Source organism: Hymenobacter algoricola, assembly GCF_039539525.1.
Taxonomy (GTDB): domain Bacteria; phylum Bacteroidota; class Bacteroidia; order Cytophagales; family Hymenobacteraceae; genus Hymenobacter; species Hymenobacter algoricola.
This window is the reverse complement of record NZ_BAABDH010000002.1, coordinates 1-57,671: the sequence shown is the minus strand read 5'-3', so window position 1 is coordinate 57,671 and position 57,671 is coordinate 1. Positions and strand designations below refer to the sequence as shown.

Here is a 57,671-nt window from a genome sequence, read left to right as displayed (position 1 = left end):
AAAATACATGTACAGTGACGTGAGGACAGTTGTACATGTAATTTCCATTTTGTGAAAATACCTGTACAAGCTGCTGGGCCGTGTCGTTGCCGGCCATCGACTACTGCGGTAGTCTGGGGGCCTGCGGTGGTTGGTCCAGCCCGCCGCCGCGACGCGCTAGCCCTAGCGGCCCTTACCGCGGGCGCTAAGCAGGCTGTTCCGGGGTGGGATAGTGCGCGCGACTTCCTTGCACAGCTCCAAAGATTTTAAGCGCTGCCAGCAGCAACAAACGGCAGTAGAGCGGGGAAACCGGCGGCGGGCTGCGTAATTTGCGGGCGTTTTCTCCGTTTCCGTGCTGATGCTTCGATTGTTCCCGGCTGCCCGCCCTTCTGCCGTCACCCTTGTTCTTGTCCTGTTGCTGACGGCTTTTGCGCCGGTCCTGCGCGCCCAGGAGGCGCCGCCCAAGCGCGAGATGCGCGGGGTCTGGATTGCCACCGTGGAAAATATCGACTGGCCCAGCAGCCGCACGCTCACGCCCGAGCAGCAGCGCCGCGAGTACCGCCGCATGCTCGACGTGCAGCAGCGCAACGGCATCAACGCCGTGTTCGTGCAGATCCGGCCCGCCTCCGACGCCTTCTACCAGAGTGAGCTGGAGCCCTGGAGCAAGTGGCTGACCGGGCAGCAGGGCAAAGCGCCCGGCTACGACCCGCTGCCGTTTCTGATTGAGGAAGCCCACCTGCGGGGCATGGAGTTTCACGCCTGGTTCAACCCCTACCGCGCCAGCATGGACTCCGTGACCCGGCGGCTGGCGCCCACCCACCCGTTTCGGCAGCACCCCGAGTGGTTTCTGCGCTACGCCGGCCTGCTGCTCTACAACCCCGGCCTGCCCGCCGTGCGCCAGCATATTACCGACGTGATTCTGGACGTGGTGCGCCGCTACGACGTGGACGGCATTCACTTCGACGACTACTTCTATCCGTACCCCGAGCCGGGCCAGAAAATCCACGATGAAGCGGCCTTTCAGCAGTACAACCCCGAAGGGCTGGCGTTGGCCGACTGGCGGCGGCAGAACGTGAACCAGCTCATCGAAAGCCTGCACGACACGATTCAGGGCACCAAGCGCTGGGTGAAGTTCGGCGTGTCGCCGTTCGGGGTCTGGATGAACAAGTCGGCCCACCCCGAGGGCTCCGACACCCGCGCCGGCCAGCCCAGCTACGCCAACCTCTACGCCGACTCCCGCCTGTGGCTGCAGCGGGGCTGGATCGACTACATCGTGCCCCAGCTGTACTGGAGCTCCACCTTCAAGCTGGTGCCCTACCCGGTGCTGCTGGAGTGGTGGACGCGCAACCACTTCGACCGCCACCTCTACATCGGGCAGGGCTTTTACCGGATGCTGGAAAATACCCGCTCCGATACCTCCTGGCGCAATCCGCGGGAAATGCCCAAGCAAATCCGCCTGAACCGCTCGTACCCGACGCAGGTCAGCGGCAGCGTGTTTTTCAGCTCCAAGTCGCTCATGCGCAACCCCCTGCACATGCAGGACTCGCTGCGGCAGAACCTGTTTCGCTACCCCGCCCTGGTCCCCACCATGCCGTGGCTGGATGCCGTGCCGCCGCGCCCCGTGCAGCGCCTGGTGCTGACCCGCGCCCGGCCGGCCATCACGCTCACCTGGCAGCCCGGCCCGCCCGCCGCCGACGGCGACGTGGCCCGCTACTACGTGGTGTACCGCTTCACCCAGGACCAGACGCCCACGCCCGACGACCCGCGCAACATCCTGGCCCTGGTGCCCGCCCGCACCGGCGTGACGCCCACCCTGGTTGATACCGCCGCCGTGCCGGGCACCGAGTATGCCTACTACCTCACCGCCGTCGACCGGCTGCACAATGAAAGCCGGCCGCTGCGGGTGCTGACTCAGGGCAAAGCCGCCGAAATAGTGGTGGCCCAGGCGCCGGCCGAGCCGCGGCTGCCGGTGCCGGCCGCGCCGGCTCCCGCGCCCGCAACCCGCCCCGCCCCGGCAGTCCGTCCGGCAGTGCGGCCCGCGCCAACCGGTACGGTGACAAAGGTGAAAATCAAGTCCAAAAAGAAGCGCGGGTTCTTCGGTCGGCTGTTTGGCGGCCGGTAAAGGGCCGGTAAGCACTGCCGCAAAAGCAGCTGGTTCGGCCGGGTCCGGTAGTGGCCAAGGTCTCGTAAACCTTTGCTTGCTACCCTAACCCAGCCGAACCAGCCAGTACCCGCGGGCAGCCGAAGCCCCACCGCCGGTTATAGTTTATCCTCTTCAGGTATATGTACCTGATTAAGAGCAAAATAGTTGCGAATCAGGTAATTGTTGCCGGCCGTTGCGCCCGACCTGCGGCCTGTAGTGCGCAACGGCCGCCTAAAAAAAGCAGGGCCGCCCCAGCGGAGCGGCCCTACGGTCGGGGTGCTAAAAGTCGCCTTAGATAGAGCGGTAGTCGAACCGGAGGCGGGCCGTGGAGCCGGCCGTGCTGGGCCGGGTGCTCAGCACCCGCAGAATCAGGAATTCAGTGGTGTTGCGCAGCTTCACCAGGATCAGGTCGTTCATGGCGAGGCCGGCCACGGCGGTGGTAAGCTGCCCGGCCACCTGGGCCTGGTAGTAGCGCCGGGCTACGGCATTGGAGGTGGCGGAAGTGAAAAACTGGGCGGAGGTTTCGGTGGCGGGCAGACGGAAAAACTGCGTGGCATTGGCCGTGCTCAGCACCAGGGCGCTGCCGTTCAACGACAGGTAAATGTCCTTGTTCGTGGCCGGATTGGCATTCAACTCGTTCAGCCCGGTTTTCAGGTTAAACGACAGCGAATCGGGGCTGGCGCTGGGGCCAAAGGCAAGGCGGCCGGCGCGCTGCTGGGGCAGGGCCAGGAGTGGCACCACCGTCACGGTGCTGCTCACCGAGGCCGCCTGCTGCAGCGAGTACGCCACAAACCGGAACGTGACGGGCTGGCCCACCGAGCCGCGGGGCACCGTCACGTCGATGGCGCGGGTGGCGGCGGCCCCGCTGCTCAGGCGTACCGAGCCGATGCGCTGCTCGGCCCCGTTGCCGATTTTGTAGTAGTAGGAGAGGCTGTCCAGGGTTTTGAACAGCGGCGGGGCCGAGCCCACCACGTAGCCCGCGGGCAGGGTGGTGATGCCCAGCTCATTCAGAATCACGGAGTAGGTGATAATGTCGTCCTCCGACTGCTGGGTAGCCAGCTGGCCATTGCGGAAAGTGGCCGGCGTAGCGCTGAACTTGATTTCCGGGGCCCGGGCCACGTTGAAGGACACCGCGCGGGTACGGGCGCCGCCGTTCTTGAAGTTGACCACCACATCCAGGCGCACGGGCTGCTTGTTGGGCAGGGCAGCCGGCACGGTGTAGGTGACCAGCTGGGAGGACGTGCGGTTCACGGGGTCGTAGCTGAAGCCGGGGGCCACGGTGCCGACCACGGTAGAGTCGGTTTTGCTGACCACCTGCACCAGCTGGATGTCCTGCACCTGGCCCGGGTCGGCCACGGCCACCTGAATGCGGACGGCTTCCCCCGGGGCATACTTGGTGACCACCGGAATGGCACCGGTGAGCGTGACCGGGCCATTTTCGTCCTTGATGCCGGGGTAAGGGTCTTCGTAGTCTTTTTGGCAGCCCGCAGTGAGCAGCGCCCCGGCCAGCAGCAGCGCTGAGGAGAGTCGGAACAGAGAGTTTTTAGTCATGGCGTAAAGGCTTCAGAGGAGAAAAATACGACGGCCGGCTACGGCATGTCCCACCACAGGGGGCGGGTAACGTAGTCGGGGTCGTTGGCGCCGATACGGGCAATTTCCCCCGGGTTGTACTGCACCTCCGTCAGGCCCGGCAGCAGCCGCCGCGGAAACTGGCCTTTGAGCGGCTGGCTGGCCTGCGGCACGTTGGCCGGGTAGGTCGGGTACACCAGGTTCACGTAGATCTGGGTCGAGAAGTCGTAGCGCCGCAGGTCCGACCACGATTCCGGGTTCAGGAACATGGCAATGTACTTCTGCTCCATGATGTTGCGGATGGTGAGCGTAGCCGGCGTCTGGGCCGCGGCGGCGCTGGCCAGGTAGTTATCGATCTGGGTAGGGGTGATAACCGGGAACGTGACGGCCGGCGAGGCATTGGAGCCGCCCTGGCCCACTTTGGCCATGTGCGCCCGGATACCTTCGCGGTAGGCGGCGAAGGCCCGGCCAATGTTACCGGCCTTGAAAGCCGCTTCCGCCTCAATAAACTTCAGCTCGTGGTAGGTAATCACCTCGAAGTAGCCCAGGTCGCGGGCGTACCAGGAGCTGTAGAAGTCGGTGACGCCGCCGGTGGACGTCACGGCCACGCCGCCGCCCCGGCCCGGGTCGATGCCGGCCGTGCCCACCGTAGCGGCCGACGTCATGATGGGGCCGCGCGGGTCGGGCACGCCGGGGAAGGTGCCGTTGCCGTTCACGTACTTCACGAAGTTGGATGCAAACGTGGCCGTGCCGAAGTTGGCGCGGGTGGTGCCGAAGATGTTGGTGGTGCCCGTGAGCGGGGCCACGGCCGTCTGGAAGTTCAGCTGGGCGTCATCGGCCGAGGAGGTAAAGGCGCTGTCGCAGGCGGCCAGCACGGCCGCGGCGGAGTAGCTGCTTTTCTTGGTCAGGTGCTGCAGCTGGCGGGCGCGCAGGGCGTAGGCCAGCTTCACCCATTTCTGGGTGTTGCCCTGGTAGAGAATGTCGCCGCTGATGCTGGGGGCCGTGGAGTACAGGGGGCGGGAGTTGTCGGTGGCCGGGCGCTTGAGCTGCACCGCACCCTCGCGCAGCAGCTGGAAGATGGTGGCGTAGATCTGCTCCTGCGCGTCGTACTTAGGCGTGTAGTTTTGCGCGCCCCTGAAGGCCTCCGAGTAGGGGATGTCGCCCAGCATGTCGGTGGCATGGCTCAGCAGCAGCGCCATCATGATTTTGCCGGTGCCCACGTAGTAGGGCGAGCCTTCGGCCTGGGCCGCCTGAATCATACCCGGAATGTTGGAGCCCGAGTAAAAGTAGGTGTAGTTGAACGTGTTGGTGCTCTGGGCGTTGGTGAAGTAGTACTGGTCGTTGCCGCCGCTGTTGGCCGTGCGGCTCACCACGTACTGGGTAATAAAAGGCGTGCGCAGGGCCGTGAACATCTGGGTCTGGAAGCCCTGGGCAATGATGTTGGGCAGCAGCAGGTTCGGCGTGGCCGCGCTGGGGCTGTTGGGGTCGGTATTCTCGTCGAGGAAACTCTCGCACGAGTTCAGGGCCCCGCCGCCGAGCAGCAGCCCGAGAGAAAGAAGATATTTTTTCATGGAAGTCAGCTGGTTGAATGCCAAAGCGCGCCGGGACGGAAAAAGTGCCGGCCGGCGCGGCCCGGGCCGGGAAGGCGTAAAAACGATTAGAAAGTGACCCGCAGGCCCATATCCACGCCGCGGGTGGCGGGCACCCCGCCGTAGTCGAAGCCGGAGGAGCCGCCGCCGCGTACCCCGGCGCCGGCCGCGGCCGTTTCGGGGTCGACGCCGCTGTAGGGCGTAAACAGCAGCAGGTTGCGGCCCGTCACGCTCAGCTCCACGCCCTTGATGATCTTCGCGTCGAGGTAGCTGGCCGGGATGGTGTAGCTCAGGGTGGCGTAGCGCAGGCGGGCCCAGGAGCCGTCTTCGATGAAGGCCGTGCCCACGGTGCCCAGAATGTTGCGGTAGTAGGTTTCGCTCAGCTCCACGGTGCGGGTGTTGGGCGTGTAGGTCACGGTGCCGTCGGAGGCGGTGGAGGCCACCACGCCGGGGAAGGTGACCTGCTTGCCGCGGTCCAGGGTCCGCTCGCTCAGGCCCGAGCGGGTAGCGGTCCAGTCGTTGCCGTTTACCACCAGCCCGCCCTGGCGGAAGTCGGCCAGGAAAGCCAGGGACAGACCTTGGTAGGCGAAGGTGTTGGTGATCTGCAGGGTGTAGTCGGGGGCGCGGTTGCCGGCGTAGGTGAAGTTGGCATTCACGGTGGGGTAGCCCGAGGTGCCGATGACGCGCTGCCCGAAGAACTCGCTGTTGGGGTCCGTCACGTAGTTCCAGTCGGAAGCCCCGATGGAGGTGAGGGCCTTGCCGGGGAAGGCGCCGCCCTCGGCGTAGTCGATTACGAAGGCATCGGACTGGTACACCACCGACAGCACCGAGGGCAGCTCCAGGGTGCGGTTCTCGTTGCGGTAGAAGTTGGCCACCACGTCCCAGCTGAAGCCGCTGGCCAGCTTCACCGGCGTGCCGCTCAGCGCCACCTCAATGCCGCGGTTGCGGACTTTGCCGCCGTTGATGTACTGCAGAATAAAACCGGCGGCCTGACTTACGCGGGGCGCAATGAGCTGGTCGCGGGTGGTCGACTGGTACACGTTCACGTCGAGGCCCACGCGGTTCTGGAAGAACTGCAGGTCGAGGCCGGCCTCGAAGGAGCCGGTGCGCTCGGGCTTAAGAATGGGGTTGGAGCCGAAGAAGCCGTTGCGGTAGCCGCCCCCGATGTAGGTGGCCGTCACCAGCGGTGAGTTCACGCGGTAGGGCCCCGTGTCTTTGCCCACCTCGGCGAAGGAGGCGCGTACCTTGCCGAAGTTGAGGATGCGGCTTTGCTCCAGGCCCAGGGTGCGGGTAAACTCGTAGCCCAAGGCCACCGAGCCGTAGCCGAAGCCCTTGCCGAAGTTCTTGTTCTGGTCGGGCCGGGGCAGGGTCGACGACTGGTCGTAGCGGCCCTGCAGCTCCAGGAATACCTGGTTGAAGAAGTCCACGTTCAGGCGGGCAAAGTTGCCCACCAGCCGCCGGGTGCTGAAGCGCTGCAGCACGTTGCGGTTGGCCGTGTTGTTGATGCCGACGAAGTTGGGCGTCAGAAAAATCAGCCCCAGGAAGTCGTTGGCCTCGTTTTTATTCTGCTCAATGGAGTTGCCGACCACCAGGGTGGTGTTCAGGTTGTCTGAGAAGCGGTGCCGGGCCGTGACGAGCAGGTTGGAGTTGAGCACCCGGTTGAAGTTCACAGTTTCGGCAATGCCGCCGTTCTGGTTGTCGCGCAGCGACGTGCCCACGGCCCGCACCGAGCGGGTGCGCTCCTGGTAGAAGTCGGTGCCCAGGGTGTAGCGCACGCCCAGCCATTCCAGCGGGTCGTAGGTGAGGGTGGCGTTGCCGATAAAGCGGTTGGTGCGGTCGGTCTGGGGGTTTTTCTCCACCGTCCAGTACGGGTTGTCGGAGTCGTCGTCGGCCCCGGCCCCGCCGAAGGCGCCCAGCAGGCGGCGGCGGCTGCCGTTGGGGTTGTAGGCCACCCGCATATCGTCGTTGCGGGGCCAGTTCAGGGTGCTGACCAGGTAGCCGCCGGTCGAGCCGAACAGGCCCGGGCCCTGCACCGGCCGCTCGCCGCCCGAGTTGAGGTAGTTGGCCGAGGCATCCAGCCCGAGTTTGGGCGTCAGCCGCAGGCCGCTGTTCAGGCGCAGGGAGGTTTTGTCGTACTGGCTGCCGGGCACCACGCCGCTCTGGTCGAGGCGGGAGGCCGACACCAGAAACGTCGCCTTGTCGGTACCGCCGGACGCGGTGAGGAAGTGCTGGGCCGCTTTGCCGGTCCGGAAAAGGTCTTCGAGGTTGTTGAACACCGGCTGGCCGTCGGCAAACTGCGGCCCCCACGAGCGGCGCGTGGTCGGGTCGAACTGCCCGTTGGAGCCCTGCTGAAAGCGTCCCTGGAGCTTGGGCAGGCGGTTGACTTCGTCTACCGAGTACTGGGCCCGGTACACGATGCTGGTCCGGCCGCTCTGCCCGCGCTTGGTGGTGATAATCACGGCCCCGTTGGCGGCCCGCAGGCCGTAGAGCGTGGCTGCGGCCGGCCCCTTGAGCACCGTCATGCTGGCAATGTCTTCGGGGTTGATGTCGGCGGCCCGGTTGGTGGTGCCCACCGAGCGGCCCAGGATGCCGTTGAAGGCCGAGCCACCGCCGGGGTTGGTGCTTTCGGCAAAGGACGAGTTGTCCATGATAACGCCGTCGATAACGAACAGGGGCTGGTTGTCGCCGTCGAGGGAGGTGCCGCCGCGGATGACGATGGCTGCGCCTTCGCCGGGGCCACCGCCGGCGCTGGTCACGCTCACGCCGGCCACTTTACCCTGCAGGGCATTCACGATGTTGTTCTGCCGCGACTCAATGATGTCCTTGGCTTTCACCTCCTGCACCGCGTAGTTGATCTGCCGGCGCTCCTGCTTGATGCCGTAGGCCGTCACGACCACGTCGCTCAGCTCGGTGGTGTTTTCCTGCAGGCCGATGTCGAGGCTGGTGGCCTCGCCGAGGGCGCGCTCCTGGGTGGTATAGCCGATAAAGCTGAATGTGAGCGTGCTGCCCGGGGCGGCCTGCACCGAGTAGCGGCCGTCGGCGCCGGTGCTGGCCCCGTTGGTGGTGCCCTTCACGAGCACCGTGACGCCGGGCAGCGGCGTGCGGTCCGCCGTCGAGGTGACGGTGCCGGTGATGGTGCGCAGTCCCTGGGCCCGGCCCGGAGGTGCCAGCAGCACGCCCAGCGCCAGCAGGACCAATAAGTAGAGTCGATTCATAAAGTAGGAGTGGGAAGTGGAAGGAAGAAAAGAGCGGGAAAAGCAAAACCGGAGCCCCCCCGGCAGAAACGCCAGCTGGACTCCGGTGAAAACGGACCGGTCAGGGTCGAAAGCTAAAACAACAGGACGGGCAGGATTTCATAAAAAAAGCAATGCTTAGAAGGTGAATCTGCCCAGTAGAGGTCCAGAAGGTATCATTTTTATTAATAATAGGAGCTTTTACGGGCGGCCAAAGCTATAAATTGATTTTTCAGGACCAACTATATAGCGTATTCTGCCCGGATAAAGCACCTTTGGGCGTGGGCCGCCGCGCCCGTGCTTTCCTTCCATCCTACCACCCGTACCATGGCTTCTACTCCCGCTGCCCTGTCCGTCACCATCCACCCCGATTCGGAAGGGGCCTCCGCCGCCGTGGCCCGCACCATCGCCGAGCTGATCCGGGCGCGGGCCGCCGAGGGCCGCCCGGCGGTGCTGGGGCTGGCCACGGGCTCCTCGCCCACGCGGGTGTACGAGGAGCTGGTGCGCCTGCACCGCGAGGATGGGCTGAGCTTTCAGAACGTGGTCAGCTTCAACCTCGACGAGTACTACCCCATGGCGCCCGACTCGCTGCAGAGCTACGTGCGCTTCATGCGCGAGTACCTGTTCGACCACGTCGACATCCGGCCCGAAAACGTGCACATTCCCGACGGCACCCTGGCCCCCGAGCAGGTGACCGAGTTCTGCCGGCAGTATGAGGCCCGGATTCAGGCCGCCGGCGGCATCGATTTGCAGCTGCTGGGCATCGGGCGCACCGGCCACATCGGCTTCAACGAGCCCGGCTCCGGCCCCCAGTCGCGCACCCGCCTGATTACGCTCGACCACATCACCCGCACCGACGCGGCCTCCGACTTCTACGGGGAGGAAAACGTGCCCCGCCGGGCCCTGACGATGGGCGTGGGCACTATTCTCGAAGCCCGCCGCATCGTGCTGCTGGCCTGGGGCGAGGGCAAGGCGGCCGTCATCAAGCGCATGGTGGAAGGCGAGCCTACCGACTCGGTGCCGGCCACCTACCTGCAGCAGCACCCGCGCGTCGACGTGGTGCTCGACGAGGCCGCCGGCGCCGAGCTGACGGAGCGCAAAACGCCCTGGCTGGCCGGCGTGCCCTGCCACTGGCCCGACGCGGCCCTGGTGCGCAAGGCCGTGACCTGGCTGGCCCGCCGCCTCGAAAAGCCCATCCTCAAGCTGACCGACGCCGACTACAACGAAAACGGCCTGTCGGAGCTGCTGGCCGAGGCGGGGCCGGCCTACAGCATCAACATCCGGGTGTTCAACCAGCTCCAGCACACCATCACGGGCTGGCCCGGCGGCAAGCCCGACGCCGACGACACCCACCGCCCCGAGCGGGCCGCGCCCTTCCCCAAGCGGGTGCTCATCTTCTCGCCCCACCCCGACGACGACGTGATTTCGATGGGCGGCACGCTGCTGCGCCTCGTCGATCAGGGCCACGACGTGCACGTGGCCTACCAGACCAGCGGCAACATCGCCGTGTTCGACGACGAGACGCTGCGCTTCGCCGATTTCGTGGCCGACTACGACGCCGCTTTCCGCCCCGACGAGCAGCCGGCCGAAACGCTCTACCAGCGCGTCGCCGGCTTTCTCAAAAACAAGGCCCCGGGCCAGGTCGACTCGGCCGAGGTACAGCAGATCAAGGGCCTGATCCGGCGCGGCGAGGCCAAGGCCGCCTGCCGCTACGCCGGCATCCCCGACGACAACGCCCACTTCATGGACCTGCCCTTCTACGAAACCGGCAGGGTGCGCAAAAAGCCCATCGGGGAAGAAGACATTCGCCTGACGATGGAGCTGCTCAACCAGATCAAGCCCCAGCAGATCTACGCCGCCGGCGACTTATCGGACCCGCACGGCACGCACCGGGTGTGCCTGGCGGCCATCTTCGAGGCCCTGCGCCGGCTCCAGGAATCGGGTACCGAGTGGCTGCCCGACTGCTGGGTGTGGCTCTACCGCGGGGCCTGGCAGGAGTGGGACGTCGACCAGATCGAAATGGCCGTGCCCCTGAGTCCGGAGGAGCTGACCCGCAAGCGCCGCGCCATCTTCAAGCACCAGTCGCAGAAGGACCGGCCGCTGTTTCCCGGGGCCGACCAGCGCGAGTTCTGGCAGCGCAGCGAAGCCCGCAACCGCACCACGGCCAAAATCTACGACCAGCTCGGCCTGCCCGAGTACGAGGGCATCGAGGCCTTCGTGCGGTGGACGTTCTGAGCCGCCGGGGGGGGCTGTTGGGGACAAAGCAATCCGTCCTGAACAATAGCGAAACCTGCTCTCCGGGCTGGCTTGGTACCCGATTTTCCGGCGCTCATCTTTCCGGGTGGCGCAATCAGGGTAGGGGAACGGAAGCCATGAGTGCAGGTAGGCGAAGGAGATGAGTGGCCGGGCCGCTGCACGGGCCTGCTAGCCAGTAGCCGGCGTAGTCGAGGAGGCACAATAGAATTCCGGTGGCCGGAAAGCTCCTGCCGGGAAGTTTTGCGGAGTCACCTGTTAGCCCTGCAACCAAGCTGCTCCTGCTATGACCGTTCTCTACTGGCTGCGCAACGACCTGCGCCTGCACGACAACGCCGTGCTGGCCGCCCTGCCGCCCCACGTCACGGCCCTGCTGCCCGTGTACTGCTTTGACCCCGTGGCCCTGGGCCCTGATGCCTACCTGGGTCTGCCCCGCATGGGCCCGCACCGCTTGCCCTTCCTGCTTGAGGCACTGGCCGACTTGCAGCGGCGCTACGTCGCGCTGGGCGCGGGCATTCATTTCGTGGTGGGCCGGCCGGAAGAAGCGCTGCCTGCCCTGGCCCGCCAGCTTGGCGCCGCCGCCGTGTGGACCAGCGCCGAGCACACCACCGAGGAAGCGCAGGCCGAAGAGGCCCTGCAGGCCGCGTTGGGTCCTCATACGCCCCTGCGCCGCTTTGAAACCCTGACCCTTCTGCACCCCGGCGACCTGCCCATTGCCCTTCGCAACCTGCCGTTTTCCTTCAGCAAGTTTCGGTTCGACGTGGCTGCCCGAACGCCTGTGCGGCCCCCGGAGCCCACGCCGCACCAGCTGCCGCCGCTGCCCGCAGGCTTCGCACCGGCCGCGCTGCCCCCATCTGCCGCCCTGGCCACCGGAGCAGGACAGCCCACCCCGCCGGTCAGGTCCCGGGACCGCCGCTCGGCTCTGCCTGCGTTAGGTGGGGGCGAAACCGCTGCCCTGGCCCGTCTGCAGGACTACGCCGTGGAGCGCCACCTCATCGGTCGCTACGATGACACCCGCAACCAGATGCTAGGCGAGGCCTTCAGCACCAAGTTTTCGCCCTGGCTGGCGAATGGCAGCCTTTCGGCCCGCCAGGTCTGGGCTGCCATCGACGACTATGATGCCGCCTACGGCGCCCGCAGCAAGGGCGCGCTACAGCTGCGGCTGGAGCTGCTGTGGCGCGACTATTTCCGGCTGCTGGCCCTGCGCACCGGCCCAGACTTTTTCCGCTGGCGTGGTCTGCGCGGTCAGCTGCCGAAACCGACGAAGCCCGACCGCGCCGGGTTCGAGCGCTGGACCCAGGGCCGCACCGGCAATGCCTTCGTTGACGCCAACATGCGCGAGCTGTCTGCCACCGGCTTTATGAGCAACCGCGGCCGGCAGAACGCGGCGAGCTACCTCATCCATGACCTGCACCAGGACTGGCGCTGGGGTGCAGCCTGGTTCGAGCACCAGCTCATCGACTACGACCCAGCTTCGAACTGGGGCAACTGGAAATACATTGCCGGCACCGGCACCGACGTGCGCGACAGCGCTTTCGACGTGGCCCAGCAGGCCCAGCGGTATGACCGGCAGGGCCGCTACGTCCGCACCTGGCAGCCGTAGCCCGTGGCCACGAATGGCAGCTTCGAAACGGGCCGCAGCTCTGCGCCTGTCAGAGGATGTTTGGAATTGCGTCAGCCCTCTTATCCAGCTTATTTCTTTCTGTCGCCGCGAAACCCAGGTTTACGCCGGGGCTAAAACGCAGAACGCTCTCAGGTAGCTTTTTCAGGAGAAGAAGCTTGTCAGTTGAGCAGGCTTTCTTCATTTTGCAGGACTGATCGACGCCGCTAGATGCGCGGAATGTTTTACCTCCTCGCAATGACAACTTTTACTACCAAGACTGCCGTCGAAACCACCGGGGGCGTGCCGCTGGCCGAGGCTTCCCAGCCGGGGCGGCTGGTGTCGCTCGACGTGTTCCGGGGGCTCACCGTCATGGCCATGATCCTGGTGAATAACCCCGGCGACTGGGGCCACATCTACCCGCCGCTGGAGCACGCCGCGTGGCACGGCTGCACGCCCACCGACCTGATCTTCCCCTTCTTCCTGTTCATCGTGGGCGTGAGCATCGTGTACGCGCTGGACTCGGCCCGCCGGGATACGGGCCGACACGGCCAATTGACGTTGCGGATTCTGCGCCGTTCGGCCATTCTGTTCGGGCTGGGCTTTTTCGGGGCCTTCTTCCTGCTCTGGGATTTGAGCACGGTGCGCATTCCAGGGGTGCTGGTGCGTATTTCCTGGGTGATTCTGGCCTGCGGCCTGATCTTTCTCAAAACCGGCTGGCGCACCCAGGCCGCGTTGCTGGTCCTTATTTTAGGCGGGTACAGCGTGCTGCTGCAGGTGGTGCCGGTACCCGGTTTTGGGCCGGCCAACCTGGAGCCCGCCACCAACCTCGGCGCCTGGCTCGACCGGCTGGTGTTCGGTGAAAGCCACCTCTGGAAACAAAGCCGCACCTGGGACCCGGAAGGCCTGCTCGGCACGGTGCCCGCCGTCGGAACCGGGCTGCTGGGGCTGCTGGCGGGGCAGTGGCTGCGCCGCGCTGAATTTGACGCCGGCAAAAAAGTGGGCGGGCTGCTGCTGGCCGGCGGGGTAGCCGCTGGGCTGGGCCTGCTCTGGAACCAATGGTTTCCCCTCAACAAAAGCCTGTGGACCAGCTCCTACGTGCTCTACACCGGCGGGCTGGCCGCGGCCGGGCTGGCGGCGCTCTACTGGCTCTGCGACGTGCGGGGCTACCGCCGCTGGGCCACGCCTTTCCTGGTGTACGGCGTCAATGCCATAACCGTGTTTTTCCTTTCGGGGCTGGTAGCGCGCGGGCTCGGCACCTGGAAAATTCCGTTCGGCGGCCAAGACGCGGTGAGCGTGAAGCAAGTGCTCTACCAGACGTTTTTCACGCCCTACTTCGCCGACCCGCGCAACGCCTCCCTGGCCGGCGCCCTGGCCTGCGTGCTGATCTGGCTGGCCGCGCTGTGGGTGATGTACCGCCGCCGGATCATCATCAAGGTCTGACCACGGGTGGCGTAAATGCGGTGGACGGGCTGCTGCTTTAAGTTTTAAGCTCCAAAAGAAAGGCTACCCCACTGGGTAGCCTTTTGCTATTCGTGCAAATCAGCCCCGCGGCTCCGCTCACTCGGTGGTCTGGAACTCGTAGCCGGCGAAGTCCTGGCGAAGCTTGGTTTTGAGCAGCTTGCCGGTGGCCGTGTGGGGCAGCTCGGCCACAAACTCCACGGCCTCGGGCGTCCACCAGCGGGCTACTTTGCCCTCGAAGTAGGCCAGCATTTCTGCCTGGCTGAGGTCGTGGCCCGGCTTGCGCACCACCACCAGCAGGGGCCTTTCGCTCCACTTGGGGTGGGGCACGCCGATGACGGCGGCTTCGGCCACGGCCGGGTGGCCCACAGCCAGGTTTTCGAGCTCGATGGAGCTGATCCACTCCCCGCCCGATTTGATGACGTCCTTCGACCGGTCGGTGATGTTCATGAAGCCCGCCGCGTCGATGGTGGCCACGTCGCCGGTGCGGAACCAGCCGTCGGCCGTAAACTGGCTGCGGCTGTCGGAGCGGTAGTAGGCGCCGGCCACGAAGGGGCCGCGCACGAGCAGGTCGCCGAAGGCCACGCCGTCGTGGGGCAGCGGCTGCTCGTCGCCATCCACGATTTTCATGTCGATGCCGAAGATGGAGCGGCCCTGCCGGGTGCTGATGGCAAACTGCTCGTCGGCACTCAGGCTCAGCTGCCCGGCTTTGGGCGTGTTGACGGTGCCCAGCGGGGAGGTTTCGCTCATGCCCCAGGCGTGGCGGATCTGCACGCCCAGCTCGTCGTCGAAGGCTTTGAGCAGGGCCGGCGGGCAGCTGGCGCCGCCCACAATCATGTTGCGCAGGGTGCTGAAGCGGGCCTTCTTCTCCCGCATAAACGTGAGCAGCCCAAACCAGATGGTGGGCACGCCGGCCGAGAAAGTCACTTTTTCCTGCTCAAACAGCTCAAACAGGCTGGCCGCGTCCAGGCCCGGGCCGGGCAGCACCAGCTTGCAGCCAATCATCGGCGCCAGGTAGGGAATGCCCCAGGCATTGACGTGAAACATGGGCACCACGGGCAGAATTACGTCCCGGGCCGAGCAGTCGAAGCAGTCGGGCAGGCCGGCGGCGTAGCTGTGCAGGACGGTGGAGCGGTGGGAGTAGAGCACGCCCTTGGGCTGGTCGGTGGTGCCGGAGGTGTAGCACAGCGAAGAGGCCGTATTCTCGTCGAAAACGGGCCACTCAAACTCGGCGCGCTGGGCCGCCAGCAAATCTTCGTAGCAGCGGATAGCGGGCAGGACCGTCGTTTCGGGCATATGGGCCCGGCCGGTCAGCAGCACCCAGGCTTCCACCCGGGGGCAGTGCGGGGCCAGCTTTTCGACCAGGGGCAGGAAGGTCAGGTCGAAGAAGATGAAGCGGTCCTCGGCGTGGTTGATGATGTAGATGAGCTGCTCGGCAAACAGGCGCGGGTTGATGGTGTGGCACACCGCGCCGATGCCCGAAACGCCGTAGTACAGCTCAAAATGCCGGTGCGTGTTCCAGGCCAGGGTCCCGATTCGGTCCCCGTTCTGCACGCCCAGCGCCGTCAGGGCGTTGGCCAGCTGCTTGGCCCGCCCGTGGGCCTGGGCGTAGGTGTAGCGGTGAATGCCGCCCTCGGCCAGCCGACTCACGATTTCCGTGTCAGCGTGCCACTTGGCGGCGTGTTCCAGGAGCCCGGCGATGCGCAGGGGCTCGTTCATCATTAGTCCTAGCATAAGGCGGCGGGAGTTTGTGGTCGGTTAAGCTAGGGAAATTTCACGCAGTGGTTCGGGGTGTAAAACCGCGGGGTTTCGCCGTGTCGTTCCTACAGGCCGTTTACGAGGCGGTGCATGGGTCTTTGAGGTGGACTACGCTGAAGTTGATGAGTTGGCCCAGCTTAAGGCCGGACAGCTTCAGGTAGGTGAGCAGCTACCTGAAATGCACTTCCTGCAATACCTCTACGGACTTGATTTCGACGATTACCTTGCTTTGGACCAACAAATCCAGGCGGAACCCGGCTTCGAGCTGCACGCCGGCATACACCATCGGCAGTGGCACCTGCGCCTGAACCGGCAGTCCTGCCTGCCGCAGCTCATAAGCCAGCGCCATTTCATACACCGATTCCAGCAGCCCCGGCCCCAAGGCAGTGTGTATTTTGAAGGCGGCCTTTCTTACCTCAAACGAAATATCATTCTCGTGCATAGAAGTAAGATAAGAACGACACGGCGATACCCTGCGATTTTACACCCCGCACCACTGCGTGAAATAAATAATCACTCCTCCACGCTCGTCTCTACTTCCTGCTTCTGGGGCTGCCGCACGCTTTCCAGCGCCACTTGCAGCACGCCGGTGCGCACGTTGAGCTCCGAAATCTTATTGTTGCGCCGCGTGGGGTTCACCCGGTTGGTCAGCACGATGCAGATCAGGTCTTCTTTGGGGTCGACCCAGAAATAGGTGCCCGTGAAGCCGGTGTGGCCGTAGCTCTGCGGGGAAGCACTTTTTGCCGAATTGACGGCCGGGTTGGCGGCGGGCCGGTCGAAGCCCAGGGCGCGGCGGTTGTCGGGGCAGAACTGGCACCGGATGTACTCGGCCAGGGTTTCGGCTTTGAGCAGCTGCTGGCCGCCGTACTGGCCTTGCCAGGCGTAGAGCTGCACCAGCTTGGCCAGGTCGTTGGCGTTGCCAAACAGGCCCGCGTGGCCCGACAAGCCGCCCAGCAGCGCCGCGCCTTCGTCGTGCACCGTGCCCTGCAGCTGGCCGTGGCGGAACAGCGAGTCGTACTCGGTGGGGGCAATGCGGCCCAGCGGGAAGCGGCGCGTGGGGTTGAAGCCCAGCGTGGTGGCCCCCAGCGGCCGGTAGATCTGCTGGGTCACGAACTGGTCCAGGGACTTTCCCGAAGCGCTTTTCACAAACTGCGGGTACATGATGAACGACAGGTCGGAGTACACGTAGCCCGGCTTCTCGTTCAGCGGCGACGCGGCAATGGCTTTGGTGATGCGCTGGGGAAAATCCTGACGGGCCCACAGGTTGGTGGCGGCCCGCAGCGGGAAGCGGGCCGAGGAGTCGGCGCGGAAGTAGCGGCGGCTCAACGCCGCGGGCCGGTTGGTGGGCACGTCCTGGGCCGCCGGGCTTTTGCCCAGCAGCTGGTTGAACAGGCCCTGGGGCTTGGTGTAGTCGCGCCAGAACGGAATCCAGGCCTTCAGCCGGGCCTGGTGGGTGAGCACGTCGCGCAGCTTCAGGTCCTGCTTGTTGGTGCCCCGAAACTCAGGAAACAGCTGGCCCAGGGTCATGTCGGGGTTGAACTTGCCCTGGTCCTGGAGCTTCATCAGCGCGGGCAGGGCGGCGGCGGTTTTCGTCACCGAGGCCAGATCGTAGAGGTCGGTATTGCGCACTGCGCGGCTGGGCTTGCCGGCCTGGGCGGGCGCGTCGGCAAAGGAGTGGGTGCCGTAGCTTTTGCGCAGCACCACGGTGCCGCGGCGGGCAATGAGCACCTCGCCGCCGGGGAAGGCCCGGGCGGCCAGGGCGCCGTTCATGATGGAGTCGACGCGGGCTTCGAGGCCGTTGCTCATCTCCACGTCTTCGGGGAAGCCGTAGCGCAGGCGCAGGCCGCCGCGGGTGGTCAGGCCGTAGCCGCGGCTGTACTTGTCGGACACGGTGACGGGCAGCTGCCCGCTGGCGCCGAGGCCGCCGAAGATGATTTCTGCCGCCACCTCCTGCACGTTTTTGCTTTCCTGGTAAGCCAGCAGCACCGCGTCGGCGCGGTCCAGGTCGCGCACCTTGGCCACGGCGTAGGCGTTGCCGAACACGCTCACGACCACACGCTGCCCGGGGCCGGTCAGCTCGCGCAGCAGCAGGTTGGTTTCGGGCGTCACGCCGAAGGAGGTGGCGGGCAGGCGGCCCAGGTTGTTGAGGCCCACCAGCACCAGGTTGTAGCGCTTCAGCGTTTCGCGCATCCGCGTCAGCTCGTCCAGCGTGGCCGTCGCCGACAGCCAGTAGGTATCGGCCGGGGCGTAGTCGGTCACCATGCGCTGGAAGTCGGTCGTGTCCTTGGTGCCGATGGTGAGCGTGGCCAGGCGCAGCGTGTCAAGGCGCTGCAGGGGCAGCAGGTTCTTCTGGTTGCGCAGCAGCGTCACGCTCAGCTCGGCCATGCGGTGGCTCAGGGCCTGGGCGTGGGGCGTGTTGAGGTCGGCGGTAAGGTTTTGGAGAGGAATCGGCCGGTACCTGTTCAGGCCCGCCCACTGCTTCAGGGCCAGCACCTTGCGGCAGCGGCGGTCAATTTCCTCCTGCGAAATCAGCCCCTGGCTGACGGCGTCGCGAATCATGCGCAACGCCAGCGGAATGTTCTTGCTGAACTCCAGCACGTCGTTGCCGGCCAGCAAAGCGCGCAGGTCGGCGTCGCCGGGCGGGTACTTGCTGATGACGCCCTTCATGTTCATGGCATCGGTGAAGATCAGGCCCTGAAAACCCATTTTCTGCTTCAGCAGGCCCGTCACGATGGGTTTCGACAGGGTGGAGGGCATGCCGGTGGTGTCGAGGGCCGGCACGTTGAGGTGGGCCACCATCATGCCACCCAGCCCGCGCCGCATCAGGCTGCGGAAGGGGTAGAGCTCCAGCGTGTCGAGGCGGCGGCGGTCGATGCGCAGCAGGGGCAGGGCCAGGTGGGAGTCGGTGTCGGTGTCGCCGTGGCCGGGGAAGTGCTTGGCCACGGCCAGCACGCCATGGTCCTGCATGCCCTTCATGTAGAGGTAGCTCTTCTCGGTCACGTTCTCGCGGTTCTCGCCCCAGCTGCGGAAGCCGATGACGGGGTTGGCGGCGTTGTTGTTGACATCCACCACCGGCGCGAAGTTGACGTGCATGCCCAGGCGCTTGAACTGCGCGGCCACTTCCTCGCCCATGTCGTACAGCAGCTGGTTGTCGCGCAGGCCGCCCATGCTCATCTGAAACGGGAAGCGCTGCACGCTGTCGAGGCGCATGCCCACGCCCCACTCGGCATCCATGGCCACCAGCAGCGGCACTTTGCTCTGGCTTTGGTAGCGGTTCAGCAGCCGGCTCTGGCGCACCGGCCCGCCCTGGAAAAAGACCAGTCCGCCGATGCCGTACTGCTGGATCAGGGTGGTAATGGAGTCCTCATCCACGCGGGTGCGGTTGGAATACGCGGCCACCATAAACAGCTGGGCCACGCGCTGGTCGGGCGTGAGCGTGCTCATCACCGAATCGACCCAGCGGGAGCCGGCGGCCTGGGCGGCGAAGGGCACGGGCAGGCTGCCGCGGGGGCGGGCCGCCGCCCTGGCCGGCGCGGCGGGCGGGAGTGCCGCGCCGGCCAGGGCGGCGGGTGCCGGGGCCGCGGTTGGGCGGGCGGCGCGGGCCTGGGCCCGGCGCTGGGCCGCCTGGGCAGCCTGGTAGTCGGCAATTTCCTGGCGGCGGCGGGCGGCGCGGCGGGCCGCAACGCTGGCGGGCTTCGCCTTTACCCGGGGCTTGGGCCGGCGGGCGGCGGCGGTAGTTTTCTTTTTAGCCGCGGGCTTTTTGCGGCGTTGGGCCGAGAGGTCGGCAGCGCTCAGCAAAACCAGCAGCAGCCACAGAAACGGAAGGAAGCGGGAGAAAGACAAGATAGGCGGCGGATGGGTTGAGCGGCTAATTTAAGGGAATTAGCCCTTTGCCCCAGCATAGGCTGCCGCGCCCCCGGTTTTGGCGGGCAAGTAGGTCGTCGGCAGCCTCCCCGAGCCGGCCGAAAAGTAGCGTGGGCCGCCGGCCCGCCAACGCCGGAGCCGCCGCCGGGGCATGAGCACTCTACCGGCCCACTTCGATTTCCTGGGTGTAAAACACCTTCTCGTCTTCGCCCTTGAGCGTGGCTGTCACGAAAAGCTGGTCCTGCTGCTCGCGGAAGCGCAACAGGCCGTAGTGCTTCTCAGTCACGAGCGGCCCCACGCGCAGCTCGTTCGGCTCGCCCGCATTGTTGGTAGCCGGGTGGGTCAGGCCGCTGGAGGTGACTTCGTACACCGGATAGGCGACGCCCGGCACGCTGGCCTTCGAGATTTCGCCGATGTGCCGGTCGCCGCTGATGAGCAGCACGCCCTTGGCCCGGGTGTCGGCCAGGAGCCGGAGCAGGCGCTGGCGGGCGGCGGGGAAGTTGCTCCACTTTTCGTAGATGTGCTGCTGGGGCAGAAACTGAATGCCCGAGCCGATGATGTGGGCGTCGGCGGTGCTGGAGCGCAGCTGCTGCTCGAGCCACTGCCACTGCGCCGCGCCCAGCAGGTCGCCGGTCAGGTTGGGGTGGTACACTTTCTGGGCGTCGCGGTAGAGCGTATCCTGGAAATACCGGTCGTCGAGCAGCAGCACTTTCACTTTCTTACGGCCCACGGCGTACTCGTAGGCGGCATAGATGCCTTCCTGGCGGCGGCGGGGGCTGTCCGCCGGTTCCTGCAGAAAGTCGAGGGCAGCCCGCTGGCTTTCCTTTTTGAAGGGGTAGGTCTTGTCGCCGTCGTTGCGGCCGTAGTCGTGGTCGTCCCAGGTGCCGATGATGGTAGGCACCTGCTGGCGGAACTGGCGGTAGGCGGGCTGGTTGAGCTGGGCGTCGTACTTCTGGCGCAGCACCGTCATGTCGTCGGTATCGCCGTAGATGTTGTCGCCGAGCCAGATCCAGACGTTGGGCTTCTGGGCGGCAATGTCGTCCCAGAGCGGCTGGGGCAGGGTGTGGCGGTTGCAGGAGCCGAAGGCAATGGTCAGGCTCTTGGCTGCCCCGGGGCGGCGGGCTACGGTGGCCGGGTGGCACTGGGGGAGTGCGGCGCCCAGCACGAGGAGAAGCAAAAGCTTTTTCATAAGCGAAAGGTACGCCGGCGCCACCGGCCGGCCGGCCGTATCCGGGTTACCATTCCGTGATAAATGCCCGGTCGGCCCCTGCCTTGCCCGTCCCGGCCTGATATTTGGCTATTTTTGCGCCGCTTGTACGGCTGTTTGTCCTGGAGGCGTTATCCGGCTTTGTTTCTCTGCTCACCTCAATCCTGGCTGCTGTGGCTTTCCTGACTGCTTTTCCCTCTTCTGCGGCCGTAGGCCGGTGTGCCAGCCTGCTGCTGGCGCTGCTGCTTACTTTTTCCGCGGCCCGGGCCCAGGTGCAACTGCGCGGCACCATCATCGACAAAGACACCAAAGAGGCATTGCCCTTCGCCAGCGTGTCGGTCAACAAAACCACTATCGGCACCACTACCAACGTGGAAGGCGAGTTCCTGCTGAGCGTGCCCAAGCTGCCCGTTACGCTGATCCTCTCCGAGCTGGGCCACCTGCGCGACACGCTGCGGGTCACCTCCAACGCCGAGCTGCTGCGCATTCCGCTGGCGTCGGCCGTCGTTGCCCTGCCCGAGGTGAAGGTGGGCAGCTACCCCTATCAGCTGGTCAACCATGCCTACGAGGAAATCGAGAAGAACTACGGCCGCAAGTACTTCGGCAAAGCCTACTACCGCCAGATTACCCGCATTGCCAAAGAGCCCACCGAGCTGCAGGAGGTGGTCTGGAACGTGAAGTCCAGCAACGCCCGCATCGAGGGCACCACCATTGCCCAGGGCCGCTACGCCGCCGTGCCCAGCCTGACCAGCTTCGCCAACTTCTCGCTCTACACCAAGTCCTACGGCCTGTTTGATGCCAACGCCGACACGGCCAAGTCGCTGGCGCTGCTGAGCCCGAACGTGGTGAAAAACTACCTGCTGGAGCTGAAGGGCGTGCTGGCCGGCGTCGACTCGCTGAAGGGCGGCATCGCCGAAATTGCTTTCGAAACCCGCCCCGAGCTGACCAGGTACCGCGCCGAGGGCACCATCTGGATTGACATCGACACCTACCGCGTGGTGCGCTACCACATGACGACGCCCAACTTCACGGCCACCACCAACAACGTCAACCAGAAGTTTCGCAACACCCGCCTGGAGCTGGAAATGGCCTTCCAGAGCACCGAAGACCCGGTAGCCCCGCTCGAATACATGAAGGTGAACCTGAGCGCCGAGCTGATTACGCCCGGCAAGCCCGCCGCCCCGCTCAGCGTGGAGTCCTTCACCTACTTCTACGACACCAGCCGCACCCCAACCGGCCTGCCCTACGCCCGCGTGAGCGTGCAGGACCGCGACCTGGCCGCCATCAAAAGCGTGAAGTACGACCCCGCGTTCTGGACCAACAACTCGGCCGTGAAGCGCACCCCGGTGGAGGATGAGGTGATTCAGTCGTTCGAGAAGAAGGGCGCCTTTGGCACGATGGTGAAGCCCGCGGAGAAAAAGCCGGCCACGCGCAGGCGGTAAATTTCCTGCGTAGCCCAGCTTGAAAACAGCGCCGAACACACAAAAAAAGGCCCCGCCGGAAGTTTCGGCGGGGCCTTTTTCAGGTAGCATGAACTGCAGCAGTAGTTACGCGGCCAACCGCTCCCGGGTCACAACGGCCTGGTAGGCGGGAAAGTCGTCGGCGAAGGCAAACTCGGCAAGGGTGATTTCGCCGTCGACGTAGCGCTGAAGTTCTGAGATTATTTGGGCATTAGGAGGAGTGCCTCCCAATGCCGCCACGGCTACGCCCCATTCGGCGCACCGCTGCCGCTTGAGCCGGGCAGAAATTTCTGCTTCGCTCAGGCCTTCGGGCAAAGGATTGAAAGGCGTTGTCATTCGGTTTGAAGGGGTAGTGAAGGTCTGTATACGAGGGGGCTACCGAAAAGGCTACGCGGCGTTTTGCGGCCGCGGGCCTTCGGGTCAGCAACAATCGTCCCGGGCCGGTAGGTTCCGAATCCGACGCGCCGGCGGGTGGCGCCGCCGCAGGATTCATGGGGCACCCTTGACGCCGGGCCGCTCTTTGCCGCCGAAGCGGTAAAGGGCGGCCCGGCTGGAAAAAACCGGGCTTCCGCAAGCCGGCAGCCGGGTGGCGCACCCGCCTAGGGGTTGGTGCTCCACATACCTGCTTCCTTGATGAAGATGCGGCGGTTGAGCTTGAGCTGGGCAATCATGAACTCGGCCAGGTCTTCGGGCTGCATCACCTTGTCGGGGTTGCCGTCGGTGAGGCTGTTGCTGATGGCCAGCTCGGTAGCCACGGTGCTCGGCGTGAGGGCCGACACGCGGATGTTGTGCTTGCGCACCTCCTGCATCAGCGACTCGGTGAGGCCCATGATGGCAAACTTCGAGGCGCTGTAGGCGCTGGTCGTAGCGGCCCCGCGCAGCCCGGCGGTGGAGGCAATGTTGATGATGTCGCCGGTTTCGCGGGCAATCATGCCGGGCAGCACGGCGCGGGTGGCGTAGTAGGTCCCCATCAGGTTCACCTGCACGATATGCTCCCACTCGGCGGGCGGCATGTCCACGAGCTTGGCGAAGGTGCCGATGCCGGCGTTGTTGATCAGGATGTCGATGGGGCCGAGCTGGTCCTGTACCTGGCTGATGGCGGCCTCCACGGCGGCGCGGTCGGCCACGTCGGTCGTGACCACGGCGGCCTTTACCCCCAGGGCTTCGATTTCCCGGGCCACGCTTTGCAGCTGGCTTTCGGTGCGGGCCAGCAGGCCCACGTGCACGCCTTCCTGGGCCAGGGCCAGAGCGACGGCGCGGCCGATGCCTTTGCCCGCGCCCGTCACGAGGGCAATTTTTCCGGTGAGAGATTCCATGGGGAGAGATTGAAAGAAAAGAGAAAAGATAGAGTAGCACACGGCAATGCGCCGCCGGGTGATGAAACTGGCCCGGGAGAATTATGTTGGCTGGTCGCGCCTCGGCGGCGTATGCAAACGAGGTGGCAAGGCCCGGATGCGCCGAATCTTGCTACATTCCGGCTCCAAACCTCACGCCTCTTTCCCGCATGAAAAAAATTGTCCTCACCGGCCTGCTGGCCGGGGCTCTGCTGGCGGGCTGCAACCAGCAAAAAAACGCCGACGGCACCAGCGGCACCGAAGCCGGGGCCGCCGCGAAGGATCTGCCGACGCTGCTGGCCAACTACTGGGAAGAGCAGGCCAAGCTGTTTCCCATGGCTGCCACCACCCAGGGCGACAACCGCTACAACGACCAGCTGCCCAACGACCAGACCAAAGCCTTCCGCGACGGACTCGGCACGATGTATCAGCGCTACCTCGCCCAGCTCGGCAAGTTCGACCGGGAGCAGATGACGGCGAACGACAAAATCAGCTACGACCTGTTTCAGTACGACCTGCAGATCCGGCTCGACGGCCTTAAGCAGGGCATCCTGGTGGGCGCCGACTACCCCGCGGTCTGGATGATTCCCTTCAGCCAGTTTGGCGGCCTGCCGATTTCGCTGGGCCAGTTCGGGGCCGGTACGGGTGCCCAGCCCTTCAAAACGGCCAAGGACTACGACAACTGGCTGGGCCGGGTCCACGGCTTTCCCGTCTGGGCCGACTCGGCCATCAGCAACTTCCGCCAGGGCATGAAAGCCGGGGTGGTGCTGCCGCGGACCCTGGTGCAGAAGATGATTCCGCAGCTGCGCGACCTGGTGGTGACGGACGCCAGCAAAAGCCTGTTCTACGGCCCCGTTACTATGTTTCCCAAGGACGTAGCCGCCGCCGACCAGCAGCGGCTCACCAAAGCCTACCAGCAGGCCATTTTGCAGGATCTGGCCCCGACCTATAAAAAGCTGGCCGACTTCCTGCAGAACGAGTACCTGCCCAAAGCCCGCACCACCACCGGCATCAGCGGCATTCCGGACGGCGCGGCCCGCTACCGCTACCTGGTGAAATACTGGACGACGACCGACAAAACGCCGGAGGAAATCTACCAGACGGGCCTCAGCGAGGTGAGGCGCATCCGGACCGAGATGGAGCGGGTGAAAGTGCAGGTAGGCTTTAAAGGCGACCTGCCGGCCTTCTTTCAGTACTTAAAGACGGACCAGCAGTTCATGCCCTACCAGACGCCCGCCGAGGTGATCGGGGCTTTCCAGCGCATCCAGACCCGCATCGACCCGAACCTGAAGAAGATGTTCGGCCGCACGCCCAAAACCGGGTTTGAGATTCGCCAGACCGAGGCCTTCCGCGCCGCCTCGGCCTCGGCCGAGTACAACCAGGGCACGCCCGATGGCTCCCGCCCCGGCATCTTCTACGTCCCGATCCTGGATGCCACCACCTTCAACACGACTTCGGGCATGGAGTCGCTGTTTCTGCACGAAGCCATTCCGGGCCATCACTACCAGATTTCGCTGCAGCAGGAAAACGAAAGCCTGCCCAAGTTCCGCCGCTTTGCCTGGTACGGAGCCATGGGCGAAGGCTGGGCCCTGTACACCGAAAGCCTGGGCAAGGAGCTGGGCCTCTACACCGACCCCTACCAGTACATGGGCGCCCTGGGCGACGAGATTCACCGCGCCATCCGCCTGGTGGTCGACGTGGCCATGCACACCAAGGGCATGACCCGCGAGCAGGCCATCAAGTACATGATGGATAACGAAGCCATCGGCGAGCAGGGCGCCACGGCCGAGATTGAGCGCTACATGGCCATTCCGGGTCAGGCGCTGTCGTACAAGGTGGGGGCCCTGAAAATCCGGGAGCTGCGCGAGAAGTACACCCAGCAGCTGGGAGTGAAGGCTTCGGACCACCTGCGGGAAAAGTATCCGCACCAGAACGGGGAGCATTTCCACCTCAGCGCCTTCCACGATGAGCTGCTCAAAGACGGCGTGATGCCGCTGTCGGTGCTGGAGCGCAAGATGGATGACTGGGCTTTGGGGGAAAAGTAAGCGGACCATTCAAATTCTAAACCTGGGCCCGCACTGCCGGGGCGAAAGACTGATTTTGCCGGGGTGGGGCGGGCCTTTTTTTGTTAGCTATGAAAATAAGCGTGCTGCTCGCGCTGGCCGCCCACGTAGTGGTGGCGGGGTGGGGTATCCGTCCCGCCGCGGCCCAGAAGGCCCGGACTACCGCGCCCCAAGCCCGGGGCGGGCGGACTTCTGAATCGGCGCCGCTGGCGGCGCTGTTCGAAGCCTACTGGGAAGGGCAGGCCCGGCTGTTTCCGCTCAATGCCACGTCGGAGGGCGACAACCGCTACAACGACCAGCTGCCCAACGACCAGACCCAGGCGTTCCGCCAGCGGCTGCGGGCCTTTTACCAGCAATACCAGGCGGCGCTGCGCAAGATGGACCGCCGCCAGCTCAGCGCCGCCGACCAGACCAGCTACGACATTCTGGCCTACGACCTGGACCTGAGCCTGGCCCGGCTGCAGCAAAACGCCTGGCTGCTGCCCTTCTCCCAGACCTCGGGCCTGCCCAGCCTGCTGGGGCAGCTTGGCGCGGGCACCGGCGCGCAGCCCTTTGCCACCACCCAGGACTACCGCAACTGGCTGGGCCGGGTGCAGGGCTTCCCGGTGTGGGCCGACTCGGCCATCAGCAACTTCCGCCGCGGGGCCCGGGCCGGGGTGGTGCTGCCCCGGGTGCTGGTGGAAAAGATGATACCCCAGCTGGAAAGCTTCGTGGTGGCCGACGCCAGCAAAAGCCTGTTCTACGGGCCGGTAGCCAGGTTTCCGGCCGCCGTGCCCGCCCCGGAGCAGCCCGCGCTGGTGGCGGCCTACCGCCGGGCCATCGAGCAGGAGCTGGTGCCGAGCTACCGCAAGCTGGCCCAGTACCTGAAAACCGAGTACCTGCCGCAGGCCCGCGCCACCAGCGGCCTCAACGCCGTGCCGGGCGGGGCCCAGCGCTACGCCTTTGCCGTGCGCAGCGCCACCACCACCGACCAGACGCCGGCCCAGATTCACCAGACCGGCCTGCGGGAGGTGCAGCGCATCCGCACCGGGATGGAGCAGCTCCGCCAGCAGGTAGGCTTCGCGGGCGACCTGAGCGCCTTCTTTGAGTTTATGCGCACCGACCCGCAGTTCCGGCCCTTCAAAACCGCCGACGAGGTGCTGACCGTGTACCGCGGCATTCAGGCGCGCATCAGCCCGGGCCTGCCCCGGCTGTTTGGCACCACCCCCAAAACGGCGTTTGAAGTCCGCCGGACCGAAGCCTTCCGCGAAGCTACCGCGTCGGCGCAGTACAACCGGGCGGCGCCGGATGGCTCGCGCCCCGGCATTTTCTACGTGCCCATTCCCGACCCCGCCCAGTACAACGTGACCCGCGGCATGGACGCGCTGTTTCTGCACGAAGCTATTCCCGGCCACCACTACCAGATTGCCCTGCAGCAGGAAAATACCCGGCTGCCCCGCTTCCGCCGCTTCGGGGGCTATGCCGCCTACACCGAGGGCTGGGGCCTCTACGCCGAGTCGCTGGGCCGGGAGCTGGGCGTCTACACCGACCCCTACCAGCAGGTGGGGGCCCTGACTACCGAAATGCACCGCGCCGTGCGCCTGGTGGTCGATACGGGCCTGCACACCGGCGAGCTGACCCGCGAGCAGGCCATCCGCTACATGCTGGACAACATGCCCATCAACGAGCAGCGGGCTACGGCCGAGATTGAGCGCTACATGGCCAACCCGGGCCAGGCGCTGAGCTATAAGATCGGGGCCCTGAAAATCCAGGAGCTGCGGACGCGCTACGAGCAGCAGCTGGGCGCCCGGTTCAGCCTGCGCGCCTTCCACGACGAGCTGCTGGCCGGCGGCGCCATGCCCCTGGCCGTGCTGGAGCGCCGGATGGATGCCTGGGCGGCCCGGCAGAAATAGGAGCCCGCGGCCTTCGTCACGGGCCGCAGGGGCAATAAGTCGTTTTTCAGCTCTTTCTCTTTTACCTACTTTTCGCATGAAATTGCCTTTCCTTGTCCGTCCCGCTCAGCTGGGTCTGCTCAGCGCGGTTCTGCTGCTGGGCGGCCCGGCCGTTGCCCAGAAGGCGCGGCCCGCCACCCGGCCGGCCGAGCCCGCCAACCGCATCGGGGCCATCAGGGAGGCCGACCTGAAGCGCGACCTGTACGCGCTGGCCGACGACCATTTCCGGGGCCGGGAGGGCGGCACCCTCGACGAGCTGCGGGCCTCGGTGTGGATTGCCGAGCAGGCCCGCGCCATCGGCCTGCAGCCCGCCGGCGACGACGGCACCTTTTTTCAGTTTTTCCATATTCAGCGTACCCGGCTCACCAAAGCCAGCCGCGCTATTATCGGGACGCACCAGCTCGTGCCCAACCAGGATGCTATTGTCTTTGCCCCCGTCAATGCCGTGGTGAGTGCGCCGCTGGTGTTTGTGGGCAGCGCCACCCCGGCGGAGGTGGCCAAGGCCGACGTGCAAGGCAAGGCCGTGGCTTTCGTTTTCTCCGGGCAGCCCGCCGACGGCCTCAGCTACCGCCGCTACCTCACGGCCACCATCCGCGACCGGTCGGCGGAGCTGGTGAAGGCCGGGGCGGTGGCCGTGGTGGTCGTGTCGGATGCGCGGGCGCAAACTATCTACGACAACTGGGGTACCGGCTACGAGCGGGGCCGCTACGACCTGCCCGGCGGCCCCAACACCCGGGTCGTGACCCAGGCTCCCACGATATGGCTGCCCGCCGCGGCCCTGGCCTGGGTGCAGCAGCCCGGCCAGCAGTTTACCGCCGGCCTGGTGGTGGAAAGCTTCCAGTATCCGTCGGTAAACGTCGTGGCCCGGGTGCCTGGCACCGATGCCCAGCTGAAGAAGGAGCACGTACTGTTCAGCACCCACCAGGACCACGACGGCGTGCGCAAAGCCGTGGCCGGCGACTCCATCTGGAACGGGGCCGACGACAACGGTACGGCCTGCGCCGCCACCTTGGCCCTGATGCGGGCCTTCCGGCAGCAGCCGGCCCTCCGCTCGGCGCTGTTCGTATTTCACGGGGCCGAGGAGCGGGGGCTGCTGGGCTCCCGCTATTATTCGGCCCAGCCCACGGTCCCGCGCGAGTCTATTGTGGCCGTGCTCAACATCGAAATGATTGGCCGCAACGCCCCCGACAGCGCCACGCTGCTCGGCTCCCAGCGGCCCCACCGCAACTCCGCCGACCTCGTGCGCACGGCCCTGGCCGCCAACCAGGCCGGGCCGAAGTTCAAGCTCGACACGCTCTGGGACCAGCCCGCGCACCCCGAAGGCTGGTACTTCCGCTCCGACCACCTGCCGTACGCCCGCCTGGGCATTCCGGCCATTATGTACACCACCTTGCTGCACAAGGACTACCACACGCCCCGGGATGAGCCGGCTACCATCAACATCGCCAAGCTGGCCGCCGTCACCCGCTGGATCTACCTCACCGGCTGGGCCGTGGCCAACCGGCCCGCGCGGCCCGTGGCCGATAAGGACTTTAAGCTGGAGCGGTAGGCCGGCGCCCCGAAAAGGCCGAATTCAGCACCAACGCCCGGCCGGCGCATGCGTTTAAGCAGGTAGTCATTCTTCTAACCTTCTCCCCTCATGGCAAAAATATTCTGGCAGGCCCTCGGGGCCGGCGCCCTGGCCGGGCTGCGCAGCATGACGCCGCTGGCCACGTTGAGCAGCTCGCTGGCTAAGAATAAATCCGCGAGCCTGGCTTCTTCCCCGCTGCGCTTTCTGCAGTCGAAAGTAGCGGCTACCGGCCTCAAGCTGCTGGCCGGCGCGGAAATGGTGGCCGACAAAACCCCCGGCATGCCCAACCGCACCGACCCGCCCGCTTTACTGGGCCGGGCACTGTCGGGGGCGCTGCTTGGGGCGACGCTCTACAAGGCGGGCAAAAACCGGCAGGTGGCCGTGGGCGCCGCGCTGGGCAGCGCGGCCGCCGTGGCCGCCACGTTTGCCAGCTTCTACCTGCGCAAAAACCTGGGCGCACACACCCAGGTACCCGACACGGCCTGGGCGCTGGCCGAAGATGCCGCCACGCTCAGCAGCAGCCTGGCCATAGCCCGGGCCCCCCAAGCCCCACACCCCCGGTCCGGCCGTTACGCCGGCCCGAAAGCAGACCGCCGCCGCAGGCCCCACGACCTGTAGCCGGTGCTACCGAAGCTTAAGCAGAAAAGGCCCGCAACATGCGTTGCGGGCCTTTTTGCGGGGTGATGCAGCGGGCTACTTCCCGGTGGTGCCGGAGTTGGTGCCGCTCATCGTGTTGTTGGTGGGCGCCGAGCCGGGAGGTGGGGGGCCGCCGGCCGCACCCTGCACCGGCGTCGACTGATTGACCCCGCCGGGCGGCGTAGCCGTGCCCTGGTTGGTGGCCTGCTGCTGGTCGGCGGCGGAGCCGGTGCCGGAAGGCGGCGTCACGGTCTGTTGCTGGTTCACGCTGTCCATGTCGGTTTCGATGGTGCGGGCGGGTGGTGCGTTGGAGAAGTCGTTGGTGGTTTGCTGGTCGGTGCCGGGGGATTTGGCCCGGTCGCAGGCGGTAAACGGGGCGGAGGCGAGCAGCGCCCCGGCCAGCAGCACACGCTGGGAGAGTTTCATCGTTGGGTTGTTTTGGGGGTTGATAGTCGGTTCGAAGCCGGGTATACGTGAATTGGCCGGCGGGCAGCTATATTGACGGAGCGGATCTGCTAGCTTTGCCGCATGGCAGTTCCGGTTTTGATGAATTGGAGCGGGGGCAAAGATTCGGCCCTGGCTCTGTACCACGTGCTGCACGACGCCCGCTACGAGGCCGTGCACCTGCTTACCAGCGTAAATGCCCACTACCAGCGCGTGTCGATGCACGGCGTGCGGGTGGCGCTGCTCGACGCCCAGGCCGCGCGCATCGGCCTGCCGCTGACCAAGCTGGAGCTGCCCGAACAGCCCGACATGGCCGACTACGAGCGGCTGATGCTGGCGGCGCTGGCTCCGCTGCGGGCCCGCGGCATTCAGCACGCCGTATTCGGCGACATCTTTCTGGCCGACCTGCGCACCTACCGCGAACAGCAGCTGGCCAGTATGGGCATGCAGGCCGTATTCCCGCTCTGGCAGCGCGGCAGCGCCGCTATTCTGCGCCAGTACCTGGCCCTGGGATTTCGTGCCGTGGTGGTGTGCGTCAATGAGCAGTACCTCGACCAGAGCTTCTGCGGCCGCCTGCTCGACGAGGAGTTCCTGCGCGACCTGCCGCCCGGCGTGGACCCCTGCGGCGAAAACGGCGAGTACCACAGCTTCGTGTTCGATGCGCCCTACTTTGCCGCGCCCATTGCCTACGAGCGGGGCGAACTGGTGCGGCGTACCTATCCGGCCCCGGCCGGTTCGGGCGAAGCCGCTTTCTGGTACTGCGACCTGCTGCCGGCCGCCGATGCCAGCTTCATGGCCTGAGAGCATAAGAGCCGAACTGGCGCCGGCAGCCGTCAGGCTCCGAACCGGCTCCGGCGGGTGTAGCGGCTCGGGAAAGGCTGAGGCCTGGAAGAGCTGTTCTTCTTGGAGCGCAGCAGCAGGTAGCCCAGTCCGCCAACCAGGGCGGCCCCGAGCACCCACTTCGGCAATGGGTCGGCGGTGGGTGGCGGCACTCTCACTACGCCCGATTCGTCGGCTACGGCCGGGTGACCCACGTAGCGGCCCTGCCGCGGCACGACCTGCTGGTCGAAGTGATTGGCCAGCGCGTGCAGCTGTTGCCGCAGGTCTTCCCCGTGCATCGGAATGCCGTGGCCGGTGGCGGCAACCTGCGGTTCGAGAGCGGCCAACCGCAGCACCGATTCCTTGGCCTGCTCCCAGTTGGGCGTGAAGTAAGCCGGCGGCCCGTGCACTTGCTGGCGCTGTTCCCACACGGCCCGCCCCGATTCCTGCTTCACCGTTACGAAAGCGTCGCCGGCAATCAGGGTGCGGTCGGAGTCGCGGAAGAACGACACGTGGCCCGGCGTATGTCCGGGCGTGGCCAGCCAGCGCCACTCGGCCAGAAACGGGAGCGTGCCGTTGGCGGGCAGCGGCCGCACGCGGCTCCCCAGGTCGATGGGCTTTTTGGGGTAGAGAAACGACAGGGCGGCCATGGCCCCGCCGCCCACCGTGGGGTCGGGCGGCGGATACGAGGAGCGCCCGGTGAGGTACGGCAGCTCGAGCGGGTGAGCGTATACGGGCACGTCCCACTCTTCCGCCAGGGTTTGCAGCGCGCCGATATGGTCGAAGTGGCCGTGGGTGAGGACGATGGCCGCCGGCGGATTGTTGGCCCCGAAGATAACTTCCGCATGGCGCCTGATTTTTTCGGCCGAGCCGTAGAGCCCCGCGTCAATCAGCACCCAGGGTTCCAGGGGAGAAGAAGTGTCGCGCACATAGTACAGATTGACGAAAACGTTGCGCAGTCCCCACACGCCGGGCACGACGGCCTGCAGGTCGGGAGTGGTAGCGCGGGTGGCATGGTTCAGCATACACGGCAGCGTTAAGAGTGAATGGCAGGCTGTTTACGCAGCGGCAGCGCGCCGGATGGCTACGGCTTAGCTTAAGGGGGCTGACCAGAGTATCATGCAGCTAAAAATCAGTGTATTAATCCGGGCTGTTCGGGGCTTCGGGGGCGCAGCCGCACAGCACTTCGCGCGTGGGCTTGCTGGTTTGGTAGTCGGGCAGGGAAACCTCCTTCATGTATACCACCTCCAGCAGGCGCAGCGGCGGATGAGCCGGGTTCTGGTGCCAGCGGCGCAGCAGATAGTTGCAGTAGTAGGGCCGCATGTAGCTGTTGGCCACGAAAAGGTAGTTTTCCGAGTATTTCCGCCACCGGTCGTTTTTGAACAGCGCGACAACCGCCGCGGGCTTGGCGTAGGTGAGCCGGGCGCCGCCGCGGTTCAGATCCAGCGTCTGCCCGCGGGTGGTGGTGCCCTCCAGAATATACCAGCCGTCGTCCTTGAATACCGTGGGCGCAAACATGCCCCAGTGCTGGTCGACCCGGAACAGGTGCCCGAACCAGCGCAGCGGCTCCGACATGTACAGCGTCGGCTGGCGGCCCGGCACGCTGTCGAAGTTCCACCACAGCACGTAGCCCAGAAACACGGTCACCACCGTGTTGAGCAGGGCCCGGCCCAGCCAGCGGCCCCGGTCTGAGAGCGTGAAAGCAGGCTCCACTTGGATCCGCAGCGGGCTGCGCAGCCGGGCCAGCCGGGGCTGCACGGCCGCCCAGCGGGCCGCCAGGTGCGGGCGCAGCCGGGCCGCCCGGGGCTGCCAGAACCGCTCCAGCCAGTCCAGCGCCGCCGGGGGCAGCAGCCCCAGCACCGAGGCCATGTTGATCAGGAAAAACAGCCCCACAAACAGCGTGAGGCTGATGCCGAAGTGAAAGCCGTACATCACGGCCACAAACAGCAGCCGCCACCCCGCCACTCCCACCGGCAGCAGCAGCACAAACGGCAGCAGCAGCTCGGTGTAGTAGGTGGCAAACGTGAGCCCGCGCAGCAGCGCCGGGTAAGGATACAGCAGGCGGCCGCCGGGCAGCAGCACCTGGTCGAGGCTCAGGGCGTAGTAGATGGCCGTCCCGTCGCGGGTCCACTCCGGGCCGGTTTTCAGCAGTGCGGTGCACCAATACACCAGGGCAATCTGGAGCACGTAGGCCACGGTAGCCGCGCTGAAGCAGGCGTAGCTTGCGGCCGGCGGGCGGCGGCGGGCATCCACCGAATACACTCGGCCCCAGGGCAGAAAAATGGCCCAGAATACCAGCATCCGCAGCAAATCGTCGCCGCCCTGCTCAATAAGCGGGTTGCGGTTCTGCACCGAGACCAGCAGAATCCAGGATGCCACCGTCGCCAGCCGCGTCTGGTAGCCCACCAGCAGGGCCCCCGCCACCACGGCCGCCAGCCCAAACAGCACGGCCTGCACCGCGGCCAGGCCGCTGGCGGCGTGCAGCGAAAACTGGTACGGATTCCAGGCAAATTCCTGCAGCACGTGCAGGGGCAGCACGCCCAGGTTGGAGTAGTGCGCCTCCAGGTCGGTGCTGCGAATACCCAGGTCCAGCAGCAGCACCGCCGCTACGGCAATGCGCAGCAGCGCCAGCGCGCGCAGATCGAGGGTAAACGGACGGCGGAGCAGGAGCAGAAATCGGGGCATAAGGTGCCAGGTCGGCAGCAGGGGTGAACCGCCGGCGCGGGGCCGGCCGCAAAGGCGGGGTGGAGCTTGCTTACGCGGGAAAAAGGCAAAAAGCCGATACCGCCGATAGTGTTGCGCTTCGGCCCCGGCGGGCCGCCGGCGGCAAATGTCCCGGGCCGGGCGTCCGAACTGCGTGCCGGGGGCTGCGTATGGCTAGTCACCGCGTTACTTTTTCCCGTCCGGCCGGTTGTTGGTCCGTAGTCCACCCCGGTTTTTCTGCTGCTCATGATTTCTCCGCCCGCCACCATCCTCTTCGACGGCGTCTGCAACCTCTGCAACGGCTTCGTGCAGTTCGTCATCCGCCACGACGCGGCCGGCCGGTTTCGCTTCGCCTCGCTGCAGTCGGCCAGCGGGCAGGCGCTGCTGGCGGCCCACGGCATCACGCTGCCCGCCACCGGCCCCGAAACGGTGCTGCTGGTAGAAGGCGGGCAGGTGTACACGCACTCCACGGCGGTGCTGCGCATTGCCCGCGGCCTCGGGGGAGCCTGGCGGCTGCTGTACGCGGGCCGGCTGCTGCCCCGCGCCTTCCGCGACGCGCTGTACCGTTTCGTGGCCCGGCACCGCTACCAGTGGTTTGGCCGCCAGGATGCCTGTACCTTGCCCACGCCCGAGCTGCAGCAGCGGTTTCTGTAGTCTCCGGCTTCCCTGCGGCCGGTATTCGCCGCTTCCGGCGCCGGCCAGCCCCTTTCTAGCTTATCCCAACTCCCCACTCATGCACGCTCTCCAGCTTACTGGCATCGACCAGCCCCTGACCCTGACCGAAGTACCTACCCCCACGCCCGGCCCCGGCGAAGTGCTGGTGCAGCTGCGTGCCGCCGCCCTCAACCACCGCGACGTCTGGATTCAGAAGGGGCAGTACGCGGGCCTGAAATTCCCCACCATCCTGGGCTCCGACGGGGCCGGGGTGGTGTCGGCCGTGGGCGCGGGCACCGACGCGCAGCTGCTGGGCCAGGCCGTGCTGATCAACCCCGGGCAGAACTGGGGCGATAACCCGCAGGCGCAGGGTAAAAGCTTCACCATTATGGGTTTGCCTAATCAAGGCACGTTTGCCGAATACGTGAGCGTGCCGGCGGCTAACGTGTATGCCCTGCCCGCGCACCTGAGCTTTGAGCAGGCCGCCGCGCTGCCCCTGGGGGGCGTCACGGCCTACCGCGCCACGTTTACCCGCGCCGGGCTGCGGGCCGGCGAGCGGGTGCTCATCAGTGGGGTGGGCGGTGGCGTGGCCATTCTGGCCATGCAGCTGGCCGTAGCCGCGGGCGCGGAAGTGTGGGTCACGTCCGGCTCCGCCCAAAAGATTGAGCGTGCCACGGCCCTGGGAGCCCAAGGCGGGGCCAACTACAACGACGAAAACTGGGCGGCCGACCTCGTCAAGCGGGCCGGCGGGGGCTTCGACGTCATCGTGGACAGCGCCGCCGGCCCGGGCTTCGGCGCCCTGCTCGACGCGGCGGCCCCGGGCGGCCGCATCGTGTTCTACGGCGGCACGCTGGGGGCCATGGCCTCGTTGCCGCCGGCCAAGATCTTCTGGAAGCAGCTCTCCATCCTGGGCTCCACCATGGGCACCGACGAAGATTTTGCCGCCCTGATCCGGTTCGTGGCCGAGCACCGGCTGGTGCCCGTAGTCGACCAGGTATTCGCGCTGGCTGAGGGAGAAAAAGCCATGCGCCGCATGGACGGCGGGCAGCAGTTCGGCAAGATCGTGCTGCGCGTTTCGGAGTAGATTTTCCGGTAACTATTCTAGTGTGAAAGCCGGCTTCAGGGAATGCTGAAGCCGGCTTTTGCGTTACTAGACCAGCCTGCAGTAGGAAGGCTCAACGCTGATGGAAGACTATGAAAAACGCCGCTGAATACCTGGAGAATCGTGTTTTTGAAGCCCGCCGCCCGCGCCGCGACCTGCAGCCGGTAGTGGCCTATGCCGAGGCCGTGCAGGCCATTGAAGCGGCCCTGGCCGATGCGGAAAAGTACAAGTACCTGCTCATGCGCGCCCTGCGCCGCCACGCCGATGATCTGGCCGGATTGCCCCAGTTGGCTGTGTCGGCCCCGGAGGCTTCCGTGGTGCCCATGTATGGCCTGGAGCAGGCCGCGTAGGGCCGTGTTGCTGGCAGGGCCGGGGCCATTCTGAGCTTAGCCCGCCTTACCTATTTAACTTTCGAAGCCCTCCATTGCGCCGCAGTAGGGGGCTTCGCCGATTTTAGCCCGCCCGGAAGGCAAGCGCCGCTGGGGCCGGCGGCAGCCAGCGTGGCGCCGGGGCTTCTAATGGCCGGATAAAGTCTGCCCCAGCCACTGGGCCAGTGCCACCGCCTGCTGCCGCAGCTCCGGCACGGCCGTCGACTCAAAGTAGGCGGGGCGCCGGCTCGGACCCAGCGTAAAGAGCACTGCCGAAGCCCGCCCCTGCGCGTCGAGCAGGGCGCCGTGGGCATCGGTCTGAATACCCAGCTGCAGCGCGTCGGGCACCAGCTGCCCGGCGTCGCGCAAACTCACCACCAGTGGGTCCGTGATGCGGCTGTAGTCGAGCAGCGGGCCGGTGCAGGTGATGACGTGGCGGGTCGTGAGCCACTGCGGCTGGCCGTGCTTCTGCACCTGCACGGCCAGGTCTTCGCCCCGGGGCACTATCTGCCGTACCCGGCCCAGCTGCATCCGCACGATGCCCGCGGCCAGCAGCCCCAGCACGGCCGCCTGATTCTGCGGCGGGCTGCGGTGGCGCTGCACCGACCAGATGGAGGCCAGGTGCCGCAGAAACCGCGCCTGCTCCGCCCGCGGCCAGGCGGCCCAGATCCGGCCCAGATCCGGCCGCAGGGAGTCCAGCACGGGCCGCCAGTCGATTCCCTGCCCGGTGGTCTGCCGGATGCGGCGGCGCACGGCGGCCAGCACGGCTCCCACGGTAGTAAGGCCGGCCAGCTCCTCGGCGTAGAAGCTGGGGTAGGAGAGGCCGGCCGGCCCGTGCTCGGCGGGCCAGCGGCCATTGCGCGACACTACCGTTACCGGGCCGGTGTGGCCGTCGGCATCGAGCCCCAGCAGTACGTCCACCGCCGTCAGGCCCGAGCCGATGAGCAGCACCGAATCGGCGGGCGCAATGTTGCGCAGCGCGCCTTTGGCCCAGGGGTTGCCGTGGTAGGTAGGGTGGGTGAGGTAGGCGTGGTCGGGACCCGTGGGCGGCAGGGGCGGAAAGTTGCCCAGCGCCAGCACCACCTGCTGGCTCGGCAGCGCTGCTCCGCCCGCCAGCTGCACCGTAGCCGACTGCCCATCGGCGGCCACAGTGCAGCGGACGGCAGAGTCGTGGTGCCAGAAAAACCGCAGCCCATTCGCGGCCGGCGCGGCCAGCACGGCGGCCACCAGCGCGTGCAGGTAGCGGCCGTAGAGCTGGCGGGAGCAGAACTGCTCCTCGCAGGGCGGCGCGTCAATCGTGTGCAGCCACTGCGTGAAATGGTTGGGCTGGTCGGGAAAGGCGCTCAGAAACGGGGTGCGCACGTTCAGCAGATACTCCGGGCGCCGGGCCGAGTAGGCCAGGCCCGGCCCGGGGGCCCGCCGGGGCTCCACCAGGTGCACGTCGCAGGCGTAGGGGCCGCCGGCCAGGTGCGCCAGCTGCACCAGCAGCATCGACCCCGAAAAGCCCCCGCCCAGAATGGTGATTACGCGTCGTTGCACCCGGGACCGAATTGGTGAGAAGGAAAGGATAACTAGGGGAAGCCGACCGGCCGCCCACCCGCGGGAGCCGGGCATCGGCGGGAGCCAAACGCGGCAGCCCGCCCCGGGTTGAAGCGGGGCGGGCTGCAAATAAGGTCATTTGGCTAGAAAACCGTGCGGTCAGCTCGTTGATGGCCGTACTAAAATTATGGCATTGCCGCCGGCTTACAGATACGCGCCGGGCACCAGATAATGGCGTACGTAGTCGTCGATGCCGTCTTCGAGGCGGGTGAAGGGCCGGTCGTAGCCGATGCTGCGCAGCTTGCTCATATCGGCCTGGGTGTAATACTGGTACGTGTCGCGGATGTCCTCGGGCGTGTCGCGGAAGTGGATGTCGGCGGCGCGCTCCAGAGCCTGGAACGTGTTCAGGGTCAGGTCCATAAACGTGCGGGCCTCCCCGGTGCCCAGGTTGTAGATGCCCGAGCTCCGGCGGTTCTGCATCAGGAAGAAGCACACTTCCACCACGTCCTTCACATATACGAAGTCGCGCTGCTGCTCGCCGTCGGCAAAGTCGGGGTTGTGGGAGCGGAACAGCGTCATGGAGCCGGTCTGCCGGATCTGCTCGAAGGCGTGGAATATCACCGAGGCCATGCGGCCCTTGTGGTACTCATTGGGACCGTACACGTTGAAAAACTTCAGGCCCGCCCAGAAAAACGGCTTTTCGGGCTGCTGCACGGCCCAGTTGTCGAAGTCGTTCTTGGAGTCGCCGTAGGGGTTCAGCGGCCGCAGCAGGGGCAGCAGCGCGTCCTCGTCGGAGTAGCCCAGCGTGCCCGAGCCGTAGGTGGCGGCGGAGGAGGCGTACACCAGCGGCAGCTGATACTGGCAGCAGGCCCGCCACATTTTCTGTGAGTATTCCAGGTTGAGCAGGTCGAACACGGCCTTGTCCTGCTCGGCGGTGTCGGTGCGGGCGCCGAGGTGGAAGATGAACTCGACCTGCTCGTGGTGCTTGTCGAGCCAGTCGAAGAACTCGGTGCGGTCCACGTATTCGCGCAGGCGCTTGCCCTTCAGGTTGGCGAGCTTGCGCTCCACGGCAAAATTATCGACCACCACGATATCGTTGAAATTGGCGGCGTTCAGGCGGGTAACAAGGCAGCTGGCAATAAAGCCGGCCGCTCCGGTGATAACTATCATAGGGCGGAGATTTTGGCCAAAAGTAGGGAAAACGGCCGGGTTGGAAGCAGAAGCAGGGGGGCGCGGCGCGTGGTGGCGTCGCGCCACTGAACGATACGGACCCGGGGAGCCGGTGACTGACAAGCTCCGCAACGATTCAGGCGCAGGTATGCGTCGCTACCTGCGCCACGCGCTACCTTTGGCGCATGATTCGTATCGTGCTCCGGCTGTCGCAGCCGCTTCTGCTCGGGCTGCTGCTCGGTGCCTGCCAGCCGGACAACCCCGGCAAGCAGACTGCCGCCGCCGCCGCCCAGCAGCTCACCGATGACCTCGGCCGCCACCTCACCGTGCCCGCCCACCCGCGCCGCATCCTGGCCCTGGCTGCCTCCATGACCGAAATGCTGTACGCCGTAGCCGACACGGCTACCATCGTCGGCCGCACCCAGGTCTGCGACTTTCCCCGGGCCGTGCTGCGCAAGCCGGTCGTCAACAGCTACCCGCTCGATCTGGAAGGCCTGGTGCGCCTGCACCCCGACGTGGTGTTTACCACCGACGGCATCACCTCCCTCGATGATGCCGCCCGCCTCGAAAAGCTGGGTATTCCGGTTTATTATCAGAAGTACGATAAGGCCACCGACGTGCTGCGCGGCCTGCGCGACCTGGGCCGCATCCTGGGTCGGGTGCCCCAGGCCCGGCGCCTGACCGATTCGCTGGCCGCGGAGCTGCAGCAGCTCCGGGCGGCGCCGCCCGTCGGCCCCCGGCCCCGGGTGCTGGCCATCACCTGGCAGGACCCGATCTACGTGTATGGCCAGAACACGCTGTTTACCGACAAAATCAGCCTGGCCGGCGGGCAGAACGCCGTGGTTGAGAAGTTCCCCCAGCCTTACCCGGCCCTTACCCGCGAGTATATCCTGCAGCTGAACCCCGACGTGCTCATCGGCGGCAGCTTCGGAAAGCTGGACAGCACCTTCTTCCGCAAGTATCCTGAGCTGAAGCGCATCCGGGCCTACCAGACGCGCCGCGTCTTCGCCATCACCGGGGATTTGATGGAACGGCCCGGCCCGCGGGTGGCGCAGTCGGTGCGGGAGCTGCAACGGCTGCTGCGCCCATGACGCGCCACCCCGCCCCCTGGCTGCTGGCCGCGCTGCTGCTGCTGTTGGCCCTGGTGGTCGTGGGCCTGCGGGTCGGCAGCTTCGCGCTGGATTACGCCTTTATCGGCCGCACCCTGCTGCACTACGACCCTACCGACCCGGCCCAGCTGGTGCTCGTGCAGCTGCGGCTGCCGCGCATCCTGCTGGCGCTGCTGGCGGGCGCCGGACTGGCCGTAAGCGGCTACCTGATGCAGGCCATGGTCAACAACGCCCTGGCCGACCCCTACCTGCTCGGCACCGCTTCGGGCGCTTCGCTGGGCGCTATCCTGTGCTTCGCGCTGCTGCCCGACGTGATGCTGTACGGCCTGTACCTGCCGCCGCTGGCCGCGCTGGCCGGGGCGCTGGGCACCACGCTCGTGGTGGTGGCGCTGGGCACGCAGCGGGGCAAGATCATGCCGGCCCAGCTGCTGCTGGCCGGGGTGGCGCTCAGCTCGCTCACCACGGCCATCGGGGGGCTGCTCACATTTTTATCTGCCTCCGAGGGCAAGCTGCGCACGGTGCTGTTCTGGGCCATGGGCAGCTTCGAGCGCGCCGGCTGGGACGTGCTGGCCTACCCGGCCCTGGCGCTGGCTTTGGCTTTGGCGCTGCTGGGGTTTCTGCAAAAGGACCTCAACATCCTGCTGCTGGGCGAGGAGCGGGCCCAGGCCCTGGGCGTGCCGGTGGCGCGCACGCGCTGGCTGCTGGTGACTACGGCCGCGGCCCTCACGGGCTGCATCGTGGCGCTGTGCGGGCCGGTGGGCTTCGTAGGGCTCATGATTCCCCACCTCACGCGCTGGCTGCTGGGCGTCACGGGCAAGGCCAACCTGCTGTTCTGCGCCCTGCTCGGGGCCGACTTCCTGCTCGGCTGCGACCTGCTGGCCCGCCTGCTCTACCCGCCGGCCGGTTTGCCCGTCGGGCTGATTACGGCCCTGTTTGGCGTACCGTTCTTCGTATATTTGCTGCGGCGGAAAGGGTCTTAGGGGCTTGGGGTCTTAGGATCTTGGATGACGGTTGCCGCAATTGCCGCAACCGTCATCCGGAACGATAAGCTTCAAAGACCCGGAAACCAACCCCCCCCCCAAAGACCCCAAGATCCCACAAACCAATGATATACGTCAGCCGGCAGGAGCACTTCAACGCCGCTCACAAGCTGCACAACCCGGCCTGGAGCCAGGAGCGCAATCAGGAAGTATTCGGCCCCTGCGCCAATACCAACTGGCACGGCCACAACTACGACCTGATTGTTACCGTGAAGGGCCAGCCCGACCCGGAAACCGGCTTCGTCATCGACCTCAAGGCCCTGAGCGTGCTCATTCGGGAGCACGTCGTGGACCAGGTCGACCACAAGAACCTCAACCTTGATGTGCCGTTCCTGAAGGATCAGCTGGCCAGCACCGAAAACCTGGTGGTGGCTTTCTGGCAGATCCTGGCCCGCGAGATTCCGAAGATTTCCGGGGCCCGGCTGCACTGCCTCAAACTCTACGAAACACCCCGCAACTTCGTGGAATACTACGGGGAATAACCAATTCTGACTTGTGAATTGTCCTGCATTACTGGTTCAGCACAAGCCATAATTCATAATTCAGAATTCAGAATTAACTACATGAAGTATTACCTGATAGCCGGTGAGCGTTCCGGCGACTTTCACGCCTCGCACCTCATGCGCGAGCTGCGCCAGCAGGATTCCGAAGCCGAATTTCGGGGCTGGGGCGGCGACATGATGCAGGCCGAAGGCGGTACGCTCGTGCACCACTACCAGGAAATGGCCATCATGGGCTTCTGGGAGGCGGCTACCAGCGTGCTCAAGTTTCGGGGCTACCTCAAGGAGTGCCAGCGCGATATTCAGGCCTACCAGCCCGACGTGGTGATTCTGGTGGATTACGCGGGGTTCAACCTGCGGGTGGCCAAGTTCGCCAAAGCCGCCGGCCTCAAGGTGTTCTACTACATCTCGCCCAAAATCTGGGCCTGGAATCAGGGTCGCGTCCATCAGGTGAAGGCGCTGGTCGACAAGATGTTCGTGATTCTGCCCTTCGAGAAGGAGTTCTATCAGCGCTTCGGCTACGAAGTAGACTACATCGGCAACCCCACCGTGGACGCCATTGCCGACCACCCGGTGACGACGGATTTCTACCAGCGCAACAACCTGGACCCGCAGAAGCCCATTATTGCCGTGCTGCCGGGCTCGCGCAAGCAGGAAATCGAGGAGATGCTCTACGAGATGCTGGCCATCCTGCCGCCCTTCCTCGACTACCAGTTCGTGGTGGCCGGCGTAACGAACCTCGACCGGAGCTACTACGCCAACTTCGAGCGCAACAACGTGCGCATCCTCTTCGACCAGACCTACGACCTGCTCGGCCACGCCCAGGCGGCCCTGGTGACGAGCGGCACGGCCACGCTGGAAACGGCCCTGTTCAGCGTGCCGCAGGTGGTGTGCTACCGTACCAGCGCCGTGTCGTACGCCATCGGCAAGGCCGTTATCAAGGTGCCTTACATTTCGCTGGTCAACCTGATTGCCGGCAAGGAAATCGTGAAGGAGCTGATCCAGGGCGAGTTCAACTCCCGCAACCTGGTGACGGAGCTGAAGAAGATCACCGCCGACGAGGCCTTCATTGCCGAGCAGAAAGCCGGCTACGCCGAGCTGCAGGAAAAGTTGGGCCGCAACAAGGCCGCGCAGAAAGCGGCCGAGCTGATGGTGGGGTACCTACGGAAGTAGTACCACTGCTATCCACGTTGGAAGCGGGTTGAAAAGCAGGTTGTATTCTGCCCGCCGCGGCCACTCGGGCGACTATTGCTCTACAAGGCTATCTACCTACTTCAATGGTAGCCGTACCGTCACCACCGTTCCAGCAGGCTCCGCTGCTATAGCAATGCTGCCCCGGTGCAGCTGCACCACCCGTTGGGCCAGCGGGAGGCCCAGGCCGTGCCCGGGCAGCTGGCGGCCATTTTCGCCGATGAAGAAAGGCTCGAAAACGTAGGGTAGCTCATGGGCAGCAATGCCGGGGCCGCGGTCCTGAAACTGCAGTACCGCGTTTTTCTCGTCCAGGCTCAGCCTGACCTGCACGCGCTGACCGGGTGAGAACCTGCAGCCGTTGTCGAGCAGATGCCGAAAGGCGTGCTCCAGCAGGTCCGCGTCGCCGAAAATGGTGAGGGGACCGGGCAGTTCGGCCAGCAGCGGGTCGAAGTCGAGCTCGATTTCGTAGCCGGGGCGGCGGGCTTTGAGCTTCGCGCCCGCGCGGTACAGCACTTCGTCGGGGGCTACGGGGCGCAGGGTGGTGAGGCGGCCGGCGCTGAGCTGGGCCAGCAGCAGCAGGTCGTCGGCCAAGTGGTTGAAGCTGGTAATATCCTGGAGTACGGAGCGCCAGGTTTCCTCGTGCCGCTCCACGCTGCGGGGCCGGATCAGCGTTACCTCAATCTGGGCGGTGATGCTGGTAAGCGGGGTGCGCAGCTGGTGCGCGGCCAGGGCTACGAGATGCTGCTGCTCATCGGCCGCGGCCTGCTGCCGCTCAAGCAGCTCGTTGAGGCCACGGGTAAGCAGGAAGGTGTCGGCAGCCGGGGGGCTGGTCAGGCGCCGGGCGCCGGCGGGCCGGGTCAGGCTGTGGACCTGCGCGGTGAGCGAAGCCAGGGCGCGGCGGGTACGGCGGCGCTGCCCCCAGCCCGCGCCGCCCAGCAGCGCCGCGCCCGCCAGAAAGCCCAGGAGCAGGTAGAAAAGCATGCGTTAGGCGGGACGCTCTTCGAGAATGTAGCCTATACCGTTCAGGGTGTGAATCAGCTTGGGCGAAAAGTCTTTGTCGATCTTTTTGCGCAGGTAGTTCACGTACACATCCACCACGTTGGTGCCCGTGTTGAAGGACAGGTCCCAGACCTCCCCCACGATTTCCTGACGGGTGAGGGCGCGGCCCTGGTTGTGCATGAAGTACTCCAGCAGGGCCAGCTCCCGTACCGTCAGGTCGATGCGCTGGTTGCCGCGCTTCACCAGCCGGCTGGGGCCGTGCAGCTCCAGGTCGGCCACTTTCAGCACCTGTTCTTCGGGCAGCACGGCGTAGCGCCGGTGCAGGGCGCGCAGGCGGGCCAGCAGCTCGTTGAACTCGAAGGGCTTGACCAGGTAGTCGTCGGCGCCGGCGTCGAAGCCCTGCAGCTTGTCGTCGGTGGAGCTCATGCCCGTGAGTATGAGCACCGGCAGCTGCGGGTGGCGCTGGCGGATGTAGCGGCACAGCTCCAGCCCGCTCATTTCCGGCAGGTTCACGTCGAGAATCACGGCGGTGTACTCGTGGGCGGCCAGCAGGCGCTGGGCCGATATGGCATCCAGCGCCACGGCCGCCGCCAGTCCATGGTCTTCCAGGCCGCCTTTCAGGAAGGCCGCCACGTTGAGCTCATCTTCAACAATCAGAATTTTCATCACGGCTGGGGATTGGGTGACGGCGCGGCCGCAGCGCAGTATGCAACAGCCAGAGCTACCAGGCGGTTTTCAGAAGACCAACAGGGGACGCGTTACCGGGTTTGCAGGGCGGCCCTACGGCACGCCCAGCGGGTTGTGCGAGTCGAAGGGCGGAATGGCCAGGATGGGGCTGCTGCCGGACTCGGTGCTCAGCGAGTAGATGGACGGCGCCTGGTAGAGCGTGCCGGGCAGCTTGCGCAGGCCGTCGGGCGCCACCTGATAGCGGAAGATGGTGTCATACTCGGCAAAGTCGCGGCGCACGTCCACTTCCAGGTCGCGGATGATGCCGCCGTGGATGTCGTACACCCAGCCGTGCAGGTGCAGCGCCGCGCCCTGCCCGTGGGCGTTCTGCACCGCGACGGTCTGGTGCAGGTTGTAGACCTGCTCGATGACGTTGAGCTCCACTAAGCGGCGGTACTGCTCATCCTCGGTTTCGAGCGCGCCCAGCTCGTGCTGGTGGCGGTGCATCACCTCGCGCACACTGCCCAGCCAGCTGCTCACGGCGCCCGCGTCGGCGCTCTGCATGGCCTGCTGCACGCCCCGGCAGCCGTAGTGCCCGCACACGATGATGTGCTGAATCTGCAGCTCCTGCACCGCGTACTGCAGCACCGACATCAGGTTCAGGTCGGTGCTGACCACCAGGTTGGCCACGTTGCGGTGCACAAACACCTCACCGGGGGCCGTGCCGGTCATCTCACTCACCGACACGTGGTTGTCGGAGCAGCCGATAAACAGGAACTTCGGGGTTTGCTGGGCGGCGGCTTCGAAGAAGCGCGGGTTGCGGCGCAGCTTTTCGGCCACCCAGTTGCGGTTGTTCTGAAACAGCTTGTAGTAGGCCTCGAAGTCAGCTTCCTTGTTGCTGATGTGGGGCTGGGTGGCCAGGTTCTGGGCGTACTCGTCGCCCTGGCGCAGAAAGACCAGCTGGATGTTGCGCTGCCGGGCCGTTTCGCGGAAGTTCTCGATGGCGCTGAGCACGTCCCGGTCGATGAAGGCGGAGTTGGTGCCGTCGATTTCCACGGTGGTGTCGGCCGGAATGTCCTTGAGCACGGTCATGATGCTGGCCTTGTTCAAAAACGACACATGCTCGCCCAGGCTGATGCGCAGGTGGTCCTGGCCCTGCACCGAGTAGCGGTGGAAGAAGTGGGCGTTCTTGTAGGTTTCGCGCAGAATAAAGAACAGCCCCACCGCCGCGCCGATACCGATGCCGATAAGCAGGTCGGTCAGCAGAATGGCTACAATCGTGACGATGAAGGGCAGAAACTCGGTGAGGCCGGCCTGGAAGTGCTGGCGGAAGATGCTGATGCGGGCCAGCTTGTAGCCCGTAACGAGCAGAATGGCCGCCAGCGCCGCCCACGGCACCATATTCAGCAGGCCCGGAAACAGCACCACGCTCAGCAGCAGAAAGGTGCCGTGCAGCAGGGCCGCCAGCTTGGTGCGCCCGCCGGCGTTGATGCTCACCGAGCTGCGCACAATCACCGACGTCAGCGGCAGGCCGCCCAGCAGTCCGCTCACCAGGTTGCCGACGCCCTGGGCCTTCAGCTCCCGGTTGGTGGGCGTCTTGCGCTTGAGCGGGTCCAGCTCGTCGGTGGCTTCTACGGCCAGCAAAGCTTCCAGGCTGGCTACCAGGGCAATGGCAAAGGCGGTGGTGTAGACCTTGGGATTCAGCAGCTGGGAGAAATCGGGTAGGGTAAACAGGCCCGCAAACTCGGCCGCGCTGCGCGGCACCGGCAGCTGCACCAGATGGGTGCCCGCCAGCGCGTAGGCCGGATTGAGCAGGTAGGCCACGGCATTCAGCCCCACGCCCAGCACGATAACTATCAGCGCCGCCGGAATCTTGGCCAGCACGGCGTTGGTTTTGAAGAAGGGCCGCTCCCAGCTCAGCAGCACCGCCAGGCTGGCCAGCGCAATCACCAGGGCCGTGGGGTTAAACTCGCGGATGGCGTGGGTAAGCAGCGCGCCAATGTCGCCGCCGTCCCAGGGAAACAGCGCCAGCGACTCCACCGCGTCGGCATCGTAGCCCAGTACGTGCGGAATCTGCTTCAGAATCAGGATCAGGCCGATGGCGGCCAGCATGCCCTTGATGACCGACGAAGGAAAGAAGTTGCTGATGACGCCGGCCCGGGCCAGGCCCAGCAGCAGCTGCAGCAGGCCGGCCACGCAGATGGCGAGCTGCAGCACCTTGAAGGAGCCCAGGACTTCCAGCCCGCTCAGCACCACCATAATCAGCCCTGCTTCCGGCCCCGAGATGCTCACCGCCGACCGGCTCAGCGCGCCCACCACGAGGCCGCCCACGATACCGGCAATAATACCCGCAAACAGCGGCGCCCCCGAAGCCAGGGCAATGCCCAGGCACAGCGGCACGGCCACCAGAAACGACACCAGGCCGCCCTGCAGATCGTTTTTGAAGTAGGAGAAGTCCCTGCTGCGGGGTTTGACGGAGGCAGTCGACATAGACTTGGGAAAAGGCATGGGGGTTCCGGCGCGGCCCGAAAGCCGCGAAAAGCAGGAGAGCAGGCAGAAAGAGCAGCCCGGGTCAGTCCGACGGGCCGGCCGCGCCCGCAGCGCGGTGGGACAGGGCTTCCAGGAGGGTTCCGCTGACAGAATCCGCGGCGGAATCAGGTGGTTGAAGTTTCTACGACAAAGGTAGAGGCCCGGCCAATAGGGGGAATTAAAGCCGTATTATAAGGTTATTAGAAGTTTGTTAAAAGGATATTAGAGAACGATAAGAGGAACATTAGAACAACAGATATGCAGCAGGAGGCCGAAGCTCCGGGAGAAGATCGGACAAAGCAAGATTCATTCGGAAGCGCCCGACTGAAACTGTGCTGGAAGCTACCGCAGATGATTCAGGCGTAGACACCAGCACGAATCCAGGGCTGCCAACGGGGTGGTAGTAAATTGATGTTCGATCAGCCGCCGGTATTCGGGTAGGCAGCCAGCTACCTGCTGACCGGCCACAAGGGTCCTGATGACGCTTTCCGGGTCTTTATCGACCCGTCTGAAGTCAAGCTGTAGTCTTCGTAGCGGCGGTGCCGTGAGCCAGTAATACTCAAGCAGAGGATTGTAACGCTCGTACACGAATACTACCCTCCGCGACAGTAAGGCGACCGTGTCAAGATGGGTCAGCGCTTGGCCATACTGCTGGAAGGCCGCCAGAGGGGCAACCGCCGCCTTATGGTGCCGCTGAACAACATCAATACCGGCTGAAAAGCTAATGGTAGCGAAAGCAAGCACAAGCCAGCGTCTGGGAAAATAGCTGCCCAGGCTTACGGCCCAGCTACCAAGAGCTAACGCTATCATGGGGTAGGCGTGTACGATATACCAAGGCATGCGAGTTTGGGTAATGCATCCTACCACGAGTAAAGTCCCTATTTGCCACAAAGCGAATAGTAATATCTGCGGCGGCTTGAAGCCAGCCCGGAAGCTGCTGGCAAGGAGAAAGAGGGCCAGGATAGTCCAAGCTCCAATGCCCTGGCGGAGTACCGGAAAATAAAACCACCATTTGGTTGGTCCAGTCAGCGGCAACAGGGCAGCGCCAGCCCAGTCATAAAATAGCGTGAAATGTAAGTAGCCAGGGTAGGCTACCTCCCGGATTATATAAAATGCGGCTAGCGGAAGAAAGGCTCCGGACAGCACCGCCCAAAAACGTCTGGAACGGAGTACGGCGGCGTGGTATCGGCAGGTATAGAATAATAGGCCGGGCAGGGGCACCAAGGCCGCGGAGCACTTTATCAAAAGCGCAGTTGCTAGGGCAAGACCGAACAGTAGTAAGTGATGCCGTTTCGAATGCTGTGTGTAGACATACCAGCTGAGGCAATACGTAGCCGTCATTAACGCCAGTAAGGCGTCATAGTCTCCGGTACGTGCTACATGAGTTCCATTAAAGCCGGGCATGGTTGCCAGCACTATGGCAGCACTTATGCCGACCCATGGCTTGCGTAAGACCTTCCAGGAAAAGACGAGCAGCAACGCCGTGGTGAGCGAGGCCGCAAGAGCCGCCGGCAGCCGGTGCGACCAAGCTGAGACACCCCAGACAGTGTAGCACAATGCCTGTAGAACAGGCATGAGAGGCGGCTTGGTGTTTAGGGTATCGGGGTATCTGCCATAATACATTACCAGCCAGTCGTGGCGGACAAGAATGTTCAGGGCATTAATTGCCAAGCGCGACTCATCCCAAAACTGCAAAGGTTGTTTTCCAAGGCTATGCAGGAAAAGCCATGCCAGCACTGCTGCTAGGAAAAGCAACAAACAGGCTTTAACAGGGGGCTTTTGGTAAGCGGTAAGAAGTGTCTTTAGAAATGACTGCACAGTCTTGCTCTCTTAACTTTATTCAAATAAAATAGTGCTCAAGCAGAAACGGTGCAGTGGTATGCCGGCGAATGCCAAAAAGCCGGGGCAGGAAAATGAATTCCCTACCCCGGCTTTTCGGCATTAAACGCTGAACGCTGCTTACGCTGCCCGCAGCTGCTTCAGCGGCGACTTCTCGAACTTGCTCTGGGCATAGTCCAGATCAATCACCAGCTCCTTCACGTCGGCTTCCGACGGGATGTCGAACATGGCGTCGGTCATGATGCTCTCGCAGATGCTGCGCAGGCCGCGGGCGCCGAGGCGGTACTCGTCGGCTTTCACCACGATGTACTCCAGGGCTTCCTCGGTGAAGGTCAGCTCCACGCCTTCCATCTCGAAGAGGCGATTGTACTGCTTCACAATCGAGTTTTTTGGCTCGGTCAGGATTTTGCGCAGCGTGGCGTGGTCGAGCGGGTTGAGGTGGGTGAGCACCGGCAGGCGGCCAATGAGCTCCGGAATCAGGCCGAAAGCTTTCAGGTCCATGGCCGTCACGTAGCGCAGGAAGTTGTTGGTGTCCACCTTGTCGTCGAGCAGCGTCTTGGCGAAGCCCATGGGCTTGGTGTTCAGCCGGCTCTTGATGATGCGCTCGATGCCCACGAAGGCGCCGCCGCAGATGAACAGGATGTTCTCGGTATTCACCGTAATCATCTTCTGCTCGGGGTGCTTGCGGCCGCCGTGCGGGGGCACGTTCACCGTGGTGCCTTCGAGCAGTTTCAGCATGGCCTGCTGCACGCCTTCGCCGCTCACGTCGCGGGTGATGCTGGGGTTGTCGCTCTTACGGGCAATCTTATCTACTTCGTCGATGTAAACGATGCCGCGCTCGGCGGCTTCCACGTTGTAGTCGGCGGCCTGGAGCAGGCGGGTCAGGATGCTTTCCACGTCCTCGCCCACGTAGCCGGCCTCGGTGAGCACCGTGGCATCGGCGATGCAGAAGGGCACCTGCAGAATGTTGGCCAGCATCTTGGCCAAAAAGGTCTTGCCCGTGCCGGTTTCGCCCACCATCATGATGTTCGACTTCTCAATCACCACGTCGTCCTTGGTCGAGGGCTTCTGCTGCATCAGGCGCTTGTAGTGGTTGTACACGGCCACCGACATCACCTTCTTGGCTTCGTCCTGGCCCACCACGTACTGGTCGAGGTAGTCCTTCATCTCGCGCGGCTTCACGAGGTTGAACTTCGGCGTCTTCGAGTTCGAGCGAATCTTGTTCTCCTCGTTCAGGATTTGCTGGGCCTGCCCCACGCACCGCTCACAGATGTGGGCATTGATGCCGGAAATCATGACCGTGACGTCTTTTTTGCTCTTACCGCAGAAGGAGCACGTTATATCTGCCATTGCTAGGACTCTCAGAAAAAGGGGAGGGAAGCCGGATTTTGGTCCAACTACCTCAAAGGTACAAAAAGGCCAACGCCCCGCACGCGGAAAAAAGTTGCGTTTACAGGGGCTTCTACCCGTAAAGAATCGAAAGCCCACCCCCGGGTTGCAATCCGAAGGTGGGCTTTTTAATTCCATAAGCACGTCATGCTTGATCCGGCGTCCGCGCAGTCGAAGCATCTCGCGTGGCGTCGTCTGAGTAGTAATCCAACGTCAGCACGCGAGTTTCCTCGGCTTCGCTCGGAATGACGTTCTGATGTGGGCAGGGGAAAAACAGCCTACGCTACTTTCTTCTCCAGCACTTCGTCAATCAGGCCGTACTCCTTGGCTTCGTCGGCGCGCATCCAGTAGTCACGGTCGGAGTTGTCGTGGATTTCCTGGTAGGTTTTGCCGGTGTGCTGGGCCAGGATGTCGTAGAGCTCCTTCTTGAGCTTGAGAATCTCGCGGGCCGTGATTTCGATATCCGACGACTGGCCTTGGGCGCCACCCGAGGGTTGGTGAATCATGACGCGGGCGTGGGGGAGGGCCGAACGTTTGTCCTTGGCCCCGCCAGCCAGCAGCACGGCGCCCATCGAGGCGGCCAGGCCGGTGCAGATGGTAGCTACATCCGGACCCACGTACTGCATGGTGTCGTAGATGCCGAGGCCGGCATATACCGAGCCGCCGGGCGAGTTGATGTAGAGCAGAATGTCCTTCTTGGCATCGGCCGACTCCAGGAAGAGGAGCTGGGCGGTGATGATGTTGGCAATATAATCGTCGACGGCCGTACCCAGGAACACGATGCGGTCCATGATGAGGCGGGAGAAGACGTCGATTTCGGCGAAGCGCGTGGGGCGCTCCTCAATCACGGAGCGGGTCATGCCCGTGGGCAGCATCATCCCGGAGCGGACCTGGCCTTCAACGTGGTTCAGGTACTGGTCCACGCCCAGACCACTGAGGCCCTGGCCTTTGACGGCGAACTTGCGGAATTCTTGTTTATTCAGCATGATGAAAAAGTAGTGGGGGAGAAGTTGAGAGCGAAACCGGAGGGCAACAAAAAAGCCCTCACGGCAAGTAAGGGCTTTTTTGTTGGTTTGAAAACCGAAACGCTAAGCGTTAGCCAGCGTTCTGAGTCCGGAAGTCCTCGGCCGAAATCGGGTTGTCATTAACAACAACTTTGCCGCGCAGGTTTTCGATGACTTTCTCTGCCAGAATGGCTTCATACTCGCTCACGTAGTTTTTGCCGTTCTCCTGGCGCAGGAAGTTGTCGGCGAAGCCGCGCACGGACTCCTCCAGCTCGGCGCTGATTTCGGGCAGGTTGAACTGGCCCATGATCTTCTGCATGGTGCGGTCCACGATTTCGTCGTTCGACACCTTCAGGCCCTGCTCTTCCACCACCTTGTTGCGGATCATCGACCACTTCAGCTCCCGCTCGTAGTCGGTGTAGTGCTCCTCGATCTGCTCGGCGGTCAGCTTGCCTTCGTTGGCGCGCAGCAGCCACTTCTTGAAGAACTCGGTCGGAATCTGGATGGTGGTGGCTTCTACCATCTTGTCGATGATCTGACGGTTCACGAAGCCGTCGGCTTCGCGGTCGTAGTTCTCCTGGATGGTTTCGCGCACCTTGCTGTCGAAGTCTTCCGACGAGGTCACGATGTCCTTGCCGAATACTTTGTCGAACAGCTCCTGGTTCAGCTCGGGCTTCTCGGTGCGGTTGATTTTCTCCACCGTCAGGGTGTAGTCGCCGCTCACGCTGCCGGCTTCCTCTTTGGAAAGGCCTGAGAACGAAGCAATGGCGGCCGCGTCGCCCCCGAAGGCTTCGCTCAGATCAAACGTAACCGCGTCGGCCGGCTTCACGCCCACGAATTTCTCCGCGCCGCTTTTCACCTTGCTGATGGGCATCAGCACGGGCCGCTCGGAAGCCTCGTCGTCGGCCTTTTTCAGCTTGCCGTAGAGGAAGTCACCTGCCTCCGAAACCTCGGGGTTGGTGCTTTCGCCAAACTGGCGGTTGATCTGGTCGTAGGTTTCGGTCAGCGTGCTCTCGTCGATGCTGACCTGGTGGCGGTCCACGTTCAGGGTCTGGTCGGCGGGCAGCGCGAAGTCGGGCAGCAGGCCCAGCTCAAACTTGAAGGCAAACTCCTTCTGGGTGTCGAAATCGATGTTGTCGGCAGGCTGGGGCAGGGGCTCCCCGAGGATCTTGATGTTGTTGTCCTTGATGTAGCCATCCACGGCTTTGCCCAGCATACCGTTGATTTCCTCCACCAGGATGCCTTTGCCATACATCTTGCGCACGAGTGCCACGGGCACTTTACCCGGCCGGAACCCTTTGATTTGCGCCTTCTTGCTGTAGTCTTTCAGCTTGTTTTCCACGGTAGCCGCGTAGTCAGCCTCCGTCAGGTGGACTGTCAGGATGGCACTAAGCTGGTCGTCGTTTTTGTCGAGGGTGATATTCAAAACGGGTCGTCGGTTAAGGGTAACAGAGGAAAGCAGCCGGCCGGAGCCGGGAAAAAGAAACCCCCAACGGATGGGTTGAGGGCGCTTTATGCAGTAAGAAAATTCAAAAAGTGCGGATAGAGGGACTCGAACCCACACGCCTTGCGGCACCAGATCCTAAATCTGGCACGTCTACCAATTTCGCCATATCCGCAGGTGAGGCCGTCTGCCTCGGGGGCGCAAAGCTACGCAAGCAATACGAAAATTCAAACCCGGGCCCAAACTGAGTTGAGGGCATCCCCGCCGCCGGGCCCTGCTGTCGTAGCCTCCCGTTCTTTTTCGGGAAGCTACGACACAACAGGAGTAGCCTGCAGAAAAATAAATCGAAGCTACTCCTGCCGGGGCGTAGCTTCTGAATTATTTGCGGATGGGTACGACATGCTGGGCCGCCGGCGGCGCCGGGCGGGAGCCGAAGAACGCGCCGGTTGCAAACGGCCATTGGCGCTATTTTGCCGGTTCCGGTGTTATAAAAAAGACTTTCCTCCCCCAAACCCCGGCCGGGCCGTAGTACTTTCGTACCGTACACTCAGTCTTTGGTGCCCCTGCGGCACCGCCCCGCACCATGGCAACCCTTATCGACCCCGAAGTTGAGCGCAACGAGATTCTGCGGCAGTACCGCCGCCTGCTGCGCACGGCTAAGCCCTACCTGTCCGGCAACGACGCCAAGCTGATCAAAAAGGCCTTCAACACGTCGTTGGAGGCCCACAAGGAAATGCGCCGCAAGTCCGGGGAGCCCTACATTCTGCACCCGCTGGCCGTGGCCCAGATTGTGGTGGAGGAAATCGGGCTGGGCACGACCAGCATCGTGGCGGCCCTGCTGCACGACGTGGTGGAAGACACGCCCTGGGAAATTGCCGATGTGGAGCGGGAGTTCGGCACCAAGGTGGCCCGCATCGTGGACGGGCTGACCAAGATTTCGGGCGTATTCGAGTACGGCACCAGTGAGCAGGCCGAGAACTTCCGCAAGATGCTGCTCACGCTCAGCGAAGACGTGCGCGTGATTCTGATCAAGCTCGCCGACCGCCTGCACAACATGCGGACCCTGGACTCGATGCCCCGGCACAAGCAGCTCAAGATTGCCTCCGAAACCATTTACCTCTATGCCCCGCTGGCCCACCGCCTCGGCCTCTACGCCATCAAAAGCGAGCTGGAGGACCTCTACCTGAAGTACACCGACACGGAGGTGTTCAACGAGCTGACCAACAAAGTCCGCCAGAGCCGCGGGGCCCGCAACCGCTTCATCAAGGAGTTTGTGGCCCCCGTCGATGAGGAGCTGAAGGCCCAGGGGTTTGCCTTCGAAATCAAGGGCCGGCCCAAGAGCATCTACTCTATCTTAAAGAAGATGCGCAAGCAGAACGTGACCTTCGACGAGGTGTACGACCTGTTTGCCATCCGCGTGATTCTGGACGTGCCGCCGGAGCAGGAGAAAGCCGCCTGCTGGCAGGTCTACAGCATCGTCACCGACTTTTATCAGCCCAACCCCGACCGCCTGCGCGACTGGGTGAGCACGCCCAAGGCCAACGGCTACGAGAGCCTGCACACCACCGTCATGTCGCGTACGGGGCAGTGGGTGGAAGTGCAGATCCGCAGCCGCCGCATGGACGACATTGCCGAGAAAGGCTACGCCGCCCACTGGAAGTACAAGGATACCGGCGTGCCCCAGCCCGAATCGACGCTGGAAGCCTGGATTGCCAAGGTGCGCGAGATGCTGGAAACCAACAACTCCAGCGCCCTGGAATTCATGGACGAGTTCCGGCAGAACCTGTTCGTGAAGGAAGTCTACGCCTTTACGCCCAAGGGCAAGCTGATCATCCTGCCCGAAAAGTCCACGGCCCTGGACTTCGCCTTCGAAATTCACACCCACATCGGCATGCAGTGCCTGGGGGCCAAAGTCAACCAGAAGCTCCAGCCCCTGAGCTACCAGCTGCACAACGGGGACCAGATCGAGATTCTGACCTCCCAGAAGCAGAAGCCCACCGAGGAGTGGCTGCAGTACGTGAGTACCGCCAAGGCCCGCAACAAGATTCGCGAGTACCTGCGCGACGACAAGCGCAACAAGGCGGAGGACGGTCGTTACTTGGTAGAAAAGCGCTTGGAGCTGCTCGGCGTAGCCAATACGCCCGACAACCTGAGCCGGCTGTTTGCCCACTTCAACATCTTCAACTCCCAGGATTTCTTCTACCGCCTCGCCATCGGCCAGATCGACGGGCGCGAAATCAAGGAAAGCCTGTTCGACCCCGCCATCGACCCGCCGCGGATGCCCTCCATTCTCGAGCCTAAGACGTTCGACAAGGAAGTGCAGAAAATCCGGGGCGTGCGGGCCGACATGCTCGTTATCGGCGAGCATACCGACAAGTTCGACTACACCATCGCGCCCTGCTGCAACCCGATTCCCGGCGACGACGTGTTCGGCTTCGAAACCGACGGGGGCATCGTTATTCACCGCACATCGTGCCCGAAAGCCGTCAGCATGATGTCGAACTACGGCAACCGCATCGTGCGCGCCAAGTGGACCGACCAGCTGGAGCTGGCTTTCCTGGCCGGCATCCGCATCCAGGGCTCCGACCGGGTAGGCCTCGTCAACGACGTGACCAAAATCATCAGTACCAGCCTGAAAGTAAACATGCGCTCCATCACCATCGACTCCAACGACGGGATGTTCGAGGGCCAGATCATCGTCTACGTCAACGACACCAGCCACCTCACCAAGCTCATCCAGCGCCTGAGCAAGGTCAGCGGCGTGCTGCTGGTTGAGCGGTTCGACAGTTAAGCTCAAAAGAGTTTAAAAAGTCCTAGCTGGTACAAAAAGCCAGGCCATTAGAACGTCATTCCGAGCGAAGTCGAGGAGTTTCTACCGCTTCGTTGAATTACTAAGCCAAGCGGTTCCAAACGAGATGTCTCGGCTTTGCTCGGCATGAGAATCGGGTAGGTTTTCATCAGCTCTTTCTCACAAACCGCCCCTCACCCAGTTGTAGCACTTCCGGCTTAGCTGACGACTGCAGGCCGAAATGCCTGCTATTTCTACTTACCTTTACCACTCCTTATATAGAGGGTTACAAAATGCTAGATAAAGAAAAGTTTGAGGAGGTCCGGAAAATCTTCACCGCCTACCTCGAGAACAAAGGCCTGCGAAAGACCTCGGAGCGCTACGCCATTCTGGAGGAAATATACTCCCGCACCGGTCACTTCGACGTGGAAGAACTGTTTGCCGGCATGAAGGAGCAGGGCCTGCAGGTCAGTCGCGCCACGGTCTACAACACCCTCGATCTGCTGGTCGAGCATGGTCTGGTGAGCAAGCACCAGTTCGGCCGCAACCTGGCCCAGTACGAGAAGAGCTACGGCTACCGCCAGCACGACCACGTCATCTGCACCGAGTGTCATAAAGTCGTTGAATTCTGCGACCCGCGCATTCACGGCATCCAGACGATGGTCGGGGAGCTTTTGAATTTCCATATCTTGCACCACTCTTTAAACCTCTACGGCGTCTGCGGCGATTGTCGCGCCAAAGCCGCCGCGCACGCAGCCAGCGCATGAAAACTGAATCCTCTGTAAGCAACGGCATTCTGCACGTTGCTCTTTCCGGCGACCTGATCGGCAGCCCCGACACCCAGCAGCTGCTCCAGTCCGTCGACGAGCACCTCGGCGAGTCCGTGATGCTCTGCGCCATCGATCTGTCGGGTGTGCGCTACATCAACAGCACCGGCATCGGCGTGCTGGTGTCGCTGCTCACCAAGTTCCGCAGCCGCGGGGGCGAGCTGGTGCTCATCAACCCCGCCGACCACCCCAAAAAGATGCTGGCCCTGACCAAGCTCAACGCCATTTTCACGGTTGCCGAAAGCGAATCGGCCGCCGCCGAGTTACTTAAAACCCCGCACTAATGCCCGTAGACGTACTAGTAGGCCTCCAGTGGGGCGATGAAGGCAAAGGCAAGATTGTCGATGTCCTGGCTCCCACCTACGACGTAGTAGCCCGCTTTCAGGGTGGCCCCAATGCCGGCCACACCCTCACCTTCGACGGAATGAAGCACGTGCTGCACCAGGTTCCGTCCGGTATTTTTCACCCGCACATTATCAATGTAGTTGGCAATGGGGTGGTGTTCGACCCCGTCGTTTTCCGATTGGAGCTGGAAAAGCTCCAGGCCCGGGGGGTAGATGGTACCCGAAACCTTTACATCTCCAAAAAGGCTCAGCTCATTTTGCCGTCGCATCGCGCCCTCGACCGGATCCTGGAAGAGGCCCGGGGCGGCGGCAAAATTGGTTCTACCCTCAAGGGAATCGGCCCCACCTACCAGGACAAAATCGGCCGCACCGGCCTGCGCATCGGCGACGTGCTGCTCCCGGATTTCAAGGAGCGGTACGCCGAAGCCGTAGCCCGCCACGCCACGCTGGCGGCCTTCCACAACAAGGAGCTGGAAATCGAGGCATTCGAAGCCGACTTCTTCTCCGCCATCGACTATCTGCGCACCCTCAACCTCACCGATACCGAGTATCTGCTAAACGACCTGCTTAAGCAGGGGAAGCGGATTCTGGCCGAAGGTGCCCAGGGCTCGTTGCTGGATATTGATTTCGGCACGTATCCCTTCGTCACCTCCTCCAGCACCGTCGTCGCCGGCGCCTGCACCGGTCTTGGCATTGCCCCCCGGCATATTGATAAGGTTTTCGGTATTACCAAGGCTTACTGCACCCGCGTGGGCAGCGGCCCTTTCCCGACGGAACTGCACGACGAGGTGGGGGAGCAGATCCGGACCGCCGGCCGCGAGTTCGGCGCTACCACCGGTCGCCCCCGCCGCTGCGGCTGGATTGATCTGCCCGCCCTGCGCTATACCATCATGCTCAACGGCGTCTCGGAGCTGCACCTGATGAAAGCCGATGTGCTCGACGAGTTCGACGAAATTCGGGTCTGCACGCACTACCGCAACCCGGAAGGCCAGGAAACCGACCAGCTTCCCGACCTCGGTGCTCTGCAAACGATGCAGCCCGTGTATACCACGCTACCCGGCTGGAAGACGAATCTGCAAAGTATCACGGCTCCTGATGCCCTGCCGGAAGCGTTGAAATCGTACCTGCGCTTTCTAGAACAGCATCTGCAGGTGCCCATTCACATCGTCAGCGTCGGCCCGGACCGGGTCAGCACCATCCATTTGAACTAAGCCAGCATTGCCTGAAAGCCGGGGCTACTGACAAGTAGCCCCGGCTTTTTGCTTTTGATGCTACGGATAGCAACGAGTACTACGGAGAACAGTAAAATATCTTGAAAGGCATCTGGTGTAGGCTAATAACGCTAAGGAGTTGCTTGTCAGGGGTGGTACAATGCGTTACATGCTTGACTGAGGAGAGGCGGGAAGTAAATAAGGAAGGCAAGCTTGCATAGTCCAAAACTTGCTCCTACTTTTGCACTCCCAAACCGGACCGCGGCAGGGCGCTACTTCCTGCTTCGCCTGCATTTCAGGACCGGCCTCTGCGGGGGAGGGGGTTGAAAAAAAGAGTTGGGT

At 64.3% G+C, this 57,671-nt stretch carries 42 protein-coding genes and 1 tRNA gene; 21 read left to right on the top strand and 22 right to left on the bottom strand.

Annotation, left to right across the window (positions count from 1 at the left end):
* Positions 1–337 precede the first annotated feature (337 nt).
* On the top strand, positions 338–2,101 hold the full coding sequence (locus tag ABD842_RS00255) for a glycoside hydrolase family 10-like protein (RefSeq protein ID WP_345108375.1): 1,764 nt from the start codon (positions 338–340) through the stop codon (positions 2,099–2,101).
* A 312-nt stretch (positions 2,102–2,413) separates the two neighbouring features.
* Here the strand turns inward: ABD842_RS00255 and ABD842_RS00250 are convergent, their stop codons facing one another.
* The 3 genes from ABD842_RS00250 to ABD842_RS00240 all read right to left on the bottom strand — a co-directional run bounded on the left by ABD842_RS00250 (position 2,414) and on the right by ABD842_RS00240 (position 8,495).
* On the bottom strand, positions 2,414–3,673 hold the full coding sequence (locus ABD842_RS00250) for a hypothetical protein (protein ID WP_345108372.1): 1,260 nt from the start codon (positions 3,671–3,673) through the stop codon (positions 2,414–2,416).
* A 38-nt stretch (positions 3,674–3,711) separates the two neighbouring features.
* The gene (locus ABD842_RS00245) at positions 3,712–5,262 is read right to left on the bottom strand and encodes a SusD/RagB family nutrient-binding outer membrane lipoprotein (RefSeq protein ID WP_345108370.1); all 1,551 of its coding nucleotides are present in this window, start codon (positions 5,260–5,262) and stop codon (positions 3,712–3,714) included.
* Positions 5,263–5,348: 86 nt separating this feature from the next.
* Positions 5,349–8,495 (bottom strand): SusC/RagA family TonB-linked outer membrane protein, encoded by a 3,147-nt coding sequence (locus ABD842_RS00240; RefSeq protein ID WP_345108367.1) that lies wholly within the window; start codon positions 8,493–8,495, stop codon positions 5,349–5,351.
* A 345-nt stretch (positions 8,496–8,840) separates the two neighbouring features.
* Between ABD842_RS00240 and nagB the strand changes: the two genes are divergently transcribed.
* The 3 genes from nagB (at position 8,841) to ABD842_RS00225 (ending at position 13,809) form a co-directional block, all read left to right on the top strand.
* Complete coding sequence (gene nagB, locus ABD842_RS00235; RefSeq protein ID WP_345108363.1) at positions 8,841–10,748, top strand: glucosamine-6-phosphate deaminase; 1,908 nt, start codon at positions 8,841–8,843, stop codon at positions 10,746–10,748.
* A 304-nt stretch (positions 10,749–11,052) separates the two neighbouring features.
* Positions 11,053–12,369: a DASH family cryptochrome gene (locus tag ABD842_RS00230; protein WP_345108361.1), complete on the top strand. Its 1,317-nt coding sequence runs from the start codon at positions 11,053–11,055 to the stop codon at positions 12,367–12,369.
* Positions 12,370–12,624: 255 nt separating this feature from the next.
* A complete protein-coding gene (locus ABD842_RS00225; RefSeq protein WP_345108358.1) occupies positions 12,625–13,809 on the top strand; it encodes an acyltransferase family protein in 1,185 nt (394 codons plus the stop codon).
* Positions 13,810–13,926: 117 nt separating this feature from the next.
* On the opposite strand, the gene ABD842_RS00220 is transcribed toward ABD842_RS00225, so the two are convergent.
* The 4 genes from ABD842_RS00220 to ABD842_RS00205 form a co-directional block, all read right to left on the bottom strand.
* Positions 13,927–15,561, bottom strand: a complete 1,635-nt coding sequence (locus ABD842_RS00220) for a 3-(methylthio)propionyl-CoA ligase (RefSeq protein WP_345108356.1) — start codon at positions 15,559–15,561, stop codon at positions 13,927–13,929.
* Positions 15,562–15,754: 193 nt separating this feature from the next.
* Complete coding sequence (locus ABD842_RS00215; RefSeq protein ID WP_425553119.1) at positions 15,755–16,027, bottom strand: GxxExxY protein; 273 nt, start codon at positions 16,025–16,027, stop codon at positions 15,755–15,757.
* Positions 16,028–16,098: 71 nt separating this feature from the next.
* Positions 16,099–19,428: a serine hydrolase domain-containing protein gene (locus ABD842_RS00210; RefSeq protein WP_345108354.1), complete on the bottom strand. Its 3,330-nt coding sequence runs from the start codon at positions 19,426–19,428 to the stop codon at positions 16,099–16,101.
* Positions 19,429–19,609: 181 nt separating this feature from the next.
* Entirely contained in the window at positions 19,610–20,638 is a 1,029-nt protein-coding gene (locus ABD842_RS00205) for an alkaline phosphatase D family protein (RefSeq protein WP_345108351.1), read from the bottom strand.
* 191 nt (positions 20,639–20,829) lie between these two features.
* On the opposite strand from ABD842_RS00205, the gene ABD842_RS00200 reads away from it, so the two are divergent.
* Positions 20,830–22,098, top strand: a complete 1,269-nt coding sequence (locus ABD842_RS00200; protein ID WP_345108347.1) for a carboxypeptidase-like regulatory domain-containing protein — start codon at positions 20,830–20,832, stop codon at positions 22,096–22,098.
* A 105-nt stretch (positions 22,099–22,203) separates the two neighbouring features.
* Here the strand turns inward: ABD842_RS00200 and ABD842_RS00195 are convergent, their stop codons facing one another.
* Entirely contained in the window at positions 22,204–22,452 is a 249-nt protein-coding gene (locus ABD842_RS00195; RefSeq protein ID WP_345108345.1) for a hypothetical protein, read from the bottom strand.
* 263 nt (positions 22,453–22,715) lie between these two features.
* Positions 22,716–23,432, bottom strand: a complete 717-nt coding sequence (locus ABD842_RS00190; RefSeq protein WP_345108342.1) for a 3-ketoacyl-ACP reductase — start codon at positions 23,430–23,432, stop codon at positions 22,716–22,718.
* 188 nt (positions 23,433–23,620) lie between these two features.
* Between ABD842_RS00190 and ABD842_RS00185 the strand changes: the two genes are divergently transcribed.
* The 4 genes from ABD842_RS00185 to ABD842_RS00170 all read left to right on the top strand — a co-directional run bounded on the left by ABD842_RS00185 (position 23,621) and on the right by ABD842_RS00170 (position 29,632).
* Positions 23,621–25,495, top strand: coding sequence for a DUF885 domain-containing protein (locus ABD842_RS00185; RefSeq protein ID WP_345108339.1), 1,875 nt, complete (start codon positions 23,621–23,623; stop codon positions 25,493–25,495).
* Positions 25,496–25,584: 89 nt separating this feature from the next.
* Positions 25,585–27,405, top strand: coding sequence for a DUF885 domain-containing protein (locus ABD842_RS00180; RefSeq protein WP_345108336.1), 1,821 nt, complete (start codon positions 25,585–25,587; stop codon positions 27,403–27,405).
* 76 nt (positions 27,406–27,481) lie between these two features.
* Positions 27,482–28,993, top strand: coding sequence for a M28 family metallopeptidase (locus tag ABD842_RS00175; protein WP_345108334.1), 1,512 nt, complete (start codon positions 27,482–27,484; stop codon positions 28,991–28,993).
* 90 nt (positions 28,994–29,083) lie between these two features.
* On the top strand, positions 29,084–29,632 hold the full coding sequence (locus tag ABD842_RS00170; RefSeq protein WP_345108331.1) for a DUF4126 family protein: 549 nt from the start codon (positions 29,084–29,086) through the stop codon (positions 29,630–29,632).
* 75 nt (positions 29,633–29,707) lie between these two features.
* Here the strand turns inward: ABD842_RS00170 and ABD842_RS00165 are convergent, their stop codons facing one another.
* Positions 29,708–30,076, bottom strand: coding sequence for a hypothetical protein (locus ABD842_RS00165; protein ID WP_345108329.1), 369 nt, complete (start codon positions 30,074–30,076; stop codon positions 29,708–29,710).
* A 102-nt stretch (positions 30,077–30,178) separates the two neighbouring features.
* Between ABD842_RS00165 and ABD842_RS00160 the strand changes: the two genes are divergently transcribed.
* A complete protein-coding gene (locus ABD842_RS00160) occupies positions 30,179–30,895 on the top strand; it encodes a Dph6-related ATP pyrophosphatase (RefSeq protein ID WP_345108326.1) in 717 nt (238 codons plus the stop codon).
* A 32-nt stretch (positions 30,896–30,927) separates the two neighbouring features.
* Here ABD842_RS00160 and ABD842_RS00155 read toward each other — a convergent pair whose 3' ends face one another.
* Positions 30,928–31,938 (bottom strand): MBL fold metallo-hydrolase, encoded by a 1,011-nt coding sequence (locus tag ABD842_RS00155; protein ID WP_345108323.1) that lies wholly within the window; start codon positions 31,936–31,938, stop codon positions 30,928–30,930.
* Positions 31,939–32,053: 115 nt separating this feature from the next.
* Positions 32,054–33,598, bottom strand: a complete 1,545-nt coding sequence (locus ABD842_RS00150) for an HTTM domain-containing protein (RefSeq protein WP_345108320.1) — start codon at positions 33,596–33,598, stop codon at positions 32,054–32,056.
* Between the two features lie 264 nt (positions 33,599–33,862).
* On the opposite strand from ABD842_RS00150, the gene ABD842_RS00145 reads away from it, so the two are divergent.
* The 3 genes from ABD842_RS00145 to ABD842_RS00135 all read left to right on the top strand — a co-directional run bounded on the left by ABD842_RS00145 (position 33,863) and on the right by ABD842_RS00135 (position 35,722).
* A complete protein-coding gene (locus ABD842_RS00145; RefSeq protein ID WP_345108317.1) occupies positions 33,863–34,270 on the top strand; it encodes a thiol-disulfide oxidoreductase DCC family protein in 408 nt (135 codons plus the stop codon).
* A 79-nt stretch (positions 34,271–34,349) separates the two neighbouring features.
* Positions 34,350–35,354 carry a zinc-binding dehydrogenase gene (locus tag ABD842_RS00140; RefSeq protein WP_345108314.1) on the top strand — a complete coding sequence of 335 codons (1,005 nt, stop codon included), beginning with the start codon at positions 34,350–34,352 and terminating at the stop codon, positions 35,352–35,354.
* A 110-nt stretch (positions 35,355–35,464) separates the two neighbouring features.
* Positions 35,465–35,722, top strand: a complete 258-nt coding sequence (locus ABD842_RS00135; RefSeq protein ID WP_345108311.1) for a hypothetical protein — start codon at positions 35,465–35,467, stop codon at positions 35,720–35,722.
* 165 nt (positions 35,723–35,887) lie between these two features.
* Here the strand turns inward: ABD842_RS00135 and ABD842_RS00130 are convergent, their stop codons facing one another.
* On the bottom strand, positions 35,888–37,279 hold the full coding sequence (locus ABD842_RS00130; RefSeq protein ID WP_345108308.1) for an FAD/NAD(P)-binding protein: 1,392 nt from the start codon (positions 37,277–37,279) through the stop codon (positions 35,888–35,890).
* 204 nt (positions 37,280–37,483) lie between these two features.
* Positions 37,484–38,449: an ADP-glyceromanno-heptose 6-epimerase gene (rfaD, locus tag ABD842_RS00125; protein ID WP_345108305.1), complete on the bottom strand. Its 966-nt coding sequence runs from the start codon at positions 38,447–38,449 to the stop codon at positions 37,484–37,486.
* 185 nt (positions 38,450–38,634) lie between these two features.
* Here rfaD and ABD842_RS00120 point away from each other — a divergent pair, with 185 nt between their 5' ends.
* From ABD842_RS00120 to lpxB, 4 genes are all read left to right on the top strand, one after another.
* Positions 38,635–39,540: an ABC transporter substrate-binding protein gene (locus ABD842_RS00120; protein ID WP_345108302.1), complete on the top strand. Its 906-nt coding sequence runs from the start codon at positions 38,635–38,637 to the stop codon at positions 39,538–39,540.
* Positions 39,537–40,538: a FecCD family ABC transporter permease gene (locus ABD842_RS00115; RefSeq protein WP_345108299.1), complete on the top strand. Its 1,002-nt coding sequence runs from the start codon at positions 39,537–39,539 to the stop codon at positions 40,536–40,538. The genes ABD842_RS00120 and ABD842_RS00115 overlap by 4 nt, the downstream gene beginning before the upstream one ends.
* A gap of 125 nt (positions 40,539–40,663) precedes the next feature.
* Positions 40,664–41,080: a 6-pyruvoyl trahydropterin synthase family protein gene (locus ABD842_RS00110; protein WP_345108296.1), complete on the top strand. Its 417-nt coding sequence runs from the start codon at positions 40,664–40,666 to the stop codon at positions 41,078–41,080.
* An 81-nt stretch (positions 41,081–41,161) separates the two neighbouring features.
* Positions 41,162–42,271: a lipid-A-disaccharide synthase gene (gene lpxB / locus ABD842_RS00105; RefSeq protein WP_345108293.1), complete on the top strand. Its 1,110-nt coding sequence runs from the start codon at positions 41,162–41,164 to the stop codon at positions 42,269–42,271.
* 96 nt (positions 42,272–42,367) lie between these two features.
* On the opposite strand, the gene ABD842_RS00100 is transcribed toward lpxB, so the two are convergent.
* From ABD842_RS00100 to ABD842_RS00065, 8 genes are all read right to left on the bottom strand, one after another.
* Positions 42,368–43,270 carry a sensor histidine kinase gene (locus ABD842_RS00100; RefSeq protein WP_345108290.1) on the bottom strand — a complete coding sequence of 301 codons (903 nt, stop codon included), beginning with the start codon at positions 43,268–43,270 and terminating at the stop codon, positions 42,368–42,370.
* A gap of 3 nt (positions 43,271–43,273) precedes the next feature.
* Positions 43,274–43,954: a response regulator transcription factor gene (locus ABD842_RS00095; protein WP_345108287.1), complete on the bottom strand. Its 681-nt coding sequence runs from the start codon at positions 43,952–43,954 to the stop codon at positions 43,274–43,276.
* Positions 43,955–44,068: 114 nt separating this feature from the next.
* Positions 44,069–46,444, bottom strand: coding sequence for a SulP family inorganic anion transporter (locus ABD842_RS00090; protein WP_345108284.1), 2,376 nt, complete (start codon positions 46,442–46,444; stop codon positions 44,069–44,071).
* Positions 46,445–46,825: 381 nt separating this feature from the next.
* On the bottom strand, positions 46,826–48,301 hold the full coding sequence (locus tag ABD842_RS00085) for an ArnT family glycosyltransferase (protein ID WP_345108281.1): 1,476 nt from the start codon (positions 48,299–48,301) through the stop codon (positions 46,826–46,828).
* 141 nt (positions 48,302–48,442) lie between these two features.
* Positions 48,443–49,672 carry an ATP-dependent Clp protease ATP-binding subunit ClpX gene (clpX, locus tag ABD842_RS00080; protein WP_345072266.1) on the bottom strand — a complete coding sequence of 410 codons (1,230 nt, stop codon included), beginning with the start codon at positions 49,670–49,672 and terminating at the stop codon, positions 48,443–48,445.
* A gap of 317 nt (positions 49,673–49,989) precedes the next feature.
* Entirely contained in the window at positions 49,990–50,697 is a 708-nt protein-coding gene (locus ABD842_RS00075) for a ClpP family protease (RefSeq protein ID WP_135499643.1), read from the bottom strand.
* A 109-nt stretch (positions 50,698–50,806) separates the two neighbouring features.
* A complete protein-coding gene (gene tig / locus ABD842_RS00070) occupies positions 50,807–52,141 on the bottom strand; it encodes a trigger factor (RefSeq protein ID WP_345108278.1) in 1,335 nt (444 codons plus the stop codon).
* A 111-nt stretch (positions 52,142–52,252) separates the two neighbouring features.
* Positions 52,253–52,334: transfer RNA gene (locus ABD842_RS00065), tRNA-Leu, on the bottom strand.
* 408 nt (positions 52,335–52,742) lie between these two features.
* Between ABD842_RS00065 and ABD842_RS00060 the strand changes: the two genes are divergently transcribed.
* From ABD842_RS00060 to ABD842_RS00045, 4 genes are all read left to right on the top strand, one after another.
* Complete coding sequence (locus ABD842_RS00060) at positions 52,743–54,950, top strand: RelA/SpoT family protein (RefSeq protein ID WP_345108275.1); 2,208 nt, start codon at positions 52,743–52,745, stop codon at positions 54,948–54,950.
* Positions 54,951–55,240: 290 nt separating this feature from the next.
* Positions 55,241–55,714, top strand: coding sequence for a Fur family transcriptional regulator (locus tag ABD842_RS00055; protein WP_345108272.1), 474 nt, complete (start codon positions 55,241–55,243; stop codon positions 55,712–55,714).
* Positions 55,711–56,058 (top strand): STAS domain-containing protein, encoded by a 348-nt coding sequence (locus ABD842_RS00050; RefSeq protein WP_345108270.1) that lies wholly within the window; start codon positions 55,711–55,713, stop codon positions 56,056–56,058. Before ABD842_RS00055 ends, ABD842_RS00050 begins: the two co-directional genes overlap by 4 nt.
* Complete coding sequence (locus tag ABD842_RS00045) at positions 56,058–57,329, top strand: adenylosuccinate synthase (RefSeq protein WP_345108267.1); 1,272 nt, start codon at positions 56,058–56,060, stop codon at positions 57,327–57,329. Before ABD842_RS00050 ends, ABD842_RS00045 begins: the two co-directional genes overlap by 1 nt.
* The last annotated feature ends 342 nt before the right edge of the window (positions 57,330–57,671 follow it).

Bases quoted from the DNA above. Each gene is read 5' to 3' on its own strand.
- ABD842_RS00255 (WP_345108375.1), top strand. From the start codon at position 338: ATGCTTCGATTGTTCCCGGCTGCCCGCCCTTCTGCCGTCACCCTTGTT.
- ABD842_RS00100 (WP_345108290.1), bottom strand. From the start codon at position 43,270: ATGCTTTTCTACCTGCTCCTGGGCTTTCTGGCGGGCGCGGCGCTGCTG.
- ABD842_RS00215 (WP_425553119.1), bottom strand. From the start codon at position 16,027: ATGCACGAGAATGATATTTCGTTTGAGGTAAGAAAGGCCGCCTTCAAA.
- ABD842_RS00060 (WP_345108275.1), top strand. From the start codon at position 52,743: ATGGCAACCCTTATCGACCCCGAAGTTGAGCGCAACGAGATTCTGCGG.
- ABD842_RS00185 (WP_345108339.1), top strand. From the start codon at position 23,621: ATGAAAAAAATTGTCCTCACCGGCCTGCTGGCCGGGGCTCTGCTGGCG.
- ABD842_RS00195 (WP_345108345.1), bottom strand. From the start codon at position 22,452: ATGACAACGCCTTTCAATCCTTTGCCCGAAGGCCTGAGCGAAGCAGAA.
- lpxB (WP_345108293.1), top strand. From the start codon at position 41,162: ATGAAGTATTACCTGATAGCCGGTGAGCGTTCCGGCGACTTTCACGCC.
- ABD842_RS00055 (WP_345108272.1), top strand. From the start codon at position 55,241: ATGCTAGATAAAGAAAAGTTTGAGGAGGTCCGGAAAATCTTCACCGCC.
- ABD842_RS00170 (WP_345108331.1), top strand. From the start codon at position 29,084: ATGGCAAAAATATTCTGGCAGGCCCTCGGGGCCGGCGCCCTGGCCGGG.
- ABD842_RS00120 (WP_345108302.1), top strand. From the start codon at position 38,635: ATGATTCGTATCGTGCTCCGGCTGTCGCAGCCGCTTCTGCTCGGGCTG.
- ABD842_RS00190 (WP_345108342.1), bottom strand. From the start codon at position 23,432: ATGGAATCTCTCACCGGAAAAATTGCCCTCGTGACGGGCGCGGGCAAA.
- ABD842_RS00155 (WP_345108323.1), bottom strand. From the start codon at position 31,938: ATGCTGAACCATGCCACCCGCGCTACCACTCCCGACCTGCAGGCCGTC.
- ABD842_RS00240 (WP_345108367.1), bottom strand. From the start codon at position 8,495: ATGAATCGACTCTACTTATTGGTCCTGCTGGCGCTGGGCGTGCTGCTG.
- rfaD (WP_345108305.1), bottom strand. From the start codon at position 38,449: ATGATAGTTATCACCGGAGCGGCCGGCTTTATTGCCAGCTGCCTTGTT.
- ABD842_RS00050 (WP_345108270.1), top strand. From the start codon at position 55,711: ATGAAAACTGAATCCTCTGTAAGCAACGGCATTCTGCACGTTGCTCTT.
- ABD842_RS00165 (WP_345108329.1), bottom strand. From the start codon at position 30,076: ATGAAACTCTCCCAGCGTGTGCTGCTGGCCGGGGCGCTGCTCGCCTCC.
- ABD842_RS00230 (WP_345108361.1), top strand. From the start codon at position 11,053: ATGACCGTTCTCTACTGGCTGCGCAACGACCTGCGCCTGCACGACAAC.
- ABD842_RS00205 (WP_345108351.1), bottom strand. From the start codon at position 20,638: ATGAAAAAGCTTTTGCTTCTCCTCGTGCTGGGCGCCGCACTCCCCCAG.
- ABD842_RS00140 (WP_345108314.1), top strand. From the start codon at position 34,350: ATGCACGCTCTCCAGCTTACTGGCATCGACCAGCCCCTGACCCTGACC.
- ABD842_RS00225 (WP_345108358.1), top strand. From the start codon at position 12,625: ATGACAACTTTTACTACCAAGACTGCCGTCGAAACCACCGGGGGCGTG.
- ABD842_RS00045 (WP_345108267.1), top strand. From the start codon at position 56,058: ATGCCCGTAGACGTACTAGTAGGCCTCCAGTGGGGCGATGAAGGCAAA.
- ABD842_RS00110 (WP_345108296.1), top strand. From the start codon at position 40,664: ATGATATACGTCAGCCGGCAGGAGCACTTCAACGCCGCTCACAAGCTG.
- ABD842_RS00180 (WP_345108336.1), top strand. From the start codon at position 25,585: ATGAAAATAAGCGTGCTGCTCGCGCTGGCCGCCCACGTAGTGGTGGCG.
- ABD842_RS00095 (WP_345108287.1), bottom strand. From the start codon at position 43,954: ATGAAAATTCTGATTGTTGAAGATGAGCTCAACGTGGCGGCCTTCCTG.
- ABD842_RS00220 (WP_345108356.1), bottom strand. From the start codon at position 15,561: ATGCTAGGACTAATGATGAACGAGCCCCTGCGCATCGCCGGGCTCCTG.
- ABD842_RS00245 (WP_345108370.1), bottom strand. From the start codon at position 5,262: ATGAAAAAATATCTTCTTTCTCTCGGGCTGCTGCTCGGCGGCGGGGCC.
- clpX (WP_345072266.1), bottom strand. From the start codon at position 49,672: ATGGCAGATATAACGTGCTCCTTCTGCGGTAAGAGCAAAAAAGACGTC.
- ABD842_RS00145 (WP_345108317.1), top strand. From the start codon at position 33,863: ATGATTTCTCCGCCCGCCACCATCCTCTTCGACGGCGTCTGCAACCTC.
- ABD842_RS00075 (WP_135499643.1), bottom strand. From the start codon at position 50,697: ATGCTGAATAAACAAGAATTCCGCAAGTTCGCCGTCAAAGGCCAGGGC.
- ABD842_RS00250 (WP_345108372.1), bottom strand. From the start codon at position 3,673: ATGACTAAAAACTCTCTGTTCCGACTCTCCTCAGCGCTGCTGCTGGCC.
- ABD842_RS00090 (WP_345108284.1), bottom strand. From the start codon at position 46,444: ATGTCGACTGCCTCCGTCAAACCCCGCAGCAGGGACTTCTCCTACTTC.
- nagB (WP_345108363.1), top strand. From the start codon at position 8,841: ATGGCTTCTACTCCCGCTGCCCTGTCCGTCACCATCCACCCCGATTCG.
- ABD842_RS00160 (WP_345108326.1), top strand. From the start codon at position 30,179: ATGGCAGTTCCGGTTTTGATGAATTGGAGCGGGGGCAAAGATTCGGCC.
- ABD842_RS00175 (WP_345108334.1), top strand. From the start codon at position 27,482: ATGAAATTGCCTTTCCTTGTCCGTCCCGCTCAGCTGGGTCTGCTCAGC.
- ABD842_RS00115 (WP_345108299.1), top strand. From the start codon at position 39,537: ATGACGCGCCACCCCGCCCCCTGGCTGCTGGCCGCGCTGCTGCTGCTG.
- ABD842_RS00135 (WP_345108311.1), top strand. From the start codon at position 35,465: ATGAAAAACGCCGCTGAATACCTGGAGAATCGTGTTTTTGAAGCCCGC.
- ABD842_RS00150 (WP_345108320.1), bottom strand. From the start codon at position 33,598: ATGCCCCGATTTCTGCTCCTGCTCCGCCGTCCGTTTACCCTCGATCTG.